The 57302-nt window shown below is 57.9% G+C and carries 55 protein-coding genes and 2 pseudogenes (1 of these 57 running past the window's edge); 24 read left to right on the top strand and 33 right to left on the bottom strand.

Translation table 11 applies throughout. From position 1 onward, the window contains the following. From tssF to ABJH13_RS02165, 16 genes are all read right to left on the bottom strand, one after another. Positions 1-451: the start of a type VI secretion system baseplate subunit TssF gene (gene tssF / locus ABJH13_RS02240; protein WP_348404591.1), read on the bottom strand. The gene continues 1424 nt to the left of window position 1, outside the view; the window shows 451 of its 1875 coding nt (coding positions 1-451); it begins with the start codon at positions 449-451; its stop codon lies off the left edge, out of view. 6 nt (positions 452-457) lie between these two features. Next, complete coding sequence (gene tssE / locus ABJH13_RS02235; protein WP_348404590.1) at positions 458-955, bottom strand: type VI secretion system baseplate subunit TssE; 498 nt, start codon at positions 953-955, stop codon at positions 458-460. Further along, complete coding sequence (locus ABJH13_RS02230; RefSeq protein ID WP_348404589.1) at positions 948-1754, bottom strand: type VI secretion system accessory protein TagJ; 807 nt, start codon at positions 1752-1754, stop codon at positions 948-950. The genes tssE and ABJH13_RS02230 overlap by 8 nt, the downstream gene beginning before the upstream one ends. Before the next feature lie 90 nt (positions 1755-1844). After that, positions 1845-2378 carry a type VI secretion system tube protein Hcp gene (locus ABJH13_RS02225; RefSeq protein WP_348404588.1) on the bottom strand — a complete coding sequence of 178 codons (534 nt, stop codon included), beginning with the start codon at positions 2376-2378 and terminating at the stop codon, positions 1845-1847. A gap of 44 nt (positions 2379-2422) precedes the next feature. Further along, complete coding sequence (gene tssC, locus ABJH13_RS02220) at positions 2423-3913, bottom strand: type VI secretion system contractile sheath large subunit (RefSeq protein ID WP_348404587.1); 1491 nt, start codon at positions 3911-3913, stop codon at positions 2423-2425. Positions 3914-3916: 3 nt separating this feature from the next. Beyond that, the gene (tssB, locus tag ABJH13_RS02215; protein WP_348404586.1) at positions 3917-4423 is read right to left on the bottom strand and encodes a type VI secretion system contractile sheath small subunit; all 507 of its coding nucleotides are present in this window, start codon (positions 4421-4423) and stop codon (positions 3917-3919) included. Positions 4424-4476: 53 nt separating this feature from the next. Next, positions 4477-5505, bottom strand: a complete 1029-nt coding sequence (gene tssA, locus ABJH13_RS02210; RefSeq protein WP_348404585.1) for a type VI secretion system protein TssA — start codon at positions 5503-5505, stop codon at positions 4477-4479. After that, entirely contained in the window at positions 5498-6841 is a 1344-nt protein-coding gene (locus ABJH13_RS02205) for a serine/threonine-protein kinase (RefSeq protein WP_348404584.1), read from the bottom strand. Before ABJH13_RS02205 ends, tssA begins: the two co-directional genes overlap by 8 nt. After that, the gene (locus ABJH13_RS02200; RefSeq protein ID WP_348404583.1) at positions 6834-7706 is read right to left on the bottom strand and encodes a DUF3365 domain-containing protein; all 873 of its coding nucleotides are present in this window, start codon (positions 7704-7706) and stop codon (positions 6834-6836) included. The genes ABJH13_RS02205 and ABJH13_RS02200 overlap by 8 nt, the downstream gene beginning before the upstream one ends. 53 nt (positions 7707-7759) lie before the next feature. Continuing rightward, positions 7760-8719 (bottom strand): peptidoglycan-binding protein, encoded by a 960-nt coding sequence (locus ABJH13_RS02195; protein WP_348404582.1) that lies wholly within the window; start codon positions 8717-8719, stop codon positions 7760-7762. Continuing rightward, complete coding sequence (locus ABJH13_RS02190; protein ID WP_348404581.1) at positions 8716-9864, bottom strand: S8 family serine peptidase; 1149 nt, start codon at positions 9862-9864, stop codon at positions 8716-8718. The genes ABJH13_RS02195 and ABJH13_RS02190 overlap by 4 nt, the downstream gene beginning before the upstream one ends. Further along, on the bottom strand, positions 9861-10508 hold the full coding sequence (locus ABJH13_RS02185) for a hypothetical protein (protein WP_348404580.1): 648 nt from the start codon (positions 10506-10508) through the stop codon (positions 9861-9863). The genes ABJH13_RS02190 and ABJH13_RS02185 overlap by 4 nt, the downstream gene beginning before the upstream one ends. Beyond that, the gene (locus tag ABJH13_RS02180) at positions 10495-11109 is read right to left on the bottom strand and encodes a sigma-70 family RNA polymerase sigma factor (protein WP_348404579.1); all 615 of its coding nucleotides are present in this window, start codon (positions 11107-11109) and stop codon (positions 10495-10497) included. The genes ABJH13_RS02185 and ABJH13_RS02180 overlap by 14 nt, the downstream gene beginning before the upstream one ends. Positions 11110-11365: 256 nt before the next feature. After that, the gene (locus ABJH13_RS02175) at positions 11366-12019 is read right to left on the bottom strand and encodes a hypothetical protein (RefSeq protein WP_348404578.1); all 654 of its coding nucleotides are present in this window, start codon (positions 12017-12019) and stop codon (positions 11366-11368) included. A 112-nt stretch (positions 12020-12131) separates the two neighbouring features. Continuing rightward, entirely contained in the window at positions 12132-12959 is an 828-nt protein-coding gene (locus ABJH13_RS02170; protein WP_348404577.1) for a M15 family metallopeptidase, read from the bottom strand. A gap of 171 nt (positions 12960-13130) precedes the next feature. After that, positions 13131-13892: a GntR family transcriptional regulator gene (locus tag ABJH13_RS02165; protein ID WP_348404576.1), complete on the bottom strand. Its 762-nt coding sequence runs from the start codon at positions 13890-13892 to the stop codon at positions 13131-13133. Positions 13893-13944: 52 nt separating this feature from the next. On the opposite strand from ABJH13_RS02165, the gene ABJH13_RS02160 reads away from it, so the two are divergent. Genes ABJH13_RS02160 through ABJH13_RS02135 form a run of 6 tightly spaced genes read left to right on the top strand, consistent with a single transcriptional unit; the run spans position 13945 to position 21797 of the window. After that, entirely contained in the window at positions 13945-15231 is a 1287-nt protein-coding gene (locus ABJH13_RS02160; protein WP_348404575.1) for a M20 family metallopeptidase, read from the top strand. Continuing rightward, positions 15231-16781, top strand: a complete 1551-nt coding sequence (locus ABJH13_RS02155; protein WP_348404574.1) for an ABC transporter substrate-binding protein — start codon at positions 15231-15233, stop codon at positions 16779-16781. Before ABJH13_RS02160 ends, ABJH13_RS02155 begins: the two co-directional genes overlap by 1 nt. A 7-nt stretch (positions 16782-16788) precedes the next feature. After that, positions 16789-17739: an ABC transporter permease gene (locus ABJH13_RS02150; protein ID WP_348404573.1), complete on the top strand. Its 951-nt coding sequence runs from the start codon at positions 16789-16791 to the stop codon at positions 17737-17739. Continuing rightward, the gene (locus ABJH13_RS02145) at positions 17736-18563 is read left to right on the top strand and encodes an ABC transporter permease (protein WP_348404572.1); all 828 of its coding nucleotides are present in this window, start codon (positions 17736-17738) and stop codon (positions 18561-18563) included. The genes ABJH13_RS02150 and ABJH13_RS02145 overlap by 4 nt, the downstream gene beginning before the upstream one ends. Positions 18564-18567: 4 nt before the next feature. After that, positions 18568-20583, top strand: a complete 2016-nt coding sequence (locus ABJH13_RS02140; RefSeq protein WP_348404571.1) for an ABC transporter ATP-binding protein — start codon at positions 18568-18570, stop codon at positions 20581-20583. Next, positions 20580-21797: a M20 family metallopeptidase gene (locus ABJH13_RS02135; RefSeq protein WP_348404570.1), complete on the top strand. Its 1218-nt coding sequence runs from the start codon at positions 20580-20582 to the stop codon at positions 21795-21797. The genes ABJH13_RS02140 and ABJH13_RS02135 overlap by 4 nt, the downstream gene beginning before the upstream one ends. Before the next feature lie 18 nt (positions 21798-21815). Here the strand turns inward: ABJH13_RS02135 and pobA are convergent, their stop codons facing one another. Next, entirely contained in the window at positions 21816-22985 is a 1170-nt protein-coding gene (gene pobA / locus ABJH13_RS02130; protein ID WP_348404569.1) for a 4-hydroxybenzoate 3-monooxygenase, read from the bottom strand. A 93-nt stretch (positions 22986-23078) separates the two neighbouring features. Here pobA and pcaQ point away from each other — a divergent pair, with 93 nt between their 5' ends. Continuing rightward, the gene (pcaQ, locus tag ABJH13_RS02125; RefSeq protein ID WP_348404568.1) at positions 23079-24008 is read left to right on the top strand and encodes a pca operon transcription factor PcaQ; all 930 of its coding nucleotides are present in this window, start codon (positions 23079-23081) and stop codon (positions 24006-24008) included. 84 nt (positions 24009-24092) lie between these two features. Here the strand turns inward: pcaQ and ABJH13_RS02120 are convergent, their stop codons facing one another. The 7 genes from ABJH13_RS02120 to ABJH13_RS02090 all read right to left on the bottom strand — a co-directional run bounded on the left by ABJH13_RS02120 (position 24093) and on the right by ABJH13_RS02090 (position 32809). Then, a complete protein-coding gene (locus ABJH13_RS02120; RefSeq protein WP_348404567.1) occupies positions 24093-25787 on the bottom strand; it encodes a hypothetical protein in 1695 nt (564 codons plus the stop codon). 127 nt (positions 25788-25914) lie between these two features. Beyond that, on the bottom strand, positions 25915-26718 hold the full coding sequence (locus ABJH13_RS02115; protein WP_348404566.1) for an inositol monophosphatase family protein: 804 nt from the start codon (positions 26716-26718) through the stop codon (positions 25915-25917). A gap of 38 nt (positions 26719-26756) precedes the next feature. Beyond that, positions 26757-27515: a DeoR/GlpR family DNA-binding transcription regulator gene (locus ABJH13_RS02110; protein WP_348404565.1), complete on the bottom strand. Its 759-nt coding sequence runs from the start codon at positions 27513-27515 to the stop codon at positions 26757-26759. A 3-nt stretch (positions 27516-27518) separates the two neighbouring features. Beyond that, positions 27519-29210 (bottom strand): ABC transporter permease subunit, encoded by a 1692-nt coding sequence (locus ABJH13_RS02105; protein ID WP_348404564.1) that lies wholly within the window; start codon positions 29208-29210, stop codon positions 27519-27521. Beyond that, positions 29207-30214: an ATP-binding cassette domain-containing protein gene (locus ABJH13_RS02100; RefSeq protein ID WP_348404563.1), complete on the bottom strand. Its 1008-nt coding sequence runs from the start codon at positions 30212-30214 to the stop codon at positions 29207-29209. The genes ABJH13_RS02105 and ABJH13_RS02100 overlap by 4 nt, the downstream gene beginning before the upstream one ends. Positions 30215-30323: 109 nt before the next feature. Further along, entirely contained in the window at positions 30324-31331 is a 1008-nt protein-coding gene (locus ABJH13_RS02095; protein ID WP_348404562.1) for an ABC transporter substrate-binding protein, read from the bottom strand. 431 nt (positions 31332-31762) lie between these two features. Beyond that, complete coding sequence (locus ABJH13_RS02090; protein ID WP_348404561.1) at positions 31763-32809, bottom strand: phenylacetaldoxime dehydratase family protein; 1047 nt, start codon at positions 32807-32809, stop codon at positions 31763-31765. Positions 32810-33212: 403 nt separating this feature from the next. Here ABJH13_RS02090 and ABJH13_RS02085 point away from each other — a divergent pair, with 403 nt between their 5' ends. The 6 genes from ABJH13_RS02085 to ABJH13_RS02060 are packed head-to-tail and all read left to right on the top strand — an operon-like array spanning position 33213 to position 37781. Continuing rightward, positions 33213-34376 (top strand): CoA transferase, encoded by a 1164-nt coding sequence (locus ABJH13_RS02085; RefSeq protein ID WP_348404560.1) that lies wholly within the window; start codon positions 33213-33215, stop codon positions 34374-34376. A gap of 3 nt (positions 34377-34379) precedes the next feature. Further along, positions 34380-35117, top strand: a complete 738-nt coding sequence (locus ABJH13_RS02080) for an enoyl-CoA hydratase/isomerase family protein (protein WP_348404559.1) — start codon at positions 34380-34382, stop codon at positions 35115-35117. Continuing rightward, entirely contained in the window at positions 35118-35441 is a 324-nt protein-coding gene (locus ABJH13_RS02075) for a ScnB-like protein (RefSeq protein WP_348404558.1), read from the top strand. It begins immediately after the preceding gene. Next, positions 35434-35733 (top strand): SH3-like domain-containing protein, encoded by a 300-nt coding sequence (locus ABJH13_RS02070; protein ID WP_348404557.1) that lies wholly within the window; start codon positions 35434-35436, stop codon positions 35731-35733. The genes ABJH13_RS02075 and ABJH13_RS02070 overlap by 8 nt, the downstream gene beginning before the upstream one ends. A 3-nt stretch (positions 35734-35736) precedes the next feature. After that, positions 35737-36357, top strand: coding sequence for a nitrile hydratase subunit alpha (locus tag ABJH13_RS02065; RefSeq protein ID WP_348404556.1), 621 nt, complete (start codon positions 35737-35739; stop codon positions 36355-36357). Beyond that, the gene (locus ABJH13_RS02060; RefSeq protein WP_348404555.1) at positions 36354-37781 is read left to right on the top strand and encodes an amidase; all 1428 of its coding nucleotides are present in this window, start codon (positions 36354-36356) and stop codon (positions 37779-37781) included. Before ABJH13_RS02065 ends, ABJH13_RS02060 begins: the two co-directional genes overlap by 4 nt. Here ABJH13_RS02060 and ABJH13_RS02055 read toward each other — a convergent pair. The 4 genes from ABJH13_RS02055 to ABJH13_RS02040 form a co-directional block, all read right to left on the bottom strand. Next, a complete protein-coding gene (locus ABJH13_RS02055) occupies positions 37767-38537 on the bottom strand; it encodes an IclR family transcriptional regulator (protein WP_348404554.1) in 771 nt (256 codons plus the stop codon). The two genes, ABJH13_RS02060 and ABJH13_RS02055, sit on opposite strands and share 15 nt — an antisense overlap. A 178-nt stretch (positions 38538-38715) precedes the next feature. Beyond that, positions 38716-40107: an amidase gene (locus ABJH13_RS02050; protein WP_348404553.1), complete on the bottom strand. Its 1392-nt coding sequence runs from the start codon at positions 40105-40107 to the stop codon at positions 38716-38718. Further along, positions 40104-41069, bottom strand: a complete 966-nt coding sequence (locus ABJH13_RS02045) for a pyridoxamine 5'-phosphate oxidase family protein (RefSeq protein WP_348404552.1) — start codon at positions 41067-41069, stop codon at positions 40104-40106. Before ABJH13_RS02045 ends, ABJH13_RS02050 begins: the two co-directional genes overlap by 4 nt. After that, entirely contained in the window at positions 41050-41652 is a 603-nt protein-coding gene (locus tag ABJH13_RS02040) for a glutathione S-transferase N-terminal domain-containing protein (protein ID WP_348404551.1), read from the bottom strand. The genes ABJH13_RS02045 and ABJH13_RS02040 overlap by 20 nt, the downstream gene beginning before the upstream one ends. Before the next feature lie 139 nt (positions 41653-41791). On the opposite strand from ABJH13_RS02040, the gene ABJH13_RS02035 reads away from it, so the two are divergent. Next, the gene (locus ABJH13_RS02035) at positions 41792-42709 is read left to right on the top strand and encodes a LysR family transcriptional regulator (protein ID WP_348404550.1); all 918 of its coding nucleotides are present in this window, start codon (positions 41792-41794) and stop codon (positions 42707-42709) included. On the opposite strand, the gene ABJH13_RS02030 is transcribed toward ABJH13_RS02035, so the two are convergent. Then, complete coding sequence (locus ABJH13_RS02030; RefSeq protein ID WP_348404549.1) at positions 42698-43597, bottom strand: LysR family transcriptional regulator; 900 nt, start codon at positions 43595-43597, stop codon at positions 42698-42700. The genes ABJH13_RS02035 and ABJH13_RS02030 overlap by 12 nt on opposite strands. 171 nt (positions 43598-43768) lie before the next feature. Here ABJH13_RS02030 and ABJH13_RS02025 point away from each other — a divergent pair, with 171 nt between their 5' ends. The 4 genes from ABJH13_RS02025 (at position 43769) to ABJH13_RS02010 (ending at position 49754) form a co-directional block, all read left to right on the top strand. Beyond that, positions 43769-44788, top strand: coding sequence for a TAXI family TRAP transporter solute-binding subunit (locus ABJH13_RS02025; protein ID WP_348404548.1), 1020 nt, complete (start codon positions 43769-43771; stop codon positions 44786-44788). Positions 44789-44877: 89 nt separating this feature from the next. After that, complete coding sequence (locus ABJH13_RS02020; protein WP_348404547.1) at positions 44878-46806, top strand: TRAP transporter fused permease subunit; 1929 nt, start codon at positions 44878-44880, stop codon at positions 46804-46806. A 15-nt stretch (positions 46807-46821) separates the two neighbouring features. Continuing rightward, entirely contained in the window at positions 46822-48237 is a 1416-nt protein-coding gene (locus tag ABJH13_RS02015) for an aldehyde dehydrogenase family protein (RefSeq protein WP_348404546.1), read from the top strand. Positions 48238-48239: 2 nt separating this feature from the next. After that, positions 48240-49754 carry an AMP-binding protein gene (locus tag ABJH13_RS02010; protein ID WP_348404545.1) on the top strand — a complete coding sequence of 505 codons (1515 nt, stop codon included), beginning with the start codon at positions 48240-48242 and terminating at the stop codon, positions 49752-49754. Positions 49755-49774: 20 nt separating this feature from the next. On the opposite strand, the gene ABJH13_RS02005 is transcribed toward ABJH13_RS02010, so the two are convergent. The 3 genes from ABJH13_RS02005 to ABJH13_RS01995 form a co-directional block, all read right to left on the bottom strand. Further along, positions 49775-51058, bottom strand: a complete 1284-nt coding sequence (locus ABJH13_RS02005) for a TRAP transporter large permease (RefSeq protein ID WP_348404544.1) — start codon at positions 51056-51058, stop codon at positions 49775-49777. A gap of 2 nt (positions 51059-51060) precedes the next feature. Next, positions 51061-51591, bottom strand: a complete 531-nt coding sequence (locus tag ABJH13_RS02000) for a TRAP transporter small permease (protein WP_348404543.1) — start codon at positions 51589-51591, stop codon at positions 51061-51063. Between the two features lie 62 nt (positions 51592-51653). Continuing rightward, complete coding sequence (locus ABJH13_RS01995) at positions 51654-52715, bottom strand: TRAP transporter substrate-binding protein (protein WP_348404542.1); 1062 nt, start codon at positions 52713-52715, stop codon at positions 51654-51656. A gap of 540 nt (positions 52716-53255) precedes the next feature. Here ABJH13_RS01995 and ABJH13_RS01990 point away from each other — a divergent pair. After that, complete coding sequence (locus ABJH13_RS01990) at positions 53256-54581, top strand: FAD-dependent oxidoreductase (RefSeq protein ID WP_348404541.1); 1326 nt, start codon at positions 53256-53258, stop codon at positions 54579-54581. Beyond that, positions 54559-54759: a hypothetical protein gene (locus ABJH13_RS01985; RefSeq protein ID WP_348404540.1), complete on the top strand. Its 201-nt coding sequence runs from the start codon at positions 54559-54561 to the stop codon at positions 54757-54759. Before ABJH13_RS01990 ends, ABJH13_RS01985 begins: the two co-directional genes overlap by 23 nt. A 35-nt stretch (positions 54760-54794) precedes the next feature. On the opposite strand, the pseudogene ABJH13_RS01980 reads toward ABJH13_RS01985, so the two are convergent. After that, a pseudogene (locus ABJH13_RS01980) lies at positions 54795-54908 on the bottom strand (IS5/IS1182 family transposase); the annotation flags it as partial. Positions 54909-55083: 175 nt separating this feature from the next. On the opposite strand from ABJH13_RS01980, the gene ABJH13_RS01975 reads away from it, so the two are divergent. The 4 genes and pseudogenes from ABJH13_RS01975 (at position 55084) to ABJH13_RS01960 (ending at position 56866) form a co-directional block, all read left to right on the top strand. Further along, entirely contained in the window at positions 55084-56052 is a 969-nt protein-coding gene (locus ABJH13_RS01975) for a hypothetical protein (protein ID WP_348404539.1), read from the top strand. 260 nt (positions 56053-56312) lie between these two features. Next, positions 56313-56588 carry a transposase gene (locus ABJH13_RS01970; RefSeq protein ID WP_348404538.1) on the top strand — a complete coding sequence of 92 codons (276 nt, stop codon included), beginning with the start codon at positions 56313-56315 and terminating at the stop codon, positions 56586-56588. Beyond that, positions 56579-56641: pseudogene (locus tag ABJH13_RS01965) on the top strand (hypothetical protein); the annotation flags it as partial. The gene ABJH13_RS01970 and the pseudogene ABJH13_RS01965, both read left to right, overlap by 10 nt. A 15-nt stretch (positions 56642-56656) precedes the next feature. Continuing rightward, the gene (locus tag ABJH13_RS01960; protein WP_348404599.1) at positions 56657-56866 is read left to right on the top strand and encodes a hypothetical protein; all 210 of its coding nucleotides are present in this window, start codon (positions 56657-56659) and stop codon (positions 56864-56866) included. Positions 56867-57302: the final 436 nt, after the last annotated feature.

Below are 57302 nucleotides of genomic sequence, written 5' to 3'. Positions count from 1 at the left end.
TGCTGAGATATTCGGTTTCGCTGATCTCTAGCGGCCAAAGGGTGACGTCTTGCGCGGTGGTGTAGGTCACACCGGTTTGCGCGCCCTCGCGCGGTTGGCCGCGCAGTTCGGTCCCGCGCGGCAATGTCACACCCGACGCCAAATTGCCCTGCGCCGGGTCAGGATCCAACCGCGCGATCATCATCGACGGGATCGGCGCGAGGTAATGCGGGTAGACCACCTCTAGCAGGCTTTGGGTCAGGTTCGCATGCTGTTGGTCCAACTCGGTCTGCACGCGCGCCGCCATAAAGGCGAACCCTTCCATCAGGCGTTCCACGTATGGGTCCATGACCTCTAGCTGCCCCGTACCAAGACGGCCCGCGATTTTGGGATAAGACGTGGCGAACTCATTTCCCATCTCGCGGATAAAGCTGAGTTCTTGTTCGTAGTGATTGAGAAACCGTTGATCCATAATGGGTTATCCCTGCCTGCGGACGGTGACGTCGCCCGTGGTCACATCAAGCTGCGTGCGCAGATAAAGATCGAGCGGCACCGGTTGCGCCCAAAGTTCCGCACGGATGTCGAAGGAAATCAGCGCGGCGCGGGTGTCTTTGCGTTGGGTCGTGGTGACGTCCAGCGTGCCCGGCAACAAGCGCGGTTCAAACCGTTCGATGGCCGCGCGAATGGCCTGCTGGATCTCGGCGGCACGCGCCTTGGTCGCGGTGGTTCCGGTGACATCGGCAATGCCAAAATTCAATACAGAGGCCGCCGTTTGTTCATGCCCTGTCAGGTCGCGATCCGCGGCCAGATGGGTGGTGTTCAACAGCCAATGCAAATCGCGCTGGATGATGTCGCGCAGCCTGTGAATGTCGATGATCCACGCGCTATTTGCCTCGACCTGCACGTCCGGCGCCTCGTCTATAAGCCGATCAAGCAGCGCAGGTTGCAACCGTTCAAGACGCGCGCGATCAGCCATGATGCACCGCCTTGGGAGAGGCCACAGACCCAATCGTAACCTCACGCAGGGCGAGCAGTGGGACATCCGCCTCGGGCGTGCAGAACATCCGTTGGCCGGTGCCTTCGCCCGCAGCGTTCCAATCTGTGCCGCGCGCCAGCATGTGCGCGGATGTGCCGTGGGACGTCGTAGCGGGGTAGCGCACAGGCAACAGCCCCCCCGTTTCGCGCCCGCAAACCAACGTCAACGTGACCGGGGCCCAGACCAGATCGCGCAGATCCTGCGGCGGCTGTACCGTCATCCGGCGCAGTGCTGCGAAGGGCAGCCAGCGATATTCGCCCTCAAGGATGATCTCTAAAACCGGACCAAAGCGCGCGTCCGCATCCGCGATCCACTCAAAATTTTGACCATCTACCTGCCCGGCTGTGGCCGGTGCCGCGCGCAGGGCCATGGCGCGCAAGGTTTCGGCATCTTGCTGATCCCCGGCAGCTTGCTTTTTCAACGCATCCCACAAAACCGGCAACCACGACGGCCCTTCCGCGTCAAAAGGTGGGGGTGTTTCGCCGCGCAAAACGCGCGCACGGGTCTGTTCGGCGGCAATTGCCGGGCCGTAAAGCGCGGCCATCGGTGCCGCCGCGGGGTCAAGTGCGACACAAGTCTTGAGCTGTTGCGCGGCGCGCGGCCAATCCCCTAAAACGCATAAAATCTGGAACAAAAAGATCCGCAACCGCGCATCATCGGGGGCCGCGCGCACCTGTGATTTTAACGCATCATACGCTGCGGGCACATCGCCGGTCTTGAGCAGGGTTTCAGAAAGCATGGCGTTAAATCTCTGTAATTATTTGAAAATCAGCCCCGGATGCCAGTTCGCAAAGAGGGCAACAGCATCCGGAGCAAGAGGTCAGATCGGTTAACGCTGGACCTCGTATTTCTCTTGGTTGAGCACTTTGCTCCATTCTGCCTCGCCCTGACCGCCCGACGGTTTGATCATGGTGCCGTCTTTGCCCTGACGGCGGTATTCGATCTGCTTGGCGCCATAAGAAAAAACGAGGCTCTCGGTCAGTTCATCGCCCGACCCGGCCCAAGTCACGCCTTTGACGATCACGGTCTTGAAACGCACCAGAAAAAAGCTGCGCTGGCCCGATTTTGTACCAGACCCTTGGCGCCGGCATTCCATGATCGCCTCTTCAATGTGGGTGCCGGTCGCGCAGGCGCGGTACAGCCCTGCTGACGCACTATCCGTCAGCTTGTCGCAGGTGAAATCCTCAAAATCGGTCTTGCCGACGCCCCCCCCGCCTGACTGGCTGTCGATGACGGAACTGTTGGTGGCCCCAAAACCGAATTGGGTGATCTGAAACGCGCCTTGTTTGGCCATTTCTTCATCAAGGGTTTCGCCTTTGATCGTGGGGTTCTTGGGAAAATAGAGAAATGAGTCAAATGCCATTTTTACATCCTTTCTATAGGGTAAGGGTATGCGATATGTTGGGGTTATTCGGTCTCGGACGGCAGCCGCGACACCAGCCGCAATGAGACGGACAGCCCTTCAAGCTGGTAGTGCGGGCGCAGGTAGAACTTGCTGTCGTAGTAGCCGGGATTGCCCTCGACCTCTTCGACAACAACCTCTGCAGCGGCCAGCGGTTTGCGCGATTTGACTTCTTCGGTAGAGGTTTCGGCGTTGTAGTCGATGTAGCGGCTGATCCAGTCTTGAAGCCACTGTTCCATGTCTGTGCGGCTCGAGAACGAACCCACCTTATCGCGCACGATGCACTTGAGGTAATGGGCGAACCGGCAAGTCGCAAAAAGATAGGGCAACCGCGCGGCCAAATTGGCATTGGCCGTGGCGTTGTGGTCGTCATATTCGGTTGGTTTTTGCAACGATTGCGCGCCAATAAACGCCGCCGTGTCGGTGTTTTTCCGGTGGATCAACGGCATCAAACCGTTGGTGCCTAACTCTGCCTCGCGCCGGTCCGAAATGGCGATTTCGGTGGGGCATTTCATGTCCACGCCACCGTCATCAGACGGGAAGCTATGGGTGGGCAATCCGTCCACCGTACCGCCGGATTCCACGCCCCGGATGCGCGAACACCAGCCGTATTCCTTGAACGACCGGTTGATGTTACGCGCCATCGCATAAGACGCGTTGACCCAGCAGTATTTGTTCGAACCTGCACCCGTTGTGTCCTCTTCAAAGGCGAATTCCTCAACCGGATCGGTTTTGGCGCCATAGGGGTGACGGCCCAGAAAACGTGGCATGGCAAGGCCAAGATAACGCGCATCTTCGCTGTCGCGCAGCGACCGCCATGCGGCATATTCGGGCGTCTGGAAAATCTTGGTCAGATCACGCGGGTTGGCCAATTCATCCCAGCCCTCCATCTGCAACAGCGCGGGATCCGCCCCGGTCAGAAAGGGCGCATGCGACGCGGCGGCGATCTTGGACATTTCGCCTAAGAGTTCGACGTCCCGCGGGCTGTGATCAAAGTGATAATCGCCCACCAAACAGGCATAGGGTTCACCGCCAAACTGGCCGTATTCTTCCTCGTAGATCTTCTTGAAGATCGGCGATTGATCCCACGCGGTGCCCTTGAATTTGCGCAGCGTCTTGGACAAATCCTTTTTGGACAGATCCATAAACCGGATCTTGAGCATCTCGTCGGTTTCGGTGTTGTTCACCAGAAAATGCAACCCACGCCAAGCGCTTTCCAGTTTTTGATACTCTGCGTGGTGCAAGATCTCATTGATCTGCTCGGTCAGCTTGGTGTCGATTTCCGCGACCAGCGCATCGATGGACCGCAGCGCGTCATCCGATACCACATCGGCGTTTTCCAACACCTGCTGGGCCAACGTCTGGACCGCTTCTTCCACGGCACGTTTGGCCGTTTCGGATTTGGGGCGGAATTCCTTTTGCAACAGGTCGGCGAAATCGGATGACCCAAAGATCGTTTCACCCTGTGCCGCGGCGGTTTGTGGTGCGTCATTCATGGCCTAGCCCTCATCTGTCGACGTCGGTGCGGTCGCTGCGGCCAAAGCCTTGAGCAATTCGGGGTCGTTGATGATCTTGGCCATCAAATCCTCCGCGCCTGTCTTTCCATCCATGTAAGTGCCCAGGTTCGACAAATGGGTTCGCGCCTCGAGCAATTTTTTCAGCGGCGCGACTTTTTCGGCGATGGCAGCGGGGGAAAAATCCTCCATCCGCTCAAAATTCATGTCCACCGCGATGTTGCCTTCACCGGTCAGTGTGTTGGCCACGGTAAAGGCCGCACGCGGTTTGATCGCCCGCATGCGGTCATCAAAATTATCCACGTCGATTTCGAGAAATTTGCGGTCAGCCACGGCAGGCAGTGGTTCTTCGGATTTGCCCGACAGATCCGCCATAACACCCATCACAAAAGGCAGTTGAATGGTCTTTTCCGCGCCGTATAGTTCAACGTCATATTCGATCTGAACGCGCGGCGCGCGGTTGCGGGCGATAAATTTCTGGCTGCTGGCCATTGGGGTTTCCTTTCCCGAAGCGGTTGAAATCGCCCGGAACGGGCATTGTCTGATCAGTAAGTGCCCTCGTCCCCGTCAAAAGGTTCAAATCCACCGATCAACGCGACATTGCTGACGCCTTCGGGGGCCATATCCTTCATGATTGTGACGAAATCAGCCGACACCAACCGCTTGGCGCGGCGCAACAAAATGGGCAGCGGGCTGGAGGGTTCATAGCGCGCATAATACGCCATGATCCGGTCAAGCGCTGCGGTCACATCCTGTGGCGTGGTGATCGCCGCACCCGCGTTTGCCGTCGGCGGCGGGGCGTCAAGGGTGGGCTCTGCGGGTGTCTGTGGTTCGGGCGTGGGGGCGGCATCGGTGTAGGGTGCCAGCCTGCGGTCGATATCGACCAACATCTTGCGCAAAGGGTCAAGATCAGGCCCCGCAGCGCCCACATGGGTATCAAAAAGCGCGCCAATCTGTTCAACCGCCGCCTGCGATTGATGCACCATGCGCAGGTTCTGCGCCACCTGATCCCCGGCATCTGCGAACACCGCAGAAATGGTCTGTGCGTCCAGCGTTTTGCCGGTGCCCGGATTGGCATCACCGCTGGCGATCTCTAGGTCGCGCAGACACACGGGGCCAACACCACGGCCGTCGATCAAACCCGCCTGCCTCAGCGACATCAAGATCCCCTCGCGGCTGGTCAGCGCCAGCACCGCATTGACACGCATCGTCAAATCGCCATCGTCCGGGTCGGGTTGCGGATGCACATGGTCCCAATGGATTTCCAGCACGCCGCCCATGTACTTCAACGCCTTGGCAAAGCCGTCCAAACCACGCGTGCGCAGCTGTGCATTGGCAAGGATCGCGGCGATGCGCAGATCCTGCGTGCGGGTCAGCAAACCTGCGGCCTGCGTTGCTACGGTCCCGTATTCGGGGTCCTCTGCGGGGATGACACTGTCACCGATCACGCGTTCCTCAGAGGGTTTGCTGGCTTGCTCTAGGGCGATGAAATCAGGGTCATATTCCAGATCATTGCCGCTCGGCGCATCGTCGTGGATGGGCAACAACAGGGCATCAAGGTCGAGGTCAGGCATCATAGGTTCCTTTTGAGGATTGGGTTTGGATCGCCTGCAAAAACTCCGCACGGGCAGAGAGGTCGGGGATGGCCTCGGCCACACTATCAAGCAGCTGCGGCAGGTTGGTGGCGTGCCGAGCTTGGCGCCGCACAAGCGTCCCTGCGATGGGCCCAAGATGCGGTGTCAGGGCCGCGATGATGACCCCAAGGTCAGCCTCGGCGACCCCGCCGGGTGTGTGCCCGGGGTCGGCATGCAACAGCCCGGAAATCTGGCGGCGTAAGGCTTCGCGTTCCGCAGGATCGGTGATTTCATCCAGTAATTGGGTCAGCAAATCATCATGGGTCACGGCCGTCTGTGCGGCGCGACGCGCGAGTATCTTGCCGATGGGTCCGATCTGAGAAACCAAACTTTCCTCCAGCCCGCGCATCGTCAGCACAGATAGCTTACCTATCATAGTTGCGGCTGACGGCACCTGCCCGGCGGGGCGCGGTGTGGTGCGCGCGCCTCCATGCCCGCCGATGGCCGCCATCAGGTCGGTCCGCATCTCATCCGCACCGGGATACCGATCTGCCGGGTCCGCCGCGATGGCACGCATCACCACCGCATCAAGTGCGGTGGGCAGGTCCGTGGCATGGGTTGAGGGCGGCGGTGCGCTTTGCCCTTTGCCCGCCATCATCACCGCCGTGATGCCCCCGCCGCGATAGGGTTGTTGGCCGGTCAACACTTCGTAAAGCACGACACCTGCCGCATAAATATCGGCGCGCGCATCTACCTGCGCGCCTGAAAACTGCTCGGGTGCCATATAGGCCGGCGTGCCGATCATGCCCGCGCCGGTGTGTTCCATCTGGGTAAACCGCGCGATGCCAAAATCAGTAAGTTTCACGCCGCCTGTCTGGGTCAGCATGATATTGGCGGGTTTCATATCGCGGTGCACGATTTTGGCGGCATGGATCGTCGCCAGACCATCCAGCAGTTGGGCCATGATGTCTGCGACCTGCGACAGACACAGGGGCCGGGGCTCGGTCAGGCGCTGTTCTAGCGTTTGCGCATCAAGGCGTTCCATCACCAGATAGGGCAGACCGTCTTGTTCAAGATAGTCGAAAATCGTCACCAAATTGGGGTGCAAAACCCGGCCTGCGGCGCGAGCTTCGCGCGAAAACCGGGCCAGCCAGTCGGCCCCGCCTGCGGCATCAATCAGGTGTTTGTGCACCGTCTTGATCGCCACGGTGCGGTCAATGTCACGGTCATGCGCTTCATAGACAACGCCCATCGCGCCCTCGCCCAAACGCGCGCGGATCAGGTATTTGCCGACCCGCTGCGGGCCGCCCGGTGCAATGATGGTGTGATCAGTCATCGAGCATCCACATCGCGCGGTCAAGGCTGCGGCGCATCCGGTTGAACGACGTCGCAAGCGAGCCAATTTCATCGCGCGAATTGCGGTTGTATTCGGGTACAGAGAAATCCCCCAAACTGACTTTTTCGGCCATCTTGGTCAGGTAAGACACCGGCCCGATCACCACGCGGCTCAGCAACATATTGGTCACGATCAACACCAACCCAAAGGCCACGCTGAGCGCGATGGCCACCATCACGGCTGTCCCACGGGCCCGGTCCGCGACCACTTCGAGAGGCACCGTGACGATCTGCGCGCCCACCGTTTCGCCCATTTTCCAGCCAAACCCATTGGCCGATCCATAAAGATCCACCAAGGCCGGAGGGGCCGTATCGGCACTGCCGTGGCAATTCAGGCATCCGGTCTTAGAGATCGTGACCGGCGCGCCCATCATCAACAGCGCGCCTGCGTCTGTTTCGATCCGCGCTGAAAGCTGGGTCAGTTCGGGATCCGCACGGAACTGCGCGATCATCTCGGCCTCTGCGGGGGTGGGCAAATCGGCGGGGTTCAGCGGGTTCAGCGCGGCCTCTTTGTAATGATACTGCGGAAAGGCCTTGGTGACGGCTTCAAACACCCGGCGTGCGGCAAAAGACGTGACGGCCTCGGGCTGGAAAAGGATATCGCCATCGGTGCGAAGCAACGGCTCGATGTGTTCCAGCGTGTAGTTGCGCACAGCCGTTGCATTGGCGCGCATCAGCTGCGCCTCGCGTTCCACATCACGCAGCGCGCTGTCCTTGACCATCGCATAACTGATGGCCACGGCCGCGGCAGCCCCGAGGGTGCTCGCCGTGATCAGAACCAGATTATATTTGAACCGAAGGCCCATGTGCACTTACCCTTATTGTCTCTAGGGTAAGTGCCCCCGCAGGGCCAAAAGGTTCATCCCTGCGCCAAAAGTTCCAACAGTTGGCGGGGCGTCAACAAGCCGGTGTCGGCCTCGGTGCGCGTCTCTTGAAAGCCACGGATGGCTGCGCGTGTCTGCACACCCATGATCCCGTCGATCAGCCTTTTGTAGTGCCGCTGCGCGCGGAGGGCGCGTTGCAGATCGCGCCGAACCGGAGGGGACAACGATTGTTCGAGCACCGCCAATTCTTCTGTGGATGCTGGGGGGGTGGCTTCGGGGCCGGCCACGACCTGCGGCAATACCACAGGCGGCAGAGCTTTGGGCGCGCGCAGAATAATCGGTGCCGCAGGGGTGCCCGAAAGCGTGGCACCCGGCACCGCCGCCATACGGGCAAGTACTGTGCTTAGGTCCACGCGCGGCCCCGTGGTTTCGCGTGCAAAGATGTCGAGCACGCCCCCAGCGGCCAGCGCAGGCACCACAAGGATTTCACTAACGCCACCAAGCGGCGCGGGCGCGGTTGTGGCGGCGTTCATGTCAGGTGACAGGTCTTCAGGCGGCGTACCAACCGACAAGATGACAGCACCACCGCGTTCGGCCAAGACGGTCATGCGGGCAAAGGCGCGCAGGGGTACGGCTTGGGTGAAAATATCGCTCGCACGGGTGAGCCTTGTGTCGCGGGGCAGCGCAAAAAGCCGGTCTCCGACTGTCACGGCGGGCATGTCCAGAAACACGATCGCGGCGTCCGCCTGCGATGCTTCTTGCGCAAACCGCCGCATCATGGCGCGCAGCTGCGCGTTGCTGGGATCACTGGCTTGCAAGATTTCCGCATCAAGTGCCGTCAGGCTTTGTAAGACCTGATCCGCCCGCGCCGTTTCGGACCCCGAAGACACCACCATGCCCACGATACGCGTTTGCGCCCCAACCGGCGTACCAAGACCCAGCGCTGCGACACAAAACACCTGCATCACGCACCGCAAAAAAGCACCGCGTGTCACAATGCGCACTCTGCGTTTGGTCCAAACGTCGCCTTGCAGGCGCTCAGCATCGGTTGCGTTTCGGTTGCATAAATCGCCGCGCTAAGTTTTTGAGCGATCTGGCGGGGCGTCAACGCCGGGTCTTTGGCCAGCATCAATGCAACCACCCCCGACACATGCGCTGTGGCAATAGAGGACCCCGACGCATAGCGGTGGCTTGCCCCCGGTGCCGTGGTCAAAACATCGATCATCGGGGCGGGCACGCTTTTCCCGACCCCCTGCCCGGCTGCGATCACGCCATCCAAAGCGGCGGGATAGACCAACGCATCACCCTCGCCGGACGCCGCGACAACCACGATCCCGGCCTGTAAGGCGGTCTCGATCAGCTCGGCCAACAGCGGATCATCCGGCCCGCCAATGCTCAGGTTCAGCACGTCGATGTCATTGAGAATGGCGAAGTTGATCGCGCGCGCCAGTGAAAAGCTGTTGCAAACACCTGGCGTGCTGCCGTCTTGCCAACACGCGCGCAGCCCGACCATCTGGGCGCCGGGGGCGACACCCACGATGCCCTCATTGGTGACACCCGCCCCGATCACCCCGGCGATGGCAGTGCCGTGGGCTTCGGCCACTGGTTCGGGGTTGGCGGCCACGAAATCGCGCAGATCCACCATTTGCCCCGCAAGATCAGGGTGGTCGCGATCAATCGCGCTGTCCACGATACCGATGCGTACGCCTTCGCCACGCCATTTGCTGTGCACGGGCAAAACTTGCATCCCTTTTAACGCCCATTGCATCGGTAGCAGTGGATCACTGTGATACATCTCTGTCAGGGTAAAATTGCGGATACGTTGCACCGTGCGGATGCGAGTGTCCGCCTCCATCTGGTCGATCAGCTCCTGCACATCCGCGACATCGCGGGCATCAAAGACAAAACAATGCACATCAAGCGCATTCAACGGCCATTCAGCCGTCAACGGAACGTTGAAATCTGCCTCTAACCTGTCCCCCAAAGCGGCAAGCGCCTCTGGGTCATCCCGCGGGATCGTCAAGATCAGAAAGGTCGCGGGCGCAAGGGTATCGGCATTGGCCAATTGCCAATCTTGCGCCATCACAGGCCGGACCCAGATTAACGTCAGCAGTGCCAAGCAGGCGATGAAACGGGTCATTGATCTGCTCGTGGGGCTGCAAATGCAATCTGTTCTGCGGCCATCATGGCCTGCGCCACCGCCGACACATCCGCGCCCTCGGCGAGAATTGCAGAATACACGCCTGCCTCCGAAGGACCGGCGATGGCCAGCACGCCCATAGGCTCCAACACTGCGGCAAGCTGCGTCGTTTCCACACCTGCGGCAGGTTGGAATTGAATGGTGGGGGCATCCCCATCCGGCGCGCTGGTCAGGGTGACAAACCCATCCTCAACAGGCGCGTTGAATTGCACAACCATCACCAACGCCAAACAGGCAATGGCCAAACCACCCAAAGCTGCTTTGCCACGCCCCTGCAGCGCATCCCACCAACCACCGCGTGTGTCCACCGGTGTGCGGGCTTTGAGATCAGCCTCGGCCTGCGCGCGCAGGGTCTCCCAACTGCGCTGCAGGGGCACGTCAAAAGGGTCCGTCTTGACCACTTTCTGCGCCAGGTTCCTTTGACGTCGGATCTCGTCCGTCATGGTGGTATCGGTGCTTGCAAACGCCTCAAGCCGCGCGGCGTCGGCCTGCGGCAGCGTGCCATTCACGTACCACGGGATCAGCCCCCATATCTCGTCATATTCGCTCTGTGGATCGTTCGAAGTGTCATCACGCAACGGCATGCTCACCACCCTTTTTTTCATCGTCAGAAAAGTCCTCATCCCCCAGGATGTCGCGTAAACGGCGCCGTGCGGTCATCATCCGTGTCTTAACGGTCCCCACGGGGCAGTCCAGAATTTCGGCGATCTCGGTATAGAGATAACCGTTGTAATACGTCAGTTCCACCACCGCGCGCAATTCGGGCTTCAACTGGTCCAGCGCGTTTTTCAGGTCCGTTGCGCGCATCACGGTCTCGGCTGTGTCGGCCTGATCGGCCACCATGCCCTCGTCAAGCTCTACGTCGCCTGCACGGCGCATCAATTTGGTGCGCTGTTTCAACGCCACGCGGTAGGCAATGCCAAAAATCCAGGTCGACGGTTTGGAACGCCCCTCAAACCGGTCCGCTGTGCGCCAGATTGTCATCAACGTGTCATTTGCGACCTCTTCGGCCACCTCTGCACTGCCGGTGATCCGGCGCGCAAAATGCATCAGTTTGGGAAAGTACTTTTTATGAATATGCTCAAAGGCCGATACATCGCCGCCAGCGATGGCCTTGATCAGCGCATCATCGCCAAGCGCAGCCGGTGCCTTGCCTTTCGTCGTGATAGATCTCAACTTCCACATGAACCAAATTTCCCTTGTCTCTGATCGTTAGTGCGCGCACGGCGAGAAAAGGTTCACCGCAAACGACGTTTTTTGAAAAAAAAGATGAGCGGACTAGGGATTGTCGTGAAATGCGTGTTCAACACTACCCGTTGGCCGCGCCCATGCAAGGGTTTGACGCCCGTTCCGATTTCCGGTGCGTGCGTACATTCTCGATCTTCGCCCCCACCATGGCCAGACGGGCCCCACATACAGGGCCCATCAAGATACGCACAGATTAGAATTTAAACTGCGTCAGCGCCTTTTTCATATCAGACACAATTGAGCTGCCCTTGGTCTTCTTTTTCTTGGTCTTGGTTTCGACCTCGGCGATCAGATCAGACAGGTTGCGTGTGCTGTTTGCATCGCCCGTTTGCACCGCAAACGCCAAACCGATGATGTCATCGAGCTCCGCATCCAACTTGAGATTTTTTCTCAGCCCCTTGGCCTGTTTCTTGATTTCGGCTTTGACGTAGGCCTTGTAGGGGGCCGATTTCAGGAATTCGGGGCTTTGGGACAGGCCATCAAACAATTCGTCGATCTTTTCCATTGTCTTGAAAAAGATACCGTGAAAGGCGCGATCTTCGGCGACGATGTCCCAGACCTTGCCTTTGTCGGCGCCGTCCGGGTCAAGACCGTCGCGGCGCATTTTGGCTTCCACGTTAGTCTTGGTAATGCTCCAGGCCTTCAAAACCGGATTTCGGTATTTGCCAATGAATTTTTCTTCTGCCTTGTTGACCTCATTGAAAAAGAACTCGATCGCCTTCAGCGGATTGTCCGTTTTCAAAACAAAAGCATAAAGTTTCCCGAGGTGTTTTGCCTTGATATAGGCAACAAAAACTTTGTGAAGTGCTGCGTTTTTACGAACCGTATCCAGGTTGGGTGTCGGCATTTTGAAATTCCTTTTCCAAGTGATCAGGTGACGAATGTGTCGTTAGGTAAGTGCTGGCCGCGGCGCAAAAGGTTCAACGTGAGGGTGTAATTTATTGCAAACGCCGCCGGGTTCAGAGCAACCCGAGCGCGCGCCATTCCTCGATTTTTTCACGGCTGACCTCGAAATGCATGGAATCCTCGCGGCTGAACCCAGCCCCCCAGATCCAGCCCGCCCGGTGGAAAAAATCTGCCAGCAAGATAAGGCCAAGCTGCGTTTGCCCGTCTGCGAAAGGGTCAAGTTCACCGTCGATGTTCAGATCGACCGCCAGCCCATACCCATGCGCCGATGCCGCCGCCGCAGACCCCCGGATCAACCGCACACACAGCGACCCCGACGACGCGATGCGATCATACAGAGCGGGTTCATGGGTCGCCACCTCTGCAAAAACACCACGCAACGACGCAAGCGCCGGCGTCAAAAGCCGCGCACGAATGGGCCCTACGTCTTCTGTTGCAATCAGGGCGCGCAGATTTGGGTTTGTCAGGCCTTGGCAGTCGTTGGTCAGGTCCGCGCGTGGCGGCCCAAAGGTGTCGCGCAAAAACCGGGGCGACGCCACTGAAAGGCCTGCGTTGGCGTCGCGACGGTCGGCGATCTGCACCACTTGCGCAAAGTTCTGGCGCAAAGGGTCAGGCAGTTCCGGGGCAGGTCCGGCCTTGGGCAAACGGGGCAAATCGGCAGGCGGAACCGCGCGCAGGTCTATGGCAGTGCGCGCATCCAAACCGTCCACGCGGGCGCGCAACGCGATGATTTCCTGACGCAAGGCATCGGTGTCAGACCGCAGTTTGGTAAATCTGTCTATGTCCGGTTGCGGCGTCTTGGCGAGTTGCCACGCAACCGGTGCTGCCAAAACCGCCAGTGCAATCAAGGTGCCTGTCGCTATGGTTGCCCCTTTGTGCATTGCTGCGTTCCTCTCCGACGGGGCGCTCGGAAAGAGCAACCCTCTGTCGGTGAGTGCGTGCTGCGGGCCAAAAGGTTTGAAAGCCCGCTAGTCGTTTAGGCGTTTGGGATCGGTTTCACGATACACGTCCAAATCACGGGGCGTATGTAGCCCGAATTGGGGCAGTGCGGATTACCGCACCTCGTTTATGTAGCAATGTTCGTCCGTCAACGCAGAGTGTTGCATGACCAACAGTGGCTCGTTCTGCAGATCATAGCCGACCTCGTCGATCTGTAACAACGCAACCGGCGCGGCCCCGTCGAGGTTTAACAACCGCCTGTCCGCGTCATTCGCGATCCGGGCAGTCACCTCTTCGCGCAGCGCGCCCAACCGCAGGCCGTGTTCATCCAGCAGCCATTTGTACAACAACGGCGGCAGGTCTTCAGGCTTTTGCGGGAACGACGACAATCGCCCAATCGGTAGCGCGATCCTATCGATCATCACCGGGCGGCCATCCGAGATACGAAGCCGCGTGATCCGCCCAATCGGGGCGCCTTCTGTCAGGCGCAATTGCTGGGCCTCTTTCAGGGTCGCGGTGTCTTCATACAGATCAATGTTGCGGGTTTCTGTATTGACCAATTGGCCGTCTTTGCTGTGCAACCGATAATATTTGTACCACCGATCCAACGAATGGCGCGGCGCGCGCCCTGTCACCACCGTACCAGTGCGGCGGCGGCGGATCACCAACCCGTCTTGGGTCAGCGCCTGCATCGCACGGCGGACCGTGCCGTAAGACACACCCAATTGGCGCGCCAGTTCAGCTTCTGGTGGCAACACAAATCCTTCGGGCCACTGGCCGTCTGCAATGCGCGCGGCAATGCGGGTTGTCACTTGCTCATGAAGGGGGGTGGCCGTCAAAGCGGCGCCAACGGCTTTTTCATAAGTATCTGACATATATTAAATATCTTTCCTTGCAAGACAGTTAATTTCCATAAACTATATAGGAATGAGCAAGACGAGTAAATCACAACTTTCTTACGAAGACATGCACGCGGATTTATCTGCGTTGATTGCATGCGACACTTGCTTTCCGCCCGCTGCCAGTTACGGCGCGTTTTGCGACCTGATCGAGACACGCGCCGCGGATCTGGGCGGGCGCGCAGAACGGGTGGCCGTGCCGCCCCATCTATGGCAAGCCGACGGGGTCACAGGCGCACGCGTTAATCTGGTGCTGCGACCCGACATCGGGCCTGCAGACGCCCCCGAAGCCCTGATCTATTTTCACGCCGACACAGCGCCCGTTGGCGATGGATGGACCCGCCCGCCACTGATGCTCACCCGCGAGGGCACGCGGTTATTTGGGCGCGGCACCGCAGATATGAAAGGCTGCATCGCGGCCGTCCTGGCCGCCCTGCGTCACCTGAAACAAACCGAAACGGCGCTGGCCTTTCGCCCTGTTTTGGCGATTTGCACCGATGAAGAAGGCGGGCTTTACCCCGGCATTCGGTATCTGGCCGAAACACGGACGTTGCCGGATGTATTGCTCAACCTGAACGGCGGCGCGCAGCCGCGTATTTGGGGCGGGTGTCTGGGGTCGATGGATATCGCCGTGACCGTGCAAGGGCTAGCCGCCCATTCAGGGCGCCCTGATCAGGGCATCAATGCGCTCGAAGAAATGTTGCCGGTGTTGGCCGCGCTACAGGGTCTGCGCCAAGACATAGAAACCCGCACCACGGCCATGCCCCCGCCACCCGGCGCGCCCGATTTATGTGCACGGCTATCGATCACCGCGATCCGCGCGGGTGACAAAGGGTCCGCGTTGCCGGGGCAATGCCGGGTTGTGATCAACCGCCGCTATCTGCCCGAAGAAAACCCAGACGCTGTGCGAGCAGAAATCGACCAGACACTGCGCGCGGCGATCACCAAGACCCGGTTGCGCGGCTGGCGGTCCGATCAGATCGGCCATTTGCCCCCGGTCACCGACCCCTCGGGCCCTTGGACCGACCGGTGGACACAGGCCCGCGCGGTGGCGGCTGACCTACCGGTCGATGAGTTTACGCTCTATGGGTCTGGCACCTCGTCCGACTTCGGCTGGGTGCAAAAGGCGGGCATCCAACACATGCTGTTGGGCGGGTTGATGCGCCCAGATGCCGCCGTGCACGGACCCGACGAACACACAACCGTCGACGACATGGAAACGCTCGCCCATGCTGTCGCACTGTTTCTATCTGCTGATTTTCCAACAAGTTCCGATCAACGGAAACAAACACCCCCCAACATGGAGACCTCTTGATGACACATTTGACCCGGCGCGCCTTGCTGCGTGCAACTGCCGCTGTAACCGCATTGAATTTTGCCCTGCCCGCCCTCGCCGACGGTCACGTCGCACCCGGTGGCGCGCTTCGGGTCAGCGTGAACATCACGCCGCAAGTGTTGAACCCGATGTTGGTGCGCACCAACCCCGAATATATGATCGCAGAAATGCTGTATTCCGGGCTGACCACCTTGGGCCACGACATGACCGCGCAACCTGACCTTGCGACCGAATGGTCCGCAAATGCGGACGCCAGCGTATGGACATTCACCCTGCGCACCGACGCCATGTTTTCCAATGGGGCCCCCGTCACCGCGCAAGACGTTGTTGCCAGCTTTACCAAACTGCTTGATCCGGCAACGGCGGCCCCTGGCCGACGCAATCTGGGGCCCATCGCGACCGTCACCGCCGCAGATGCCAACACCGTGGTCTTTACCACAGACGGGCCTTTCGCAGACCTGCCCGTTGCCTTGACCTACCCGACCGCCAAGGTGCTGCCCGCCAGCATCATCACCGATGATTTCGAAAGCCTCGCGCGGACACCTGTGGGGTCTGGCCCGTTCCAATTGTCGCAATTCAACGCCGACCAAAACGTCATTCTCGAGGGGCGCGACGATTATTTCATCCCCGGTCAGCCCTATCTTGAGACCGTCGAGGTCGTCACATTCCCTGATGCGGCGGGCTCAACGGCCGCGTTGTTAGCGGGCGAGGTCGATATGATGTTGGATGTGCAACCCACTGATTTCGAACGCATATCATCCACCGATGGCATAGATGGGCTGCGTACTCCTTCGGGGCGGTTTCTGGATGTTGTGATGGACACGCAGGTAGCGCCGTGGTCTGACCCGCGCGTCCGTCAGGCCTTGGCCATGTCGGTAGACCGCGAAACCATGGTTGAGCTTGTCGCCGAAGGCTACGGCACCGCAGGCAACGACAGCCCCGTGAACGCGGCCTACGCGTATTTTGCCGATGACGCGGTCAAAACCTACGACCCGGTCGCCGCCAAAGCGTTGCTGGCCGAGGCAGGGTACCCCGATGGGTTAGAACTGGAACTGGTTGCGTCAGAAAAACCGGGCTACCGCAGCGCGATGGCCGTTGTTTTGCGCGAAATGGCACGGCCTGCTGGGTTTGATATCTCGGTCAAGACGATGGATCACCCCACCTACCTCGATCAGGTCTGGAAAAAAGGACCGTTCTATGTGGGTTTTTACAATATGCAACCGACCGAGGGCACGATTTTTAACCTGCTGTTCACCTCGGGCGCCTCGTGGAACGAAACCAAATGGAACAACACCACTTTTGATGCGCTGGTCCAAGAAGCAGACCGCACCGTGGACGCCGCCAAACGCGCCGACCTCTATGGTCAGGCCCAATCCCTGATGCGCACTGACGTGCCCGCCTTGGTGCCCGTCTTTTTCGATCTGTTGGGCGCCAAAGCCCAATACGTTGAACACTATACCCAACACCCACGCGGCGCGAACTATGCACTGCACCGCGTGTCCCTAAGCGCCGACGCGCCAACACGGTAAACCAGTCATGTCAGCACCATTTCTCGTCAAGCGCCTGCTGTATATGGTGCTGACTGCCTTTGTTGTGTCGATCATCGTGTTCGGTGTGACGCAGTTGCTACCGGCGGATGCCGCCGTGATGATCCTGGGCGAAAACGCAACCCCCGAAGCGATGGAGGCCCTGGCTGCGCGGCTGGGGCTCGACCGTCCTGCGCCGGTCCAGTATCTGGATTGGCTGGGCGGGGTGTTGCAGGGTGATTTCGGGACCTCCCTGCGCACCGGACAACCGGTTGGACCGACTATTCTGGACGCCTTTGGCCGGTCTGCAATGCTGGCGGCTTTGTCGCTGATCGCCGTTAGTCTGATCGCTATCCCATTGGGTGTGGTGGCTGCGGCCAAACGTGGCAAGATCGCGGATCTTGGCGTATCTATCGTGTCTTATCTGGGCATTTCGCTGCCCGAATTTGTGCTGGCGACGCTGCTGCTGGCGTGGTTGGCGGGGCCGTCTGTGGGGTTGTTTCCAGCCTCTGGGTATACGTCGCCGTTGGATAACCCATTGGATGCGCTGCATCATATGGCGCTGCCAGTGATCACTCTTTCGATTGTGTTGATGGCCCACATCAGCCGCATGGTTCGCTCCGAAATGGTCGACACCCTCAACAGCGATTTCATTCGTGCCGCCCGGTTGCGCGGCCTGTCGCGGCGTCAGGTGCTGTATAAACACGCGCTGCGCAACTCCATGCTGCCGGCCATCACGATCATTGCCCTGGATATTGGGTATCTGATCGGCGGGGTCATCGTGGTCGAAGAAATCTTTGCCTTTCCCGGCGTTGGTCGACAGTTGATCTTGGCCATTCAAAACCGCGATCTACCGATGTTGCAGGCCGGTGTTCTGGTCATGTCGATGACCTACGCGTTGGCCAATCTGGCGGCAGATTTCGCCTATGCGGCGCTTGACAAAAGGATCCAGTTCTCATGAGCGTGCTCAAACGCCTTGCGCGAAATCCTCAGGGGCTTTTGGGGTTTGTCCTGACAGGATGCGTCCTGATTTTGGCGGTCTTTGGCCCCACGCTGGCCCCGGCTGACCCCGAAACAATGAACTTTGCCAACCGGTTCGAAGCCCCGTCAGGCGCGTTTCCGTTAGGCACCGATTGGTTTGGCCGTGATCTGGCCAGCCGCATCATGGTTGGCGCACGGTCTACCGTGCTTTTGGCGCTGTTGGCGACGGTCATCGCGACCGCCGTTGGGTCGTTAGTGGGCATCGTGTCGGGGTATCTGGGCGGCTGGTTAGACGAAATCATCATGCGCATGGTCGATGCAGTTATGGCCATTCCGGGGTTGTTGTTTGCGCTCTTGATCATCTCTGCGCTTGGGTCGTCGGCGATCAACGCGGTCATCGCCATCGGCGTTGCCTTTGCGCCCGGCATGGCGCGGATCGCCCGGTCGGTGACCTTGCAGGTGCGCGCGCTTGACTATGTCTCGGCGGCACGTTCGCGCGGGGAAGGACCCGGTTGGATCGTGCTGGCCGAAATTCTGCCCAACGTCGCCGCCCCCATCATCGTCGAGGCCACCATTCGCGTGGCCTTTGCCATCATGACGTTGGCCACCTTGTCGTTCTTGGGGCTGGGCGCGCAACCGCCTTCGCCGGAATGGGGTTTGATGATCTCGGAGGGGCGCGAACATATGTTCCGCTCGCCTTGGCCGATCATTGCACCGGGGGCCGCCATTGCGCTGGTTGCTATCGGGTTTAACCTGCTGGGGGACGGCCTACGCGATGTGCTCAACCCCAAAACGGAGCACTAACGCAATGGTCTTGGACATCTCGAACTATTCGCTGACCTACGGCACAGGGGCGGGCGATGTGCGCATCCTGACGGATATTTCCTTGCAAATCCGGCCCGGTGAAATTCTTGGGTTGGTGGGCGAAAGCGGCTCTGCGAAATCGTCACTGGCCAATGCCATTATGCGCGACCTGCCCGGCCGCGTGACCCACGAGGCCGGCGCGATCACCTTGGCCGATGTCGACCTGACGCAGGCCTCCGACACGCACCTTCATGGGATGCGCGGCAAACGCATCGCGATGGTGTTCCAAAACGCGGCGCTGGCGCTGGATCCGGTGCAAACCCTTGGCGACCACCTTGATGAAACGCTTGCGCGCCACGGGATCGCCACGGCGGCGCATGATCTGTTTGCATCCGTCGGGCTGCCCGATCCTGCCGCCATGATGGCCCGGTTCCCGCACGAAGTATCGGGCGGTGAAAAACAGCGCGTCGTGTTGGCCTTGGCCTTGGCGTGCCAGCCCGATCTGATCTTGTTCGATGAACCGACATCCGCTCTGGATGCAACAACCGCCGCCACGCTGTTGGATCTGCTGCGCGACCTGAAAACCACAACCGGCATCGCGGGGCTGTTCATCAGCCACGATCTGGGAACGGTCGCGGACATCGCCGACCGAGTTGCGGTGATTTACGGCGGCCAGATCGTCGAAGAAGCCACGCCTGATGTGCTCTTTGCGGACCCCGTGCACCCGTACACACAAAGCTTGATCGCCAGCTTACCGCGCCCCTCAGACAGCCGGACTGGCAGGTCGCTGGTGTCCAATCTGGCCCATGCCCCGGCCCCGCGCACCGGGCCGTTGCCCGCGTGTATCTATGCCCATCAATGCCCGCACCACCAACCACATGTCTGCGATATCGCGCCGGTGCGCGCGCGGCCCCTTGGCGGGCGGCGGATCACATGCGCGCGCGCCGAAAGCTTGGCCAGCACCTCCTCCGATACCACCCCGCAGGCTCTGCCCGTGCCCGACACCACCGAGGCCTTGCGCGCGACAGACATGAACGCCCGGTTTGATGGGTCGTCGTGGTTGGCGCGCGTGTTGGGGCGAGCCACTGCGCCGGTTTTGGCACTGAACGGCGCGTCCATCACGGTGCACCGGGGCGAAACCCTTGGGCTGGTCGGTGAAAGCGGCTGCGGGAAATCGACGTTGGCCCGCGCATTGGCAGGGCTTGGCCCCTACGACGGGCAGATCACGCTCGACGGGCAACCGGTCCGGCAGATCGACCGGGCCTACCGCGCACGCGTTCAGATTATTTTCCAAAACCCGGATTCGTCGTTGAACCCCAGACATTCCATCGGCACGATCCTGTCGCGCCCATTAAAACTATACCGTCCCGACCTGAACGCGCAGCAGCGCAGTGCCGAGGTGGCCAGCATTCTGCAACGGGTGCAACTGCCGGGCAGCTACGCCATGCGGTATCCGCATCAACTGTCGGGGGGTGAAAAACAGCGCGTCGCGATTGCGCGGGCTTTGGCCGCCGACCCCGATGTCATTATTTGCGACGAAATCACCAGCGGGCTGGATGCGTCGGTTCAGGCCGCGATTGTCGCATTGTTGCGCGATATTCAGGCCACAACCGGCACTGCGTTGATTTTTATAACCCATGATCTGGCCATTTTACGCCATCTGGCACACCGGATCGCGGTGATGTATTTGGGCGATATCGTCGAAACCCGCACAACCGCGACCTTGGACGCGCGCCCCTATCACCCCTACACCGAGGCGCTGTTGTCGTCTTCGCCCTCAATTGATCCGCTGTCTGAAACGCGTCGGATCCGGTTGTCGGGCACCTTGCCCACCCGCACCACGCGCCTTCAGGGGTGCCCTTTCGCGGGGCGGTGCCAGCATAAGCCCGACGCCCGCTGTGACACCGCAGCCCCGCCCGTGCACGACGCCACGTCTGATCATTCTATCGCCTGCCACATTCCGCCCCGCGACCTTGCACAGCATGCTCCGGTTTGGACATTCACGGAGACCCCTTCATGACCCCCAACGATATCTGCGCCCGCGTCGATGAAATGGCCTGCCTCGACCGGTTGGCCGCCATGGTGCAGCATAAATCCTACACCGAAACCGAAGGTGAACGCGCGTTGGCCGCCAAAATGGCCGATATCTGCACCGATTTGGGCATGCACTCCTACCTGCAACCCGTCGAAGGCGAACGCGTGAATGCTATCGCCACCCTAAAGGGCGCGGGCGGCGGTGCATCGCTGTTGTTTAACGGCCATCTTGATACCAACCCCGCGACATCCGGCTGGACGGTCGACCCATGGGGCGGCGTGATCGACGATGAGTTCATCTATGGCATTGGCGTGTCAAACATGAAGGCGGGCGATGCGGCGTATTTATGTGCGGTCGAAACGATCCAAAACGCAGGGGTGACGCTAAAGGGCGATGTGATTTTATCGTTCGTTGTGGGCGAACTTCAGGGTGGCATCGGCACGGTGCGGATGATCGAACAAGGCGTGCGCGCGGATTATTTCATCAACTCCGAACCGACCGACCTACAAGCTTTGACCCTGCACGCCGGTGCGTTCAGTTTTGAGATAGGGCTTGTCGGCAGCACCCGCCATCTGTCCAAACGCGAAGAGGCCTGTGATGCGTTGGCTGCGGCCGCGGCCCTGGTGCCCCGGATCAATGGCATCACGTTTTCGGGCGCCACTGATCCTGCGCATAAGGCGGTCAACCGTGGCCATGTGGGGATTTTGCGGGCGGGGCTTGGCCCTGAATTTCACGAATGGCGCCCCCCACAGGTTGCCGATCACGCAAAGGTTGTCGGCACCTGCCGCTATGCGCCCAGCCAGTCGGTCGCCGGTGTGATCCGCGATTTGGAACAGATGCTAGATGCGCTCAAGCTCGAATTTCCCGGTTTGGAAACCACGCTGGGGGCGCATGATGTGCGCAAGAACAAACCCCAAATGCCACCCTTCGAAGTGCCCCAAGACGCGCGTATCGTCGGTGTGATGAACACCGCCCATCTCGCGGTGCGCGGCATGGCGCAGCCTACAGGTGCCATCAAACCGCCATCGTTTTTCGGGACAGATGCCGCCCATCTTGCGGCCGCCGGCATGGAAGGGATCGTGTGCGGGCCGGGCGGTGAATTCAACACCATGCCGGACGAACGCGTGCGTCGGACGCAATTCATCGACTGTGTCAAAATGTACATTCACGCCATCTGCGACATCTGCGGAACGGTCTGACACTGCACCACCGGCGCCTTAGTATGGCAACCCGACATAGCCCTGCGCCATGGTTTTTTGCGCGGCCCTGTTTGACCGCAGAAATTCCAGCTCGGCCATCTGGATTTTGGCATCAAATTCAGATTGATCCGGGTAGCGGTGCATCAACGACGACAACCACCAACTGAACCGTTGGGTTTTCCAGACACGCCCAAGCGCCTTTTCGGAATACCGCGCTAGCCCGTCTTGATCGCCTGTTTCGTAGAACGCGCGCAAACCTTGATAGAGGTAATGCACATCTGAGGCCGCAGTATTTAGGCCTTTTGCGCCCGTCGGGGGCACGATATGCGCGGCATCTCCACATAGGAAAAGCCGCCCCCAACGCATCGGTTCTGTTACAAACGACCGCATCGGGGCGATTGATTTTTCAATGCTGGGGCCGGTGATCAATTGGTCGGCGTATGGCGCTGGGATGCGCCGTTTGAGTTCTTGCCAAAAGGCCGCATCCGACCAATCGTGGACGCTATCCTGCACGGCGCATTGAATGTAATACCTACTCAGGGTTTCGGACCGCATGGAACACAACGCAAACCCGCGCGGCGAATTGGCATAGATCAATTCGTGATACACGGGCGGTTTTTCAACCAACACACCCAGCCAGCCAAACGGGTAGACCTTTTCATACTCTTTTCGCACATCGCGCGGGATGCTCTTGCGGCTTACACCGTGAAACCCATCGCAGCCCGCAATGAACGCGCAGGCCACGTGGTGCACCACCCCATCAACCGAATACCGGACATGCGGCGCGTCGGTATCGACACCATGAAGCGTCACGTCTTCGACGTTGAACACCGTCTGGCCGTCCGTTTTTTCGCGCGCATCATACAAATCGCGCGTCACTTCGGTTTGGCCATAAACGACAACCTGCGACCCGGTGTGTTGTTTGAAATCAATCCGAAACGCGGTGCCGCCGCACGCCAAAACGGTGCCGTCATGCACGATCCCTTCGGCGTGCAAACGGTCCGCGCACCCGGCCTCTTGCATCAACTGCACGAACCCCTGTTCCAATACACCCGCGCGGATGCGTCCCAAAACATAGTCTTTGGAGCGCCGTTCCAGCACAATATTATCGATACCCCGGCGGCTCAACAATTGCCCCAACAACAGGCCCGACGGACCGCCGCCAATAATTACAACCTTGGTTTTCATGTCGTTTCCCGTATTCACGGCCAAAGATCACATATTTGAATGAGCAATAAAAATGAGATATTACCGGATATAGTTACCCAAATTAGAAACTATATGGACCGTCGCATTAAATTTCGCCACCTCGACGCCTTTAGCGCAGGCGCGCGGGCGCGCAGTTTCAAGGCCGCCGCTGTGCAGTTAAACCTGACCCAACCAGCGATCTCAAAAACCCTAAAGGACCTCGAAGACATCTTGGGCGTCGCCGTCATGACCCGCAGCCGGTCCGGCGTGGACCTCACCCCACAGGGCGAGATTTTCTTGCAGTTTGCCGAACAAAGCACCGCCGCATTGCGGCACGGGTTGCGCAGTCTTGATGCAACCAGCGGCGCGTTTGGGCAGCTGAAGGTGGGCGCGTTGCCCAGTGTGGCGTCGTCGTTATTGCCAGACGTCGTGTCTGATTTCGCGGCACAAAGCCCCCACACCGTGGTGCAGATTTACGAAGCGCCCCATCTGGATCTGACCAACCGTCTGCGCGCCGGTGAACTGGATGTTGTGGTGGGGCGTTTGGGCATGTCCGACACCATGTTGGGCCTGAGTTTTCAGCAGCTTTATTCCGAAGATGTCGTGGTTGTGGCCCGCCCCGACAGCCCCGCGCAGCAGATCCAAAATTCGGGCGCGTTAGCAGAGTTTCGGGTGCTCTACCCGCCAAAAGACGCGGCAATCAGGCCCTTGGTCGCCCGGTCCCTGATTGCGCAGGGCGTTCCCCTGTTTAGCAACCGGATCGAGGTCGCATCGACGGCATTCGGGCGCGCGGCGACCTTGGCCAACCCCGACACCGTTTGGGTCGTTAGCCGGGGCGTTGTCGCGCAGGATCTCGCAGATGAATGCCTGGTCGCACTGCCGTCTGACATTGTATCCGCACGCGGGGCCATCGGCATCATGAGCCGCGCCAAAGAGGCCCCTTCAACCGCAGCTGTGGTCTTTACGACACTGTTGCATGATCGGTGCGAACACCCTCACGATGTCCCGGCGACCAACCTTTGATCGCAGGCGATCAAGGCCTGCGCGGACCAGCGCGCAGCAGTATTCTTACCGCAAAGGTCGTTCGGTTCGGAAAGCCGGCGCAGGTTAGGATTCGTAAAGGCGAATGCGATACGTCACCGCGTCGCCTTGCGTTGTCCCGTTTGGCCCCACGCTTACGTCAAGCACATCGCCCGCCTCAAACGTGATCGCGCGCAGCCAAACATCGCGCGTGCCTTCTACGGTCATCGTTTGCAGGACGGTATCGTTTCGCATGAGCGTTAACGAAATGCCATCTTCAGACCGATCCGGGACGTCCAGATCAACCCGCAGGTCAAACCGCCCGCTGTCAGGCACGACCAGCTGGTGCACGATCTCGATGGGCCCGCTCCCGGACCGCCCCGGCACCAGAGTTTCGGCTGTCAACCGCATCGGGCGGTGCAACACGCTGCCCCGATAGGGAAACCAGGGGGTGCCGCTGGCCTCTTGTCCGGGCAGGGTCGGCAGGGGGATAATTTCGGTGCCGCGTCTGGCAAACCGCGCAAATGGGTCAGTACCTGCACGCGATTCGGTGCCTGTGGGGTATTCAAACTGATGAAAGCTATCCGCGACCAAAGACTGACCCTTGAGCCGCGCACCACGCAACACCGACCCCCGCGCCCGGTGCACGATATACGGGGTATCGGGCGACAGGCTATAGGGCCCCGCCACCACGGCACCCGTCGGGTCAAACACCTGTGCGCCCGCGCGCGGCACCACATTGCGTGGTTCACCCCACAGGACCAAATATTCATTGCCAAACCGGCACCCGTAGGTAAACGGGTCCGGGCGGAATGCGCTAACGGGCTGGCCTTCGAAATGCGCCTGTGCAAACTGGATCGCCCGCGCCACCGGTGTGGCCTGACCCTCTGCGTCAAACAACGGCTCGAACCCATCGCCGCGCGCGTTCAACGGATACCACGTGGTCCGGCTGATCCCGGCAAGAGCCATCTGGCAGTAGTTGCGCAAAAAATGTCCGGGCGCGAGGTCTGCACCCTTTATGCCGAATTCGGTCACTTCGATATCGAGGTTCGCGGCCTTGGGGTGCTGGCGCAACACATTGATTTGACGCACAAGTTGCTCTGCCGGTGTGGTATAAGGGTGGATCGCCAGCGCATCCATATAGTCCGCCCCACCGGCATCCAGGATCGTCCCGATGTATTGCACCGGGATCGAATGGGTCGCACCGCCCAAAATGCGCACATCCGGGCGGACCTTGCGCACCGCCTCGGCGGTGGCCTTTAACAACGGCACGTAGGCCGCAGCCCTTTCAAGCGGGGCCATGTTGCGGATGGGCCCGTTGACGAAATTTACGCCGTTGAATTCATTCCCAACCTCAATACTGTGCAGCGCCGGGAACCGCGCTGCCAATGCCGCCGCAAAATTGCCAAAGGCGGCAATACCCTGTGCGCTTGTCGGGGTCCTGCCATCGTCGTATAGCGGATTGCCCCAGTTGACCACGGCGCTAAAGCCGATCCCCGCCTCTTGCAGGTCATCGCCAAAGATCGCCCGGGAATCGCTAAAGTCATAGATGCCGGGCGTTGTTTCGATCCGCGACCACGCGCTGCCATCGCGCAAATCGGTGACCCCGATGGCTTGGGTAAAGGGCAGCGTCGTGCTGGTGCGCCCCTGAGAGAAATTGGACGCCGCCCCGATGAGAGGGCCTTTTGGGTCTGACATGGCTGCTCCTGACGCCACGCTTAGCACAGCGGCGATGATCCACATGGAATGGCCGCAGCTGAATATCAGGTCGGTTCGTCTCATAGGCGTTGCTTCCCTTCCAGGTTCCGCCAAACCAAGCCGTCTTCACCATCACGCCATCGTTCGGCGGATGGATATCTGGATAGTCCTTCCATAACATTTCAGCAACGTGCGCTGCATCCGGCGTTGTTTAACCGTTCAGCAGATCAAGCAGCGCCCGGTGCAATTGCGGTGTCGCCGCCGACACCACCGCCCCCCCCGATGACAGACCCAACCCGTTGCCCTGCCAATCCGATACAATCCCACCCGCAGCGCCCACAACCGCAGTCAGCGCCAGATAATCGTAAGGCTTTAGGTCATAGTCAACGACCGCATCGATATGCCCTGCGGCCAACAACGCGTGCGGATAGCAATCATACCCAAACCTGCGCGTTTTGCCCGCCTGCACTAACCTTGAAAAGATATCCGGGTGGTGCGCAAACAGCTTTTCACCCTCGTTGATGTAAAGCGTGCAGTCATCAATGTCTTGTTGGCCCGACACCGCGATAGGCTGGCCGTTGCAGGTGGCCGGGTGCCCGACCCCACCGCAATACAGCTCTTGAAAGAACGGCATCGAAATGACCCCCGCCATCGGCACGCCTTGTTCCAGATAGGCCATCAACATCCCAAACAACGGATTGCCCGAGATAAACGACCGCGTCCCATCGATGGGGTCGATCACCCAAAGATTGCCCGTCAGGTCGCCATCAACGCCGCTTTCTTCACCAAATATCGCGTCATTTGGGTACGCCTGCGCAATCGCTTGCTTCAGTTCGCGTTCTATCATCTGGTCAACAACCGTGACGGGGCTTTGGTCATCCTTGAACGCCACATCGTTGTGTTGACGAAAATACGTCCGGGCCGTTTTGCCGGCCGCGCGCGCGAACGCAGCACCATCCTCCAAGATTTGCGCGATACGGGCGTGTGTTGCGGGCGTGGCAATGGGGTGGGTCACGTCGTCTTCTCCTCATGGTGCGGGGCTGGCGCAATGCGCTAAACCACGACGGTCACGCCGCCCTTTTCAAATGGTGCGGTTTGGTCCGGTGAAACCCGGCTGTCGGTCACCAGCGTGTTGATCTGACCGGGGGCGCAAAATTGCACGCGGCTGGTGTCGCCCAGTTTGCTTCGGTCGCAAAGTAGAACCACCTCGGCGGCCTGGCCTACCATCGTCCGGGCGACTTCGGCCTCGCTGAATTCATACGAAAACGCGCCCTGTGTGGCGCTGACGGCGACGGGCGCGATAAACACCTGATCCACGTTAAATCGGGCGATCTCCGATAGGGTCATCTCGCCGTAGGTCGCAGGCACGTCTGATACGATTTGGCCCCCTAACAAGATCAGATCAATGTCGGACCCCGCCGCGCGAATGGTCTGCGCGATATCGATCGAATTGGTCACGACCATGATCCCCGACAGTTTGGCCAGAACATCGCCAAATACGGTTGTCGTGGTGCCCGCATCCACCATGATGGACGACCCGGGCCGGATCAGCGACACCGCTTTGCGCGCGATATCCTGTTTTGCCCTGTGGTGGGCGCCTTTGCGCACCTCAAACGGGGCCTCGCTGTCATTGGGTGGCAACACGGCACCCCCATGCACCCGGTTCACCAACCCGTTGGTTTCAAGGTCTAGCAAATCGCGTCGCACCGTTTCGCGCGAAACATTAAGCAAATCCGCCAGTTCGTTCGCGTTGACCTGCTGGCTGCTTTTCAAGAGCGTTAAAATACGCTGATGGCGTTCCTGAGACCACATGCCTTAACCCTTCTTCGGTGTCTGCGGGGTCCGCGACAGCAGCTTCAACATCATTTTCATCACGCCCAACGCCACACAAACAACAGCCATAACGCAGGTTGAAAACGCCGCCGCCTGCGATGTCAGCCCCGCATCATCCAACCGCATGATCGTCACCGCCGCCACGTCAAGCTTGGCCGTGGTCAGGAACACCACCGCCGAAAGCGTCACCATGGAACGCATGAACAAGAAAAAGAACACAGCCACCAACATGGGCGCCACAAACGGGGCCACAACGGTCACAGCTGTGCGCCCGAACCCCGCGCCCAAGGTTGACGCTGCTTCTTCAAGGGCCGCAGGGAATTGGCGAAAGCCTGTCATCACTGTCAAAAAGGCCTGCGTGTGATAGTGGTAAAAATTGATCACCGCGATCAATGTCGCCGTCCCATACAGCAAATATAGTGGCGTTGCGGTCGAATTGAACGTCAAGATATACGCCAAGCCCAGTACGATACCCGGCACCGCCGCAGGCATGGCCGCCAGCACCTGAAGCGTCTGCGCCAGACCGCCCGACAGTTTGCGCAGCCCCATAGCCATGATGAAAATCAGGAACGTCCCGCCCGCCGCAGCACCAACAGAAATGGCGATGGTGATCCACAGCGACGCGTACCCCCCCGCCAGCGTGATGTTGAAATGTTTGAACGTCAGGTCGTGATTGTAGGGCCATAGTTTGACGAAACTGGCGTAAATCACGATGCCGATGACCGACAGGATCGCCGCGACCACCACAAAACATGCAGTCGCCATCGGCACATCTCGGATCGCATAAAACCGCGGCACAAAGGTCTGCACGTTGGTGGCATGACGGCCCTGTTGCCGTTTCATGGATTGCCGTTCGATCACGTAAGAAATGACCGTCGGCAGCAGCAGCATGATCCCCACAACCGCCCCCATGTTGAAATTCCGCAAACCGATGACTTGGGTGTAAATTTCGGTGGCCAGCACCGAATAATCACCGCCAATGACCGCAGCATTGCCAAAATCTGTGATGGTGATGATGAACACAACAAAGGCGCTGTTCAAAAGCGCGAACACGATGGCGGGCAATGTCAGGTCACGAAACTGCCGCAGTGGTTTGGCCCCGATCACCTCGGCGGCCTCATAGGTGCGGGCGTCCAGCAAAACCAGTGACGCGCCTATGATCATGACGGCCTGAGGCAACGCATAAAGCGTATTGGCGATCAACAGCCCCCAAAAACCGTAAATCTCAAGCTCAATGCCGATGGCCCGGCTGATCAGCCCGTTGCGGCCCAGTAGAAAGATCAACCCAAGTGCCTGTACCAGTGATGGCGCCAGCAGCGGCAAGACAATCGCCCCCCGGATCAACCATTTGCCCCGAAAGGCGCACCGGTGCAGCCCATGCGCGATAATAAACCCCAGAAACACGCTCAGGGCCGTGGTGGCGGCGCCCATTGTCATCGAATGTTGCGTCGCGCGCCAAAATCCCTTTGACCCTAAAACCTCGGCATAATTCCCCAGCCCATAGGTGCCGTCTGGCGTGGTGATGGAACGTAGGAAAACGATGCTCATGGGGTATAGGAAAAACAGCGCCAGCCCGATCAGCGGGATAATCACGCAAGCCGCGACCAAGATTTTGTCACCATCGACCCGCGTGCTACGCACCGTTGGTGATATATCCGCCGCCCCTGATGTCATGCCGCCACCCAAACACAGTGCGTCGCGGCGAGGGTCATCGTTGCGGTGTCGCCTTCGCGCAGGCCCAAAGACCCGCTCGTTTCGATGGTCAACGCGCCCAATGGGCCGTCCACTTTGTAGCGCGTCAGGTTACCCAAAAAGCTGACCGCGCGGATGATCACATTGCCGCTTGGGTCGGCGGTGATCTGGATATTTTCGGGCCGGATGCAGGCGTCAAAATCGGCATCCGGGGCGGATGGACGGTGTGACAAAAGCGCCGGCATTTCCCGGCGGATCACCGCCGTTGGCACCAGATTACTAACCCCCATGAAATCTGCCACAAAACGGGTTGCGGGACGGTGGTACAGATCTTCGGGTGTGCCCGATTGCACGACCACACCGTGGTTCATGCAAATGATCTTATCCGCTAGCGCCAGCGCCTCTTCTTGGTCGTGGGTCACCATCAACGTCGGAATACCCAACGTGCGCTGCAATTGCCGGATCTCGTCACGTAGACTGCCGCGCACTTTGGCATCCAACGCCGACAGTGGTTCATCCAACAATAAAACCCGCGGATCGACGGCAATCGCGCGCGCCAATGCGATACGCTGCTGTTGCCCCCCCGACAATTGCCCGGGAAATTTGTCGGCTAGGTGCGGCAGCTTGATAATATCCAACAGCTCCGTGACCCGCGCAGTTATGTCAGATAGCGCCCTATGCCGGATTTTCAGACCGTACCCGATATTTTCTGCGACCGTCATATTGGGGAACAACGAATACGATTGAAACACGATGCCAAACCCACGTTTGCGCGTTGGCAGGTCCGTGAGGGTCTGGTTTTCGAGGGTCACCGCGCCCGCGTCGATATCCGTCAGCCCCGCGATCAACCTAAGTAATGTTGTTTTACCGCAGCCACTTGGCCCCAGAAGGCAAACAAATTCGCCTTGCTCAATGGAAATAGAAACATCATCCAAGGCAGTGAACGTCCCATATTTTTTGGTCACGTTGCTGACAGTCAAATACATGCCGTTGGCCCCCGGTCGGTGATGGTCAAAACACCGCTTTGGGCGGGTCGTTTGATTGAATGTGCACGGTGACGGGTCGCACGGTGACGCGCGCGACCCGTCTTGGGTTTCAGCGCCCGAGCTTTTCGCGCCATTCGGCTTTGATCTCGGTTTGGCGACCCGCCGATTCAATGAAATCAACAGGGGCCAGAACCGTCGAGATATCAGACGGCAACCCCGCATTGATCGCAGATGCAGACGCTTCGGCGCCCGCGACAGTCACCAGTGCTTTGTATTCCCCAAAAAGGGCGATTGTTTCGTCTGACATCGTCCATTCAAGGAACTGTTTGGCGGCGTCTTGGTTGTCGCTGCTGGACAAAATGCCTGATGCTTCCAGCTCGTAGCCGACGCCTTCGGTCGGGAACACCATGGCTAGCGGATAGCCTTCTTCGATGGATTGCATCGCCGTGAACGCAAGCGAAATGCCAACCGTGTATTCACCGGTGCGCGCAGATTTACACGGCTTTGAGCCCGAAGACGTGTATTGCGCCATATTCGGGTCAATCGCCTCCAAGGTCTTCCAACCCTCTTCGACGCCCTGCCCCTGCAAAACCGCGTTCACGTGCAAATAACCGGTGCCCGATTCATTCGGATCTGGCATCAGGATTTCGCCTTTGAACTCTGGCGCGGCCAGATCTGCCCAGCTGGTCGGCATTGGCAGACCTTTGTCTTGCAGGCGCGCAGTGTTCACGCAGAACGCCCCCATATATCCGATTTGCGCGAACCACCGGCCGTCTGCGTCGCGAAATTCTGGTGCGAGCGTCTCAGCCCCCGCAATATCAACAGGTTCCAGCAATTCCAGCACCTGCGGATCCATCATTGCCGTCACAGCCCAGCCCCAGATCACATCCGCCTGTGGGTTGCCCGCTTCGGCCAGCAATCTTGCGCCAAGCTTGCCCGTCGACAATCGCAACACATCAATTTCAAGATCCGGCATCGCAGCTTTGGCGGCGTCCAGATAGATCGCGATCTCTTCTTCTTCGAGCGCGCTATACACCGTCAGCGGCTCTGCAAACGCCAAAGATCCCGCGCACAGCGCGACAATAGATGCGGCGGTTATGGTTGTTTTATTCATCATCATTAGGTCCCTGTTTCAAAATTGTTGAGCGCTTTTTTATTTTAGAAAACGCCACATTCCTGTGTCAGAACCGGCGCCATCTTTTGTTTTATTGCCCCGAATCATGCGCGGATTTTGGGATATTTAAGGATTAGTGGCATTTTGTGGTTTTGCATAGAATGCACACCAACAATTGCCGACGACCCGCATCTTGTGCCCATAAATTCAGCCTGGGTTCAAAAGCCGGTGTCGTCTGCGCCTCAGGCATAACAGCATGGCGTGTGTTGAAAATTGGCACTATCTACGGTGAAAAACACCGTTGTCCGGCAAGATTTCTCAGCCGGACAACAACGTTAATACGCGCAATTTTGTGGTAGGGTCAGGCCTGCGGTTTACGACGCGCTGGCGTCTGTCATGCGCAACACATCAAACACCCGCATTAGGTTGCGGCCTTATGCAACGGTGTTGTCAAAGAATGGAAGCAGCCCCGTTTGCGGATGACAATTTAGATATTCGCACCGGACGTCATCATTCAGGACGTAAATCTCGTGGTAGGTCAAAAGCTCTAGGTTTTCTTGGTACTTTTTACGTTCGGCCAACGCGCGGGTATAAATCGCCAAATGGGTCGGGTGATCATGCGCCCATTTTTCCAAATGCCCGTAGGTGCGGAAAATCCCCAACGAATAGGCTTCTTTCTCTTCGGCGCCCGTATCATCAAGGCAAATAACCTGGCGCAAGCTACAGCACCCGGTTTCTTCTGGGTTGCCGCGCAGGAAATCCATGCCCTTGTCCAGCTTTGGCTTGAGGTTCGTCTCATAACTATCCAGCTGCTCGGGGCCACAATTGTGCCAGGTCACGCCAGACCGGATGACGCACATGTTGTCGGGGATATTGTTCACCACGATGCGTTTCCCAACCGTGTCGCGGGTTGGGTCGAACGCCAGTTCGCTGGGCGCGCTTGGGCTAAAGTCATCATACCCAGACGCGGTGAACCGGTCACGGGCAGCCCCCCAATATCCACTTTCGCCCATTGGGCTGATCTTGGTCATCGGGCACGCCGACACGCCGCGAATATATTCTTTAAATACATTGGTTTCGCGGTAGGCCGGCGGCACTGAAAAGCTCTCGACCCAAATGCCATGGGCCAGTGTCGCAGGGTCTTGCGCCGCCCACCACGTGTTGAATTTGGCTTGCCACGTGGCGAATGCGGCCTCGTCTTGCCAATACAAAACCGTAAGAACGGTCTGAAACCCCTGATCGTCGCGAAAGACTGCTTGGTCATGGTGAAGCGGCGTGCCCGCGTGCCCAAACATATCCGCGACGGTGGCCTTGCACTGCGATACGACATTTTCCGCGTCCGCTGCGTATTGGCAGCCCAGCACCAGCATTCGAATACGGTCAACAGATGCATCAACCCGTGACGAATACCGTTGGATCGCGGCCTGATGGCCTTCGGGCTTTTGCATCGGATAGATGCGTTCAGGCGAATCAGATGTCATTGGCTTACCTTGTATTTTCGCGCCAAACTTGCCACGAAGCCCGGTGGCTTTCAATATTTGGAATAATATTCCGCATTGCGGAACATGCGTGCAACATGTCGTGAATACACCTGTTTTTAACGCCCCATGCTGGCAATTTGGCCCTGAATGTTCCGTTGCGTTGCCTAAATTTCGATCACAAATTCGGGATAATTGCGCATCATCCGTCCAAACCCGCAAAAGCCATCTGCAAATCCATCCGCTGGCGATTTCGATATTCCATAATGCGGAACCATGTTCTATATAATTAAAGACCGCGATTGATCGTACAAATAGGTGGGTGTCATCCTGTTTTGTTAAAAATTGACATGTCAAACACGCCAAAGACCGCCCCCGCGGACTAGATACACAAGGAACTCGCCTGATGCTGCCACTCACTGGAAAACGCGTAATCGAATTTTGCGAAGTCGCAGCGGGCCCGTTTTGCGGCATGCTTTTGGCCGATATGGGCGCCGAAGTGATCAAGGTGGAACGCGCGCAGGGCGACGCAATGCGCATGTGGCCGCCGATCAATGACGGCTATTCCGAAAATTTCGCGTCGATCAACCGCGGCAAGAAATCTGTCGTGCTGGACCTGAAATCAGACGATGGCATTGCCGCAGCCAAGGCGTTGATTTTATCGGCTGATGTCGTGATCGAGAACTTCCGGCCCGGCGTCATGGAGCGCAACGGCATCGATTTCACCACCATGAACCCGCTGAAACCCGCATTGATCTATTGTTCAATCTCCGCGTTTGGGCAAAGCGGCCCACGTTCGCGGGAAGGCGGGTTTGATTTGACCATGCAGGCGATGGCCGGCGTCATGAGCGTTACCGGCGAGCCGGGCGGTGCCCCGGTGAAATGCGGCGTGCCTTTGTGCGATTTCGTGTCGGGCCTGTACGGATCCTACGCAGCTGCCGCAGGGTTGCTGGAGGTCGCGCAAACCGGTCAGGGCAAACATATCGATGTCGCGATGTTGGGGGCCACATTGGCGATTGCCGCATTGCAAACCAGTGAATATTTCGGCACCGGGAAAGACCCGCGCAAGCTGGGCTCGGCACATCCGCGCAACGCGCCCTACCAAGCGTTTGAGGCCTCTGACGGGTATTTCGGCATGGCTGCGGGCAACAACAAGCTTTGGAAATCTGTATGTGATGTGGTGGGAATGCCCGAGCTGTTTGAGCAAGATCGGTTCATCAACCCCAGCATGCGCGCCGCCAACCAAACCGAGCTTCTTGAGCTGCTAACAGAGGTTTTCGTGACCAAACCCGCCGCCCATTGGTTGGATGCCTTCGCCAAAGCAGGCGTGCCCAGCAGCCCGATCAACACCTATTCGCAAGCGCTCAATGATCCGCAGGTGCACCATATGGGCTGGGTTCAGGATATGACCTTGCCGGGCGGGCGCGAGACGCAAACCTTTGGGTCGCCGTTGCGGTTTAATGACGTGCAAACCCCGATCACGACACCACCGCCTGTGTTGGGGGAACACACAAATCAGCTGCTGTCAGAGCTTGGGCTTGCCCCAGATACTGATGAAAGTGCGGCCTAACATATGCCCATCAAGACCAATATTTCACAGGGCCACCTGTCTATCACGCTGGCCAGCCCCGACACATCAAACGCCCTAAGCCCCGATATGGTCGAGGCGTTGATCGACGCATTCACCGACTCGCGCGACGTGCGGTCCTGCACCATCCACGGTGAGGGGCGTAACTTTTGTGCGGGGTTTGATTTGTCGGATATTGATGTCTTGTCAGATGGTGATTTGTTGCATCGGTTCTTGCGCATTGAAACCATGTTGCAAATGGTTCACCACGCGCCTTTCCCGGTGATGGCCATGTGCCACGGGCATGTGGTCGGCGCGGGCGCTGATCTGGTTGCTGCGTGTTGGAAACGGGTCGCCGACCCTTCGGCAAAGTTCAAAATGCCGGGGTGGAATTTCGAACTGGCGCTTGGCACGCGGCGTTTGGCGCGCCTGATCGGGTCTGAGACCGCGCGCGACATGTTGATTGACACCCGCAGCGTGATGGCCAATGAAGCCTTCAATATTGGGCTCACGTCGGCGACTGTCACGCAGGAAAATTGGGCATATGAAGTCAAAAAACAGATTGAACGCAGCCGCGCTTTGCCGGAATTTGCGTTGTCATCAATGTTTGATTTGACCCTGCCGGACACGCGCGATCAAGATATCGCAGCGATCGTCGCAACCGCAGGGCGGCCCGGCCTGAAAGACCGGATCAAGACCTATGCGGCGACTGTTGCGAAAGCGCGCAAAAAGAAAGGTGACTGAATGCCAGATATGATGGATGAATTTCGTGGCATGCATGATTTGGGCGGCCTCATAATGCTGCCTTTGGATCAATCCGAGCACGACTATGACCCGTGGGAAAAACGCGTGCATGCGGTGCGTGAACTGCTGGCGCAAAAAGGGCTGCTGCGGGTAGACGAGCTGCGCCGCACCGTCGAAGGCATGGGCGAAGATAAATACAAACGTCTAAGCTATTACGAACAGTGGGTCTGGGCGATGTCGCAGGTGATGATCGAACGGGGTGTGTTCACTGACCATGAGTTTGCCCAACGTATCGCTAAGATAAAGGCAGGCCAAGGTGCCTAAATTCCAGCCCCAAGATACGGTGACGATTGCGCAGGGGTTTCCCATCGGCCATTGCCGTACGCCATGGTATGCGCGCGGGAAAAGCGGCATGATAGAACGCTACTGCGGCAGCTTTGCCAACCCAGAAGAATTGGCCTACCGCCGGGATGGGTTGCCCGCCGTGCCACTATACCGCGTGCGCATCGCCATCGCGGACATTTGGCCCGAGGACAGCACCCAGACAGACGACACACTCGAAGTAGAAGTGTTTGAACATTGGCTGCAGCCAGCCGGATCAGCAAACGGACAATAAGCCATGCATGACCACCATCACCCCCACCCCAACCAGCCTGACGAAGAAGACGGTCCCATGACGGAATTCCGTCTGATGGAGATCGCGCTGCGCGAGTTGTTGATCGAAAAAGAGGTGCTGACGCAGGCGGACCTAAACCAGTTGTACCTCAAAATGGACGACCGTGGCCCGCATACCGGCGCCGCGATGATCGCCAAGGCGTGGATCGACCCTGACTACCACCAGCTGATGCGCACCGATGCCAGCCAAGCCGCCCGCGAGATCGGGCTCGACCCCACGTGGCTGAACCTGATCGTGGTTGAGAACACCGAAAAGCTGCATAATGTCGTCGTGTGCACCTTGTGTTCGTGTTATCCGTGGCCGCTCTTGGGGCTGCCGCCGGATTGGTACAAAAGCCGCAGTTACCGTGCCAATGTCGTACGTATGCCACGCGCCGTTCTGGCCGAATTCGGCACCGAATTGCCCGACACCGTCGAGGTGCGGGTGCATGACAGTTCAGCCGACATGCGGTATCTGGTGATGCCGATGCGGCCAGCGGGCACCGAAGGCTGGAACGAGACGCAATTGGCAAAGCTGATCACACGCGACAGCATGATCGGGGTGACACAGGCGCTCCCCGCATGAGCGATCTCAACACGCGCAGCGCGACCGAGTTGCGCACCCTGATCGCCACGCGCCAGGTGTCCCCGGTGGATGTGTTGCACGATTGCCAAGCCGCGATTGAGGCGCAAAATGGCACGATCAATGCCGTCGTCACCACCAGCTTTGAAACCGCAAAGCACGCCGCGATCCGTGCCGAGGCACAGGTATTGGCGGGCGATGATCTGGGCCCCCTGCATGGTCTGCCCGTGCTGATAAAAGATCTGGCCGATACGGCTGGCATCCGCACGACCTATGGCAGCAAACATTTCGCAGACCATGTGCCCGAGACTGACGCGCTGGTCGTGGCCAAACTAAAAGCCGCGGGGGCGATTGTCATCGGCAAGACAAACACACCCGAATTCGGCGCCGGGGCGAACACGTCAAACATGGTGTTTGGCGCGACAGGAAACCCGTTTGACCCGTCGCTCACCAGCGGTGGGTCGTCTGGCGGGTCGGCCGCGGCGCTTGCCTGCGACATGGCACCGCTTGCGTCCGGGTCCGACCTGGGCGGGTCCTTGCGGATCCCCGCGTCTTTTTGCAGCGTCGTTGGTATGCGCCCGTCGCCCGGGATGGTGCCGTCAAACACCCATGTGTCGGGGTTCTCGCCGCTTTGGACAGACGGCCCGATGGCGCGCACCGTGCAAGATCTGGCGCTGATGCTGTCGGCGATTTCGGGCTTTGATGCCCGCGACCCGCTGTCCACGCCCGCATCAACGTTTGACTTTGAGGCGTTCCAAAAACCAATGGATCTTGCGCAGCTTAGGGTCGGGTTTTCCACCGACCTAGGGGCGGCCCTTGTTGACCACGACATTCGCGCGTTGTTTGAGACCCGCAAAACCGCAATCGCATCGCATTTCGCACAAGCTGGGGATCTAGATCTGGATCTGTCCGCAGCGACAGAGGTGTTCAAAATCCTGCGGGCCGAAAGCCTGTATGCTGCCTACGGCGATTTGGTGAACAGCCACGGCGATGAGATCGGGGCAAATGTCACCGCAAATATTCGCGCGGCTGAAAACTACACCCTGACCCAAACCGCGCAGGCCGATGCCGTCCATACGCAAATCTACCGCCGGTTTCAGGCCCTGTTTGACGATATCGATGTGTTGGTTTGCCCTGCTACGGCCGTGTCGCCGTTTCCGGTGGGTGAAAACCACCCGCGCACGATCAACGGGCAGGCGTTGGACGGGTATTATGCGTGGTATGCGATCACTTGGGCGCTGTCGTTGGTCGGATGTCCGATTGTGACCATTCCCTGTGGGCTGGATCACAATGGCATGCCCTTTGGGATCCAACTGGTCGGGCGCAGGCACAGCGACCTTGCGTTAACGCGGGTGGCATTTGCCCTTGAACCAGCGCTTCAGCGCCAAGGGCTGGGGCGCGCGCACCCGCCCCTAGCGTTGCCCTAACGTCGACCAGATCATCTGCGTGCAACCCAAACCGGTTGATATCCTTTCGGCGTATTCAATCAACTGAGGCGCCAGATCTGTCAGCTGTTTTTCAGACACGCGGCTGCCGGGCGCCGACACGCCAATGGCACCATCCACACGCCCCATAGCACAAGATATCGGCGCACTAATCCCGATGACATCCTTGCGCCATTCCCCTCGGTTTATCGCATATCGTTGCTGCCGGATCGTACGGGCCTGTGCCAAAAACGCATCCGCATGGATGATCGTCTTTTGTGTGTGGGCCGCGGCACCGGCAATCACATCGTTGATGACATCATCGTTTTGGTAGGCCAACATAACCTTACCCGTCGCAGTGCAATATGCAGGTGCCCGCCCGCCCAGTTGGGTGTAGGCGCGCACGGGCTCGCGGCTTTCGATCTTGTCAATATACAGGACTTCGCCCGCGTATAGTTCCGACAAATGCACCGCCTCGCCCGTCGCATCAGCCAACATCTGCATGTAGGGCCGCGCCACATCACGCATGTTCACGCGCGATATAATTTGGCTGCCCAATTCCCACACCTTCAACGATGCGGTGTACTGGGTTTCGTCGGGTTTGCGGACGTATCCCAGCGTCATCAACGTTTGCAACAACCGGTGGACATTGCTTTTGCCCAAGTCGGTCTTGTTGGCCAGTTCGGTGATCCCCATCGGCGCGTTGTTCTGGGCCAAAATTTCCAAAAGGCCGAACGCTTTAACGACTGCTTTATCCACGCGATTTACCCACAAATAATCGGACCCTTAGCTAGCGGGCCTTTTGTGAATTTGTCAATCTTAACAGTGGCAGATTCGCGCACGCCAAATGCAGCATTCGCCTTGCGGCAAACACCTCACTTGGGGGCCGTCCGGTGCGTCATAACCAGACGGTGCTATGGGGGATCATCCTTTTGGGTTATGCGATTTGCGTACCACTCAGCTTGGTCTCGATGGCGGCTGCGACGCTAAAGGCCAATGCGTCTTGATGCCGGGGCGCGATAACCTGAAGCCCGAACGGCATGCCTTTGTGGTCCATCCCGGCCGGAACCGACACAATCGGGCACCCCATCAATGACAAGGCCCACGTCACCGCATACCACGCCACATAATCCACAACCGGTTCGCCGTTGATTTGATCAGGGAAGGGTTGGTCCACCGGGAACGGCGACACCGCAGTCGATGGGCAAATCAGGATGTCGTAGGTGTCGAACAGCTTTTGGAACTCTTTGAAAATGACGGTGTGCGCGGCGTTTGCCTTGGCGGTTTCCACAAAGGTCAGGCTGTCTGCCAACGATAGGTTGTTACGGACGTTATCGCCCAGTTTGTCGCCGTGTTGCTCTTTTAACCCGTGGGCGGTGGCATAGACATCCATCACCCGAATGGTTTTGAAAATCTCAGGGGCGGGCGACAAATCGGGCGCAATGGTGCCGGTTTGGGCAAAATCCGGCGACAAGGTTGCAACTAGCGCGTCGAAGGTTTTGCGAATGCCGTGGTCCAACGTGGCCAACCCAAGATCTGCCGACACGCCCACCTTGAGCCCGTCAAGCGCCACAGGCGTCAGCCCCGTGGGCGCAGATAAAGGCGCCGCGCGGGGATCGTCAGGCGTGTATCCTTCTATCGCTGTCATGCAAAGGGCCGCATCCGCGACCGAACGCGCCATTGGGCCTTCGGTCCACAATGGCGAATGCCCGATAGCTAAATCCCCACACGGCACCCGCCCCGGCGTTGGCCGCATCCCGACGATGCCGCAAAACGAGGCCGGTATGCGCAAACTGCCGCCAAAATCAGACCCAATCGCCAACGGCGCCATCCCGCAGGCCACCGCAACTGCCGACCCACCCGAAGACCCCCCGCAGGTGAGGTCGGTGTTATCTGGGTTCCGCGTGGCGCCATACACCTTGTTGAAGGTGTTCGCCCCTGTGCCAAATTCCGGGGTGTTCGTTTTGCCCAAAATAATGGCCCCCGCCTGACGCAGCTTTGTGATGATGCCAGCGTCGGTTTCGGGGATGTGCCCTTGGAAACACAGCGACCCGTAGGTGGTGGTCAAACCTTCGGTATCGATCAGATCTTTGATCAACACGGGCAATCCAAACAATACCGGCAAATCCGCAAGCGTGGGGCGTATGCTGTCCATTTGTGCGGCTTGCGCGCGGGCACTGTCATAGCAGGTCGCGACCACGGCATTGACCTGCGGATTGCGATCTTCGATCCGCGCGATGCAGCTCTCGAGCAGGGCGCTGACGGTCAAAGACCCGTCTGCAATTTGGCGCCGCGCATCAACGGCGGATAGGTCGCAAGGGTCTGTCATGGGGTTTCCTTCGTCAGTCCGGGCGCGGGTGGGTCGCGCGATAATTCTCGGAGAGTACAAGTGACCGGAAGCGCCGCCAATGCCCGTGCAACATGTGTTGGCGTGACATGAATGACCCGTTCTGCGCCGTACGTCTGCGCATGCGCGCCCGCATCCAGTTCAACCTGCGCCTCTCCTGACAGGGTCAAAACATCACCCCGGTCAAAGTCGAAGAACATCAAGGACACCCGAGAGTCCAGCAAGATATTACCGATGGTATTAAAGAACTTATTGCCATCATAATCGGGGATCACAAGGCGGCCGTCCTTGGCCACATGCACAAACCCCGGACGCCCGCCGCGATGGTTCACATCAACACCCGCGCGCCGATCCGCGCCAATTTGCGGCGCACGGGATGCGATAAAACACGTGTCAGCCGCATTTATCTGGGCGATATCGCGGTCATTCAGATGACGGCCTTCAGACAGATCTGCGGCGGGGGCCGCTGCACGCAGGTCATCGCGCACGTGAATGTAACGCGGGCAATTGCCAAAGCTCTGATCTACGGCGATCCACAGGGTATCGACCTCAACCTGCGCTATGGTGCCGTTCAGCCGGTTGCGGCGCTTGGTCTCAAACTCAATGCCAACGACGCTGACTTTGGCACCGACGGTCAAATCAAGGTCTGGCCGTTCAAACGCGGTGGGCCGCGACGTGATGCACAACATCCCCGGCGACGGCGACGTCATAAACCCCTGAGGCCCGCTGCGCAGAAACGGCCAAGGGTGCCCGGCAGTGTCAAGCGCGCTCAGAACAACCAGCTGTTGGTCCGCAAAGAACGCGCGGTGTTGGTCTGGCATGTGGTCGCGAATAACAACGCTGCCCCGGTCTCGCATACGATCTGCGACACCAAGGGCATTGTGCATTTGTTTTTCGCCGTCATGCCAGACGTCACGCAGGGATTTAGGACCGTGGGATGTCAACGAACCCGTCCAGAGCTTCGACAGACACCAACCATTTCAAGATGTTGGGGTAAGGTGCAAGATCAAGCTCGCCTTCGTTCGAAACCGCAACATACGAATAGCAGGCCACATCCGCCAACGTGGCCCGGTCACCGACAAGCCACGTGCGATCTGCAAGATGTGCCTCCATCAGGTCGAACAGTTTCTTGCTCATCGCGGCGGCGGCGTCATGGTCGCCGGGCATTTTGAACAGCTTGATCAGGCGCGCCATGTTCGGGCCCCGAAACATCACACCCGCGGCGATTGCGAACCATTCGTCAACTTCGGCCAGTTGCTGCGTGTCGGTTGGCATCCAACCTTTGCCTGCCGCGTGCGTGCGTTCGAGGTGTTGGATGATGGCGATGGAATCGCGCACAGTCGCGTCGCCATCGACAAGCGTTGGCACCTGACCCAGCGGATTGATCGCAAGGTACTCAGCCCCCTGACGTTGGCCTTCCATCTCCATCACGGGGACCAAATTCAGGTCCACGCCCATCAAAGAGGCAGCGAGTCGCGCGCGGTGGCAGTGGCCAGACTTGGGAACATCATAAAGCGTGATTGCCATGCAGTTTCGTCCTTATTTGCAAAATGCTGAATTTTTCAGCCGTTATTTCAGGGGCTTGTCTAAAACTAGCGCATATCATTATTGACACACCAGTCCCCAATTTGAGAGGTTATCTGTGCGAAACTCAACAGATGGAAACATGAACGCACAGGACCACAATTGGGAAGACCTGCGTCTTGTCCTCGCGATCACGCAGGGCCAAGGGCTGTCGGGGGCGTCGCGTATCCTCTCGCTGCACCACGCAACCATTCTGCGGCGGTTGAATGCGTTTGAGCAACGGATGGGCGTTGTTTTGTTCCACCGGGGCGCGCGCGGATATGAACCCACAGAGGTGGGCGAAGAGCTGGGCCGCATGGCGTTGGCCATCGATCAGGACGTCGAAGATGCGTATCGCAGGCTGGCCGGTCAGGACCTGCGCCTATCGGGGACAATCAGGTTGGCGACCTCTGATTTCATCGCGCAAAGCCTTTTGTTGCCGGTCTTGCACAGCTTTCGCCAGCGCCAGCCCAGTATTGAGATTGAGGTGTCGGTTTCTCCGCAATTTGCATCGCTGACAAAACGCGACGCCGATGTGGCATTTCGGGCGGCCAGCACCCCGCCTGACAATCTGGTGGGTCGCAAAATCGCCAAATTGGGGTACGGAATTTACGTGCACGAAACCTTGCTCAATCAGTTCGGCATGCATGTGGGGCTAGAGCAGCTCGACTGGGTGGGTGACGATCACTCGATCTCTCATGTGACGACAAACCAGTGGCGCATGCGCGAATTTCCGAACGCCCGCGTGCGCACACGGTTTGACAGTCTCATCAGCAAATTCGGCGCGATCCGTCACGGGATGGGCATCGGGTTTCTGCCGCATTTTCTGGCCACGACGGACCCACACCTTGTCTGCCTCAAAAGCAGGCCGGACAAATGGACGTTGGATCTGTGGCTGCTGACCCACCCGGATTTACGCCAGATGAACCGGATCAAATCCTTTTTACGTTGTACCGAGGATGTGGTTACACAGCTTGATCTGTCGCAACTTGACGAAAATTCCCCACCCCTAAGCTTTTGAGAAAAAGTCCTTTAGGTGATCAATGAAAGCCAAGGTCGACCGCCGGTAGATATTGCGTTTCAGGCTAATGGCGCACAGGTTCAAGGGCCGGTGAGCCCCTTCAATCGGGACATATTGCACGCGGGTTCCATCATAGTTTCGTTGATTTTTGGGCATCAGGTTCAGGATCGAAAACCCAAGTTCGTTGCCCACAAAAGACCGTATCGTCTCAAACGAAGCCACGGGCACCGTGCGCTGAACCTGCAGGCCCTGACTGGTGAACAGCGAGAAAAAATAGCTGCTGGAATGGGGCAGATCAAGATACACAAACGGCTCTTGCTGCATCTCCTTTAACGGCACGGCGGGTTTGCCTGCGAACCGGTGCCCAACCGGCAAGATCAGCTGCGGCGGGAAGCTGGCGAAATAGTCGATGCGGTAGTCTTGCGGCAGATCCAGATCAAATGTCAGGCCCAATTCGTACCGACCTGAATCGATCGCGTCGAACACCTCTTGTTGGTTGCCTATCATCATGTCCACATGCGTATTGGGGTATTTCTCTTGGAACAAACGGGTGACGGAAGCCATATAAACCGGCGCGATATTGACGAAACACGCCACCCGGATATCGCCCGTGACCTCATTCACCACGCTGGTGGCCAAGGCCTCGAAATCGTTGGCATGGGCAAGGATACTGCGGGCTTCGCGCAACAATAGTTCGCCCGACGGCGTCAGGCGCACCCCGCTCGAGTTTCGGCGGAGAAACAACGACACGGAATACTGTTTTTCCAGCTGAATAATCGCGTTGGAAATCGAAGGCTGTGAGACATTCAAAACACGCGCGGCATTCGAGATCGACCCGTGGTCGGAGGCCGCTACAAAATAGGTAAGTTGGCGTAACGTGTACCTCATAGCTTTTCCCTATGGCCCCTGAACAAAGTTAATATTATGCAAATGCCCCAAGATTGCACCAGTCTTTCGCCGTGCGGTTGGTCTGGGGGACGTTCTGTCTGACTTTTGACTGCGCCTTTTGCGAAATAACGCGCCACCACAGGCGTGACACACTCAACAGGGATGCTTTGCATGAAACATATCACACTGGCCTCGGCCAAGGCAGCGCTGGTCGGCGTTGCCGCGCTCGCCGCAGTTCAGGCGGTTGCCGAAGATACCGTCGACATCATGGTGTCGCCCACAGGCACCGGCCCGTATTTGGCATGGGCCACGGTGCAAACCTATGCGCCGGACTTCCACGACAGCCTGCGCCCAGTCGCCGTTGAAACACCTGGGTTCGTCTACAACGTGCGTTACTTCGCATCCAACCCTGACCTGTGGAAAAACACATTGATCGGATCGGGTGAAGTCGTCGAATGGGCTGCGGCAAATGGTGTACCGCCGTTCTTTCCCGAACCACTGGAAGCGGCCAAAGATTTCCGGGTCATTGGGACCATGACCCAAAGTTCGAACCTCTTTGTTGCGACAGATCCTGAAATTCAGGGGCCCAGCGATTTTGAAGGCAAGCGCATCGCCACAGGTCTGCTGAGCCAGAACGAATGGGGTATGCACCAGCGTCTCATGGTCGAAGGTTTGGGCCTGATGGACAAGGTTGCCAGCTACAGCCCGCTTGGCCCGAATGCCAACGTCGAGGCCCTGCTGGATGGGCGTGCAGATGTGGGCACGGTTGTGTTGCACTCGGCGCTTGGGTTGAAAAACAACCTAGAGGCCGGACCGTTTAAGACCTTGGAAAGCTCTGGCCGCGACTGGCATTTCGTATCTATCGATCCGACAGATATCGAGGCCTATGTCGAAAAAACCGGGGCGCCGTTTATGGTGCGCGAACTACCTGCCAACACCATGAGCAACCAGCCAGAGCCGGTCACAACTGTGGGCAACAACGTGCTGCTAAGCGCCCACAAGGATTTTCCCGAAGAGATGGCGTATGAGTTCACCAAACTGTGGGTGACCATGGGTCCAACCGTGGCAAAATATAACGCCGTTGGTGGCATCTGGGATGCGGATTCCATCGCCAACATGGCGCGGACCAACCCAGAGCGGATCCACCCCGGTGCGATGCGCGCTTACAAAGAGCTGGGTCTCGTCAAATAATCTCCCCACTTGTCGGGCCTTTGCCTCTGCTTTGGCAGGGGCCCGATCTTTTTTCCAACCCGATTTATCTAACCCGGTGAGTACGCCACGTGACGACGCAACCTGACATCGACCTTCCAACCGACACCCCTTCCCCGTTGATCCTGCGCGGCCTGTTGGTGGCCGTCGCCATCGCGCTGATCGGCTACAGCTGTGCGACGGTCTGGGCCTCGCTGACGGGCGCGATGGAACACTATACCATCCACGTCTCGCTTATTTTCATGCTGGTGCTCGCCGAAGTCATGGTGGTGAAATATGCCACCAACCGGCTGCTGACGGTCTTTGCGGGGCTGCTGTTGATAGCCATCGCCGCATCGGGGCTGTATTTTATTGATCAGGCCAAAGTGCTTGAATTCTCGCAACCGTTCATCTCCTCCACCGACTTTGTGTTTGGCCTGCTTCTGGTCTTTGCAATCTTATCCGTAGCCTGGATCACATGGGGGCCGGCCCTTGCGTTGATCTGTATCGCCGCCGCCGCCTATTTTGCGTTTGGGCACATGTTGCCGGGCGATCTGGCCACCAGCCGTAAATACGACGCGAACCTGATCGTCAGCTATCTGGCAGGTATGGGCGGGCCGCGTGGTGTGCTGAACTATGCGCCCTTGTCGGCGGATGTGATCTTTTTGTTGCTGGTCTATGGCGGCACGCTGCATGGCACGCGGATCATCGATATGTTCGGCGAAATCGGAAACGCCATCGGCAATCTGTTTCGCGGCGGCGTGGCCTATTCGGCCACCACGGCCAGCCTGCTGATCGGCATGGTCACCGGGCAATCTGTTAGCAATATCGCGCTGTCCGGGTCGATGACCATCCCCACGATGACACGCACTGGGTTCACCCGCAACGAGGCGGGCGCCATCGAGGTTCTGGCCTCGACCGGCAGCCAGCTGTTGCCCCCCATCATGGGGCTTGGCGCGTTCCTGATGAGCGTGATTTTGGGAATTTCCTACATCGAAGTCGCCACGGCGGCGATTGTCCCTGCTATCTTGTATCTCTTTGCGGTGCTGTCGGGTATCGTCTGCCTGATCGCGGCGTCGCGCAAGATCCCGTTCAACCGCCAAGCGGTGGATTGGCGGCTCATCGGCTGGATCGCCCCGTCGTTTATTATCTCGTTCAGCGTGCTGATCACGCTGCTGCTCATGCGGTATTCCCCGCCGATGGGTGGCTTTTGGGGTATCGTTCTGGCCGTGGGCCTCAGCTACCTGCGCCCCAAAGAATACCGCCCAAATTGGCACAACCTTCTGGGTGGGTTCCTCGAAGGGGCATTGGCAGGCGCCAAGCTGACTGTAATCTTATCGGCCATCGGGATCATCGTGCAAATGCTGGTGACGACGGGCACAGGTCTGTCGTTGGGCCGGCTGATGATCGAAGCCTCCGCAGGGAACCTCGCGATTGGTCTGATCCTTGGCATGCTGGTGTCGCTGGTCATCGGGATGGGTCTGCCCACACCGGCGGCCTACGCGCTGATCGCGATTGTGGTGGTGCCATCCCTGATTGATCTGGGGATCGAACCGCTGGTGGCCAATTTCTATGGCTTTTACTTTGCGATCTTCTCGACCCTGTCGCCCCCGGTAGCGGTGGGCATCCTAACGGCCATCCGCATCTCAAACGGGACGTTTATGGGCACCGCATGGGAATGTTTCAAACTCGGAGGCGTGTGCTTTTTGCTGCCCTTCTTGTTTGTGGCTTTTCCCAATATCCTCGGCTTTCCGAACATCACGTTTGAAACCTTTGCCATGATTGGCGCTTATTTCTTTGCCACCATCATGCTGTCGGCGGCCACCTACGGGGCCATACCCGGCCGGTTGCTGGGCCGCGCCGAACGCCAGGTTATCGCTGTCGTTGGGCCGGTTGTGTTTGTTCTAACGCTCTTTGTGGACAGCATCGCACTGCACCTTGTGACGCCTATCTGCTTTATCTTGTGGATGATCTGGCACATCAAACAACGCCAGTTGGCACCCCCTACCCCTGCACACTAACCAAGGACGACCAAAATGAACGCTTCTGACCCTTCTGTGACCGACGTGATTGGGGCCCTCATCAACCGGGGGCGCGCAGCACAACGCCTGTTTGAACAGGGCGCAACACAGGAGCGGTACGACCTTGCCGCCACTGCGGTCGGGTGGGCGTTGTTGGACCCCACCCGCAACAAGGAACTGTCGGAAATGGCGGTGGCCAACACCGGCCTTGGGAATGTGGCGGATAAGATCACCAAGAACCACCGCAAGACGTTGGGCCTGTTGCGCGACGTCAAAGGCAAAAAGACCTGCGGTGTGCTGGCGCAAGATACCAAAATCGGGCTGACCGAAATTGCGCGCCCCATCGGGGTAATTGCGGCCATCGTGCCGTCGACCAACCCGGTGGCGACGCCGGTCAACAATACGATCAACGCGCTGAAATGCGGCAATGCGATTATTCTGGCCCCCTCGCCCAAGGGCGTCCGCGTGTGCGAAAAGCTCGTCGGGTATATCCATGCGGAACTGCGCAAACTAGACCTGCCCGTGGATCTGGTGCAATTGCTGCCCGCCCCCGCCGCCAAGGACAAGACCCAAGCCTTGATGGAAATGGCCGACCTGTTGGTGGTCACCGGCAGTCAGGACAACGTGCGCCGGGCCTATTCGTCGGGGACGCCGTGCATTGGTGTGGGGGCGGGCAATGCCACCGTGATCGTAGACGAAACCGCAGATCTGGCGGCGGCAGCCGATAAAATCGCAGCCTCCAAGAGCTTTGACAACGCCACGTCGTGTTCGTCGGAAAACGCGTTGGTTGTAGTGGATGCCATCTATGATGCGTTTGTCGCCGAATTGACGCGCGCGGGGGGGCGCATGCTCAGCGCGCCTGACCAGAACACCCTGAAATCGACGTTGTTTCAAGGCGGGCACCTGAACCGGCAGATCATCGCCCGTGATGTGACCCAAGTGATCGACGTGACCGGTGTTCACGTCGATGCGCCCACAACCGCGCGGTTTTTGATATTACCCGCAGAGGGGATCGGCGCGGACCACCCTGAATCTGGCGAGAAACTCTCGTTGGTGATCTCGCTTTACCGGGCAGCCGATTACGAAGGCGCGGTCGCAACGGCCGAGCGGATTTTGCAACATCAAGGTGCGGGGCATTCGATTGGTCTGCACAGCACCGATGCAGACCGGCCCGTGACCTTGGGGCTAAAGCTTCCCGTGTGCCGGGTGATCGTGAACCAGGCGCATACCTTTGCCACCGGCGGGTCATTTGAAAACGGGTTGCCGTTTTCACTGTCGATGGGCTGTGGGTCATGGGGCGGAAATTCGATTGATGAAAACCTCAATTACACCCATTTCATGAACACAACCAAGGTCGTGCGTCCGATCCCCGCGAATGAACCCGGCCTGCCCGATATCTTTCAAACCTATTGGGATGCGGTGGGGGCATGAACATGAATTTCGCGACCCCGCTGATCGCCGACCATTCGGTGCGCAGCCTGTTGGCAAAACGGGCCGACGAAACCCCCGATGCGCCATATTTAATTGATGAAACCGGCCAAACCCTAACCTACCGCGAGGCAGATGCCGGCGCCAGATCCGTGGCCGCCTTGATCGCCGCACAGGGCGTGCAACCGGGCCAAAGCGTCGCCTATGCCATGTCCAACGGGATAGACGCCGCCTTGGTGATTTTGGGTGCGCTCTATGGCGGGTACTTGACCGTTGCGGTGAATTTGGTCGCGGGGCAGGAAACTGTTTCTTATGTGTTGGATCATTCCAAATCCCGTCTGGTTTTGCACGATGAGGGCGCCAAAGAGCTGGTGACCTCGGCCTTGTCCGGGCAGGAAACCCCGCCGGAATTGCTGCAAATTGGCCCAGATGCTTTTATTCATAGCCCGATATCATACCCCGATATCGCCGCCAGCGCAGATGGCCTGTTGATGTACACCTCTGGCACCACGGGGCGACCCAAGGGCGTTGTGTTAACCCATGGCAATTTGCTGGCCGGGGGCGCAAACGCGGTTTTGGCGCATGTGCTAACGCCTGATGATCGGGCGCTGTGTGTCTTGCCGCTCTATCATATCAATGGGCTGTGTGTGAGCCTGTTAGGGTCGCTTGTGTCTGGCAGCAGTGTGGTGATCCCGCCCAAATTCCGAGTGTCGACGTTTTGGGAAACCGTGGTTGAGACCCGGTGCACGTGGTTGTCACTGGTGCCGACGCAAATCTCGTATTTGCTGCACGAGGTCAAACTGTCCGAACCGCCTGCGGGTGTACGGTTTGCGCGCTCGGCCTCTGCGCCTTTGTCGCCCGATGTCCAGACCGCGTTTGAGGCCGCCTTTGGCGTGCCCATTGTCGAAACCATGGGTTTGACAGAAACCGCGGCGCAGATTTTGTCGAACCCATTGCCGCCCGGTACGCGCAAAATCGGATCGCCCGGTATCGCATTTGGCAATGAGGTGGTCATCGCAGACCCGCTGGGCCAAGAAATGCCGCCCGGCGAAGAAGGCGAACTGTTGGTACGTGGGCCCAACGTCATGCGCGAATATCTCTACAATGAAAAAGCCACCCGTGACAGCCTAACCAGTGACGGATGGCTGCGCAGCGGTGATTTGGGGCGGATGGATGCGGACGGCTATGTGTTTATCACGGGCCGTCTGAAAGAGCTGATCATCAAGGGTGGTGAAAACATCGCCCCACGTGAAATCGACGATGCCCTCTACAGCCACCCCGATGTGATCGAGGCGGCCGCGTTTGCCCTACCCTGCCCGCATTACGGGGAAAAGGTCGAGGCGGGCGTTGTGTTGACAGAAGGCACCGATATGGACGGCGCCAGTCTTGTTGCCCATTGTATTGCCAAGATCGGCAGCTTTAAGGCCCCCGATCATGTGCATGTTTTCGACGCGCTGCCCAAGGGGCCTTCTGGCAAGATCCAGCGGATCAAGCTGGCCGCGCAAGTCTCGCGCGACTGAAGGCCCCCTGCCCTTCGTGATTATCTAAACCACAAGATCACGGAGGGCATGAACGCGATCGCAAAGCAGATGGCGATCAGTGCCACAAACGCTGGTATTGCGCGCACGGCGATCCGCATAAAGGGTTCACCACTGACCGCTGAGGCGGCAAAGAGGTTGATCCCCACAGGTGGCGTAATAAAGCCAACCGACAGTGTCGACACAACGAACACCCCAAAATGCACCGGGTCAAACCCAAGCTGTTGCCCAATGGGGTAAAGGATCGGCATGATCACCAAAATGGCGGCGATGGGTTCCAACAGGCACCCAATGACCAGCAACATCAACACGATCAACCCGACAGAAACCGCAAAGCTGGCGTCAAACGACGTAAAGACCTCGACGATGGTGCTGGGCACGCGCAAGATCGCGAGAACCTCGGCAAACAGGATCGAAAACGCAATGATGGGCGCCAGAATACCGGTTGTGCGCGAAGCTGCGGTAAAGATATCGCCGATTTCGCTAAACCTGATTTCACGGACCAAGACCAGTTCCACCAAGAACACATATCCGACGGCCACGGCAGCGGCTTCTGTGGGGGTAAAGAACCCGCCGTAGATCCCGCCCAAAATGACCACCGGCGCGCCGAACCCGTAGCGGGCCTGCCATAGAGCTTTGAGCGCGTTGGAGCCGGAAAATGCGTTGCGTTCGCTGGCGCCCCAGACGCCGAACCGGCAGACCAGATAGTTGGCGACACAAAGGCCAAAGGCGATCATGAACCCCGGCAGGATACCCGCAACGAACAGGTCACCAACCGATGTCGCCGTGGCGATGCCGTAGATGATGAAAATCAGGCTGGGCGGCACGATGACCCCCAGGATACCACCAGAGGCCGCCAGAGAGGCTGCGTAGCTGGGATCATAGCCTTTTTCTTTGAGGGCTGGCACCATGATTTTACCGATGGTGGCCGTATCAGCCGAGCTGGACCCGCTGGTGCCTGCGAAAAAGAAGCACCCAAAGATCGTGGCCATACCCAGACCGCCACGCAACCAACCCACAAGCGCTTCGCCTAGGTTGATCAAGTCACGGGCGATGCGCCCGCGTGAGATAATCTCACCGGCCAGAATGAACAGCGGCATGGCAAGCAGTGCCCAACTGTCGAGGCTGGCGAAAAGGGTCGTGCTGAGACTGCTGAGGGAATAGGCGCCCGTCAGCAACATCAGTGACAATGAGCCAACAGCGAGCACAACAAAAAGCGGCAGCCCGATGACCAGATGAAAGACCATCAAAACCATGACGATCGTTGCGATTTGAGAATTATCCATGATCAAATTCCCCCATGACCAGCAGCTTGTGTAGGCAGTGGTTCAAAATAATTGGGCGCGTATCGACGCCCCAACCGTTGACCAATGCGGATAATCATCAGACCCCAGCCAAGCGGCAGCGCCAGTTGCGCCCACGACAGGTTCACCGGCAGGGCATGCATGCGAATGTTGGCCATCTGTTGAATTTGCATCAATTGAATAGAATACCAGATCACCGCGATAGAAATCGCGACACACAGCAGGTCGATGTAGGTTTCCAGCAGGTTACGCGCGCGCGGCCCCAACCAGTTGGGGATCAGGTCAATGCGGATGTGTTCGTCGTGGCGGAAGGCCTCGGCGGCTGCGAAATATGCAAAATAGACGAAGGCGTAGCGCGCCGTCATTTCGCCCCATGTTGTTGAATGCGCAAAGAAATAGCGCATCGCGACTTCACTGATGATGATCAAAAAGAAATACGCGTAGGCAAGGATGATAAACCAACGGACGAAAGGTCCGTCTAGAAAGCGGAGTACGCTGCGAAACTGTGAAGTCATGTTTTGATGTGCTTTTCTGGTGGAAAGCACCCGGACAAGATCCGGGCGCTTTCTGATTTGGATCAGGCTTGCAGTTCGACGATTTTGTCGAACGCTTCACGCCCAAAGGCATCTTTCAACGCGTCATATTCGCTGCGCTGATGGCCCATGGTTTCGACCCAGACGTCTTTTTCACCTTGCTGAAGCTGCGTGACTTCAATGCCAGAATCCTGCCACAGCTTGACCATGGTGTCGTTGGCTTTCAGCTGTTCGGTGCGCTGGAACTCATAGCTTTCGCGCCCGGCCCGCATGATCGCCTCTTGAATGTGGGGCGGCAAGCCGTCAAACCAACGTTTGCTGAGCGTGGTGATGTGGCAATTGAAGTTTAGCTCGTACAGGGTCGCGCTGGACAGGGTCTCGTGGATCTTGGTGGCGGTCAGTGGCCCAAGCCCCACGCTCAATGCATCAGCCGCACCTTGTTGCATGGCCTGATAGGCCTCGCCCCATGCGATCGACACTGGGCTGGCAGAGGTCAGCTTGAACATCACATCTTCGACGCGTGTGCCGTTGGTGCGCACTTTCAGACCCTCAAGGTCTTCGGGTGTTTTGACGACTCTGTCGATTTTCTTACTGACCCCCAGAACACGGAAACCGGCATTCGCCCACATCCCCGGAACAACCTGGAACCCGTTAGACGCAGGCGCCGACAGGAAAGCGGAATCGCGGAAACCTTCTTTCTGGATCGTGTTCTCAAACTGTTGGTTCGAGGCAAAAAGGTACGGGAAATCCAAGATATTGTAGACTTCGGAATAGTTTACAAAGTTCCCTGTAGACAGTTGGCACCCTTGGATGGCGCCGGTCAGAACCTTTTGCGGCAGCACGTTTTGACCGCCCAGGCTGCCTGCCTCGTGAATGTCGACAAGCAGCTCGCCCTCGGCGTATTTTTCAGCTGCGGCTTTGAACTGAGCCAGGCCAGTGATCATGTAGTTTTCAGTGGCAGCACCGAATGTGTGGCCAAATGTCAGCGTGTGTTTCGCAGCGGCTGACGCTTTTGTGATCAACGCGGGTGCAGCAAGTGTTAGTAAACCTGCAGCGGCCGTGGAATGTTTGAGAAACTTCCGTCTGTTGAAGTTGGTAGCGGACATTGCGTTACTCCCTATTGTGGTTTTGGCCGCGAACAGGTCAATGCATACGGCGGGTTTTGCGAGTCGGAAACTTCACTGGCACAGGCAACATGTCAAATAAATTCAGAAGACCGTTCTGCATTGTGGAACATTTTCGACTTTTCGCCTAATTCTTAGCCGTTCGGCCTTGGGCCAGGTCTGGCAAGGCCCGCGCCCATCGTAGCCCCTGAATATCCGCAGGGTTCAACACGAACAGACCTACGAAATCTCAATCATAATCGTCATGCAAACATCGATAACAAAGCACATGTCCATGATTTTAGCGGCCCCCTGAAAGAGCATGCTCCTACGGTCCCAAATCAGTTTGGCTATATTTTAGCGCCCAACCCCCTGAGCGACTGCGCATTTTTTAGACAGGCTCTGGCGTAAATTCGTCCACGGCCTCGTAGACCTTTTTATATCGCGTGGTGTAGGTGTCTCTGCGCGGGAACTGGCTGCTAGTGGCGCACTTGCGGCGAACGAGAGATTGGCGCTTCTTATTTGGCGCCTGGAGAGAACGAGATGACCTATTCTGTTGTGGTTGTGGGGGCCGGTGTCGCCGGTTTAACCGCTGCAAAGACACTATCGGAAGCCGGCCTGACAGTCTTGGTTATCGAAAAAGAAGAACGCTGCGGCGGAGCCCATAGGTCGCACAGCATTGGACCCTACACATTCGACGTAGGTAGCGTCTTTTTTGAACGATCTTCAAAAGTCTTCCAATTGGCCGCTAATCTGAAGTCGAACTGCCCCATGGTTCAAAGACAGCAAATGCGGATCAATCAGGAAGGGTCTTTAGCAAGATACCCGATCAGGCCGGCAGAATTGCTTACGTGGTCGAAACGCTCTGCAACATGGGCTATTTTGGAGATGTTCGCCTACAGGCTGTTTGCCAAACGCAATGGCACCCTTGAAAGGATTTGTCTGACGCGTTTGGGCCCGAGGTTCTTTGAGAGAACGGGCCTCAAGAGCTATATCACACGCTTCCATCACATCACTCCAAGCAAGCTTGACGAGAGCTTTTTTGAAAAGCGTATGAATTTTATTGCCAGCTCAACGCGATGGTCTGCGCTGTTTCGCTCGGCGGTAAAGCTGCTTGCTCCGGGTTCGCAGCCCGAAGCGATACGTCCTTCCCTCTATGTCCGGCCCCGCGAAGGGTTCGATGCCATGTACGATGCTGTCCGCATCGAACTCGAAGCACGCGGTGTGAGGTTCCTAATGGACTGCGAAGTGGCTAGGCTCAAGCGTGCAGGAGATCTGTATGAATTTGAAACCTCCAAGGGCACGATCGCCGCACATTCAGTTGTAAATACGGCACCGATCGACACCATCTACAAAGCCGCCTTCGGGCAAAGCTCTGGTTTGAAGTCTTTGGATCTACTCACGTTATTTGTGTCAGCTGAATATTTGAATGAATCGTCCGGCAATGTGCTCTTCAACTTTCACACCGACGGGCTTTGGAAGAGGATCACAGTGTATTCGCGGATTTATCCAGAGATATCGCTCAAGCGTGCGTTCTTTTCGGTCGAATTGACGCAACCTTTTGAACGCCCTTTGGAGGCAGCAGAAGCCTTTGAAGATGTAAGGCGGCATTTGGAGGAGTTAGGCGTTGCGAGCGGGCTCAAGCTAGAAGGACATGACATTGTTGAAGCCGCCTACCCCGTTTACTTGCTCGGCTTTGAGGCGAATTTAAAGTCTCGATTAGCCGAGATTTCTGCACTCGGAATCATATCGACGGGACGGCAAGGGCGATTTGAATATTTGCCGACGGCAGATGGCGTGATCAAACGGGTTGCAAAAGAACTTGAAGCCTCAGTAGACTACTTGCGTGAGCCAAATGAGAGGCCTTAGCGCCGCCATCGGTACATCGCACAGGCAAAACGAAGGGTATTCACATGGCGCGAAGTATCTGAGGCAACTGGCGTTGCTGGCCGATGATGCCAACAAAACCTGGCCCAGCGGGATGGTCGACCATCCGTCCTACCTCGCCAGTCTAAAGAAAACCCATCCGCGCAAAGCCGGATTTTGAGGGCACTTTGATTAGATAAGGCCGAAGGTGGTGTCAACCGTCAAATCACCACGGCGTCGTAAGCCCTCATTGTATTCAGACCAATTGGTCACACAATATTTTTGCTTCGGGATCTTGTCACGATGGACGGCATTGAACTTGTGCGGCAATTACAGAATTCTGAATGAAACAGAAGCCTTTCGTATCAGACGTAAGCTGATCCATGCAACAACGCCCGTTAAAGCAGACCTCAAAATGACACCGTTGTGGTTTGCTTCGTAGGGCTTGTAGTTGTGACCTCAATCCCCCTAGCATCAGCTAACCAATTGAGGGTAAGAAGCTGACTTGTCCAAAATAATCTTACATTTAAAAAGTGGCGATGCTTCACCCGAACTCAACGGTTGGCATCTGCGACTTTATCGTGAAATTCGAGAATTGTGCGCCGACGCCGGCATCGTCTGTGAAATACAAATCCGCGACAAGGGCCTGAAAGTAGGTATCCGAAGCGTTAACGATAAACGTTTTCAAGACGGTAATCTTCATGTCATTGATGACCGTTCCATCGAAGCGAAAGGAGTATTGAACGCAGGCGTCGCTTATTTTTGGGAATATTGGCACCTTGACCTGATTGGAACGAAAGCATTCTCGTCAATTGGTGGTGAAGTCTATGACCCCGCGTCAGTTGGCCCCAACAGAGCAAATATCTTTTTTGACAATCTGACAAAGCGGTATCTACATAAACGGCGCTCCAAGTATGGGCAACCGAACGACATCCAATCTATTCCCACAGGCGCGATTTCGGTATTCTTTCAAGGGCAATACCCCGCAGCCGCAGGTGCTACAAAATTTTCAGATATTGAAATGCTACTCGCAGTCCAAAACCAAGCGGGTGATCGCCCAATAGTCGTCAAACCGCACCCCTTGGTTAGCGATGAATTAGGCTTGCAAATGATGCGTGAGTTAGCACGTAATGATGAGCGCATACATGTCACGAATGCCAATGTTCATGACATTCTATGTAAGAGTATTGCGACAGTATCTGTGAACTCAACCGTCGCCCTTGAAGGGTTTATGCACAAAGTCCCTGCAATTCTGTTTGGAAAATCTGATTTCCACCACTTTGTCACAACGGTAAAGTCATCTGATAATTTCGCTCATGCGCTTAAGACGGAATTGTCCCGGAAATCCGGATTTGAAAACTACCTAGCCTGGTATTTTTTAAAACATTGCCTCCCGCTTAATAGCGGCAGGTTGCATGAAAAAATATGGGACCGATTTGACCATGCTGGATTTGGAAAAGAATATTTCAAATAGAACTTCCACAAACCCTCCTTTTTGACACGGCCGCAAACCTCATCGATTTGCGCTGTCAAAAACCCCTCCCAAAACCCAAGCAGTTGTTGAACGTTTTTGGCTCTCTCGCGATAGCAGACATGGCGTATCTGCGGCGAATCCAGCTTGTGAGGTTTCAAACATCGCTACTGTCGATGGAGGAACCCTGAAGCCAGACGAGAACGACCATGAAACGCTAGGTTGGAATTGATGTCGCCCAAAAGGAATGTGCCCTTTGCATTGTGGATGATGCGGGCGGGATCTTGTTTGAGGGGACCTGTGTGACAGACCCTGATGAAATTGTGCACATGATAGCTTCTGAAGTTGATGACGTTGAGAAGATCGTTCACGAGTCCGGCCCGCTGTCGATCTGGTTAACACGAGAACTGGTCAAGCGAGGCGCACCCGTGGTCTGCATTGAAGCACGGGCAGCTCATAAGGTGTTGTCAGCGCGGATGAATAAGTCTGACAAATCAGATGCTGCTGGGCTCGCGCAGTTGGCGCGTACTTGGGATTAACCCCGAGACGGCATCAATCTGGCGAAACGGATTGGTCGGGGCGCATCTCAAAACGCGGGGATGGGGCCATGCGCAAACTGCTTTATGAAGCCGCCAACATCCTCATCCAGCGTGTGTCGCGCTTCTCACCGCTTAAAGCATGGGCCATGCGACTTGTCGCACGAAGGGGAATGAAAAAAGCCATTGTTGCGAGAGCGCGAAAACTGGCTGTCATCATGACCCGCATTTGGCGCGACGGCACAACCTTTGCGTGGACCAAAGAGGAGCTGCCTGCATGAAATAGCCCAAAATGGAATACGCCCGTCCGGGTGTACAGACATCCCATCGGGACGGTGGCCGGATGACCTCGCTGTCGAATGTCGATGCGCCTGAAAACAGGCGACCTCGCAGCAGACCTTTTTGAGGCACCAGTCCCCGACGCCATTATGAGGCGGCAGCGCCGACCTCGGAGAGAACCATGAGCCCGATGAGACTGAAATACGCTCTTGAATTAACGGCCGCAGATAGAGAACGTCCGTGCACTGCGCAGCATCGGTAAAGAGGGTGTTGTCACATTAACTTCCCGGCGGTTGTTTGGACCTGTCGCGGTTTGATACCGCTCTTTTGATAGCATTTACTGCACCAAAGGAGATTTACTATGGGACTGAAACGGACGGACGAATTCCGCCAGGATGCGGTGCGGATCGCGCTAACCAGTGGGCTTAGGCGCAAGCA

The sequence above is a fragment of the Roseobacter sp. genome (genome assembly GCF_039970775.1).
Taxonomy (GTDB): domain Bacteria; phylum Pseudomonadota; class Alphaproteobacteria; order Rhodobacterales; family Rhodobacteraceae; genus Roseobacter.
This window is presented reverse-complemented; position numbering and strand designations above follow the sequence as displayed.

What these genes read in the sequence shown, in the direction of transcription:
- ABJH13_RS02090 (WP_348404561.1), bottom strand. Translation starts at nt 32,809, where the DNA reads ATGACATCTGATTCGCCTGAACGCATCTATCCGATGCAAAAGCCCGAA.
- ABJH13_RS02200 (WP_348404583.1), bottom strand. Translation starts at nt 7,706, where the DNA reads ATGGGCCTTCGGTTCAAATATAATCTGGTTCTGATCACGGCGAGCACC.
- ABJH13_RS02135 (WP_348404570.1), top strand. Translation starts at nt 20,580, where the DNA reads ATGACCCCCAACGATATCTGCGCCCGCGTCGATGAAATGGCCTGCCTC.
- ABJH13_RS02030 (WP_348404549.1), bottom strand. Translation starts at nt 43,597, where the DNA reads ATGAGGTACACGTTACGCCAACTTACCTATTTTGTAGCGGCCTCCGAC.
- ABJH13_RS02145 (WP_348404572.1), top strand. Translation starts at nt 17,736, where the DNA reads ATGAGCGTGCTCAAACGCCTTGCGCGAAATCCTCAGGGGCTTTTGGGG.
- ABJH13_RS02155 (WP_348404574.1), top strand. Translation starts at nt 15,231, where the DNA reads ATGACACATTTGACCCGGCGCGCCTTGCTGCGTGCAACTGCCGCTGTA.
- ABJH13_RS01995 (WP_348404542.1), bottom strand. Translation starts at nt 52,715, where the DNA reads ATGTCCGCTACCAACTTCAACAGACGGAAGTTTCTCAAACATTCCACG.
- ABJH13_RS02085 (WP_348404560.1), top strand. Translation starts at nt 33,213, where the DNA reads ATGCTGCCACTCACTGGAAAACGCGTAATCGAATTTTGCGAAGTCGCA.
- ABJH13_RS02120 (WP_348404567.1), bottom strand. Translation starts at nt 25,787, where the DNA reads ATGAGACGAACCGACCTGATATTCAGCTGCGGCCATTCCATGTGGATC.
- ABJH13_RS02065 (WP_348404556.1), top strand. Translation starts at nt 35,737, where the DNA reads ATGCATGACCACCATCACCCCCACCCCAACCAGCCTGACGAAGAAGAC.
- ABJH13_RS02100 (WP_348404563.1), bottom strand. Translation starts at nt 30,214, where the DNA reads ATGTATTTGACTGTCAGCAACGTGACCAAAAAATATGGGACGTTCACT.
- ABJH13_RS02060 (WP_348404555.1), top strand. Translation starts at nt 36,354, where the DNA reads ATGAGCGATCTCAACACGCGCAGCGCGACCGAGTTGCGCACCCTGATC.
- ABJH13_RS02160 (WP_348404575.1), top strand. Translation starts at nt 13,945, where the DNA reads ATGAGCAAGACGAGTAAATCACAACTTTCTTACGAAGACATGCACGCG.
- ABJH13_RS02230 (WP_348404589.1), bottom strand. Translation starts at nt 1,754, where the DNA reads ATGCTTTCTGAAACCCTGCTCAAGACCGGCGATGTGCCCGCAGCGTAT.
- ABJH13_RS02170 (WP_348404577.1), bottom strand. Translation starts at nt 12,959, where the DNA reads ATGCACAAAGGGGCAACCATAGCGACAGGCACCTTGATTGCACTGGCG.
- tssB (WP_348404586.1), bottom strand. Translation starts at nt 4,423, where the DNA reads ATGGCCAGCAGCCAGAAATTTATCGCCCGCAACCGCGCGCCGCGCGTT.
- ABJH13_RS02150 (WP_348404573.1), top strand. Translation starts at nt 16,789, where the DNA reads ATGTCAGCACCATTTCTCGTCAAGCGCCTGCTGTATATGGTGCTGACT.
- ABJH13_RS02205 (WP_348404584.1), bottom strand. Translation starts at nt 6,841, where the DNA reads ATGACTGATCACACCATCATTGCACCGGGCGGCCCGCAGCGGGTCGGC.
- ABJH13_RS02175 (WP_348404578.1), bottom strand. Translation starts at nt 12,019, where the DNA reads ATGCCGACACCCAACCTGGATACGGTTCGTAAAAACGCAGCACTTCAC.
- ABJH13_RS02080 (WP_348404559.1), top strand. Translation starts at nt 34,380, where the DNA reads ATGCCCATCAAGACCAATATTTCACAGGGCCACCTGTCTATCACGCTG.
- tssE (WP_348404590.1), bottom strand. Translation starts at nt 955, where the DNA reads ATGGCTGATCGCGCGCGTCTTGAACGGTTGCAACCTGCGCTGCTTGAT.
- ABJH13_RS02005 (WP_348404544.1), bottom strand. Translation starts at nt 51,058, where the DNA reads ATGGATAATTCTCAAATCGCAACGATCGTCATGGTTTTGATGGTCTTT.
- pcaQ (WP_348404568.1), top strand. Translation starts at nt 23,079, where the DNA reads ATGGACCGTCGCATTAAATTTCGCCACCTCGACGCCTTTAGCGCAGGC.
- ABJH13_RS02010 (WP_348404545.1), top strand. Translation starts at nt 48,240, where the DNA reads ATGAATTTCGCGACCCCGCTGATCGCCGACCATTCGGTGCGCAGCCTG.
- ABJH13_RS02035 (WP_348404550.1), top strand. Translation starts at nt 41,792, where the DNA reads ATGAACGCACAGGACCACAATTGGGAAGACCTGCGTCTTGTCCTCGCG.
- ABJH13_RS02180 (WP_348404579.1), bottom strand. Translation starts at nt 11,109, where the DNA reads ATGTGGAAGTTGAGATCTATCACGACGAAAGGCAAGGCACCGGCTGCG.
- ABJH13_RS02015 (WP_348404546.1), top strand. Translation starts at nt 46,822, where the DNA reads ATGAACGCTTCTGACCCTTCTGTGACCGACGTGATTGGGGCCCTCATC.
- tssA (WP_348404585.1), bottom strand. Translation starts at nt 5,505, where the DNA reads ATGCCTGACCTCGACCTTGATGCCCTGTTGTTGCCCATCCACGACGAT.
- ABJH13_RS02050 (WP_348404553.1), bottom strand. Translation starts at nt 40,107, where the DNA reads ATGACAGACCCTTGCGACCTATCCGCCGTTGATGCGCGGCGCCAAATT.
- ABJH13_RS02040 (WP_348404551.1), bottom strand. Translation starts at nt 41,652, where the DNA reads ATGGCAATCACGCTTTATGATGTTCCCAAGTCTGGCCACTGCCACCGC.
- ABJH13_RS02185 (WP_348404580.1), bottom strand. Translation starts at nt 10,508, where the DNA reads ATGCCGTTGCGTGATGACACTTCGAACGATCCACAGAGCGAATATGAC.
- tssC (WP_348404587.1), bottom strand. Translation starts at nt 3,913, where the DNA reads ATGAATGACGCACCACAAACCGCCGCGGCACAGGGTGAAACGATCTTT.
- ABJH13_RS02225 (WP_348404588.1), bottom strand. Translation starts at nt 2,378, where the DNA reads ATGGCATTTGACTCATTTCTCTATTTTCCCAAGAACCCCACGATCAAA.
- ABJH13_RS01960 (WP_348404599.1), top strand. Translation starts at nt 56,657, where the DNA reads ATGCGCAAACTGCTTTATGAAGCCGCCAACATCCTCATCCAGCGTGTG.
- ABJH13_RS02075 (WP_348404558.1), top strand. Translation starts at nt 35,118, where the DNA reads ATGCCAGATATGATGGATGAATTTCGTGGCATGCATGATTTGGGCGGC.
- ABJH13_RS01990 (WP_348404541.1), top strand. Translation starts at nt 53,256, where the DNA reads ATGACCTATTCTGTTGTGGTTGTGGGGGCCGGTGTCGCCGGTTTAACC.
- ABJH13_RS02000 (WP_348404543.1), bottom strand. Translation starts at nt 51,591, where the DNA reads ATGACTTCACAGTTTCGCAGCGTACTCCGCTTTCTAGACGGACCTTTC.
- ABJH13_RS02105 (WP_348404564.1), bottom strand. Translation starts at nt 29,210, where the DNA reads ATGACATCAGGGGCGGCGGATATATCACCAACGGTGCGTAGCACGCGG.
- ABJH13_RS02110 (WP_348404565.1), bottom strand. Translation starts at nt 27,515, where the DNA reads ATGTGGTCTCAGGAACGCCATCAGCGTATTTTAACGCTCTTGAAAAGC.
- ABJH13_RS02025 (WP_348404548.1), top strand. Translation starts at nt 43,769, where the DNA reads ATGAAACATATCACACTGGCCTCGGCCAAGGCAGCGCTGGTCGGCGTT.
- ABJH13_RS02190 (WP_348404581.1), bottom strand. Translation starts at nt 9,864, where the DNA reads ATGACCCGTTTCATCGCCTGCTTGGCACTGCTGACGTTAATCTGGGTC.
- pobA (WP_348404569.1), bottom strand. Translation starts at nt 22,985, where the DNA reads ATGAAAACCAAGGTTGTAATTATTGGCGGCGGTCCGTCGGGCCTGTTG.
- ABJH13_RS02165 (WP_348404576.1), bottom strand. Translation starts at nt 13,892, where the DNA reads ATGTCAGATACTTATGAAAAAGCCGTTGGCGCCGCTTTGACGGCCACC.
- ABJH13_RS02095 (WP_348404562.1), bottom strand. Translation starts at nt 31,331, where the DNA reads ATGATGAATAAAACAACCATAACCGCCGCATCTATTGTCGCGCTGTGC.
- ABJH13_RS02140 (WP_348404571.1), top strand. Translation starts at nt 18,568, where the DNA reads ATGGTCTTGGACATCTCGAACTATTCGCTGACCTACGGCACAGGGGCG.